At 61.8% G+C, this 56,876-nt stretch carries 55 protein-coding genes (1 of these 55 running past the window's edge); 26 read left to right on the top strand and 29 right to left on the bottom strand.

The window, feature by feature from the left end; translation table 11 throughout:
• From ACO550_RS18270 to ACO550_RS18250, 5 genes are all read right to left on the bottom strand, one after another.
• On the bottom strand, window positions 1-165 hold the start of the coding sequence (locus ACO550_RS18270) for an MBL fold metallo-hydrolase (protein WP_315594516.1). 726 nt of this gene lie to the left of the window's left edge; only the first 165 of its 891 coding nucleotides appear in the window; the start codon lies at window positions 163-165; the stop codon falls past the left edge of the window.
• A 213-nt stretch (window positions 166-378) separates the two neighbouring features.
• Window positions 379-1,377: a tripartite tricarboxylate transporter substrate-binding protein gene (locus ACO550_RS18265; protein ID WP_315594517.1), complete on the bottom strand. Its 999-nt coding sequence runs from the start codon at window positions 1,375-1,377 to the stop codon at window positions 379-381.
• 18 nt (window positions 1,378-1,395) lie between these two features.
• Window positions 1,396-2,472, bottom strand: a complete 1,077-nt coding sequence (locus ACO550_RS18260) for a porin (protein WP_315594518.1) — start codon at window positions 2,470-2,472, stop codon at window positions 1,396-1,398.
• 92 nt (window positions 2,473-2,564) lie between these two features.
• On the bottom strand, window positions 2,565-3,902 hold the full coding sequence (locus tag ACO550_RS18255; RefSeq protein WP_315594519.1) for an MFS transporter: 1,338 nt from the start codon (window positions 3,900-3,902) through the stop codon (window positions 2,565-2,567).
• A gap of 21 nt (window positions 3,903-3,923) precedes the next feature.
• Window positions 3,924-4,985, bottom strand: a complete 1,062-nt coding sequence (locus tag ACO550_RS18250) for a lactonase family protein (RefSeq protein WP_315594520.1) — start codon at window positions 4,983-4,985, stop codon at window positions 3,924-3,926.
• Window positions 4,986-5,246: 261 nt separating this feature from the next.
• Between ACO550_RS18250 and acnA the strand changes: the two genes are divergently transcribed.
• From acnA to ACO550_RS18210, 8 genes are all read left to right on the top strand, one after another.
• Entirely contained in the window at window positions 5,247-7,886 is a 2,640-nt protein-coding gene (gene acnA / locus ACO550_RS18245) for an aconitate hydratase AcnA (protein WP_315594521.1), read from the top strand.
• 30 nt (window positions 7,887-7,916) lie between these two features.
• Window positions 7,917-8,813, top strand: coding sequence for an FCD domain-containing protein (locus tag ACO550_RS18240; RefSeq protein WP_315594522.1), 897 nt, complete (start codon window positions 7,917-7,919; stop codon window positions 8,811-8,813).
• 18 nt (window positions 8,814-8,831) lie between these two features.
• On the top strand, window positions 8,832-9,569 hold the full coding sequence (locus ACO550_RS18235) for a transporter substrate-binding domain-containing protein (protein ID WP_315594523.1): 738 nt from the start codon (window positions 8,832-8,834) through the stop codon (window positions 9,567-9,569).
• 127 nt (window positions 9,570-9,696) lie between these two features.
• A complete protein-coding gene (locus ACO550_RS18230) occupies window positions 9,697-10,344 on the top strand; it encodes a WHG domain-containing protein (RefSeq protein ID WP_315594524.1) in 648 nt (215 codons plus the stop codon).
• Between the two features lie 391 nt (window positions 10,345-10,735).
• Window positions 10,736-11,920: an acetyl-CoA C-acyltransferase gene (locus ACO550_RS18225; RefSeq protein ID WP_315594525.1), complete on the top strand. Its 1,185-nt coding sequence runs from the start codon at window positions 10,736-10,738 to the stop codon at window positions 11,918-11,920.
• A 42-nt stretch (window positions 11,921-11,962) separates the two neighbouring features.
• Window positions 11,963-12,754 (top strand): enoyl-CoA hydratase/isomerase family protein, encoded by a 792-nt coding sequence (locus ACO550_RS18220; protein ID WP_315594526.1) that lies wholly within the window; start codon window positions 11,963-11,965, stop codon window positions 12,752-12,754.
• Between the two features lie 2 nt (window positions 12,755-12,756).
• Entirely contained in the window at window positions 12,757-14,706 is a 1,950-nt protein-coding gene (locus ACO550_RS18215) for an acyl-CoA synthetase (protein WP_315594527.1), read from the top strand.
• A gap of 102 nt (window positions 14,707-14,808) precedes the next feature.
• Window positions 14,809-15,807, top strand: a complete 999-nt coding sequence (locus tag ACO550_RS18210) for a tripartite tricarboxylate transporter substrate-binding protein (protein WP_315594528.1) — start codon at window positions 14,809-14,811, stop codon at window positions 15,805-15,807.
• Window positions 15,808-15,872: 65 nt separating this feature from the next.
• Here the strand turns inward: ACO550_RS18210 and ACO550_RS18205 are convergent, their stop codons facing one another.
• Both ACO550_RS18205 and ACO550_RS18200 read right to left on the bottom strand, forming a co-directional pair.
• Window positions 15,873-16,811 (bottom strand): 2-dehydropantoate 2-reductase, encoded by a 939-nt coding sequence (locus tag ACO550_RS18205; RefSeq protein ID WP_315594529.1) that lies wholly within the window; start codon window positions 16,809-16,811, stop codon window positions 15,873-15,875.
• An 83-nt stretch (window positions 16,812-16,894) separates the two neighbouring features.
• Window positions 16,895-18,082 carry a thiolase family protein gene (locus ACO550_RS18200; protein WP_315594530.1) on the bottom strand — a complete coding sequence of 396 codons (1,188 nt, stop codon included), beginning with the start codon at window positions 18,080-18,082 and terminating at the stop codon, window positions 16,895-16,897.
• A 404-nt stretch (window positions 18,083-18,486) separates the two neighbouring features.
• On the opposite strand from ACO550_RS18200, the gene ACO550_RS18195 reads away from it, so the two are divergent.
• Window positions 18,487-19,263, top strand: a complete 777-nt coding sequence (locus tag ACO550_RS18195) for an enoyl-CoA hydratase (RefSeq protein ID WP_315594574.1) — start codon at window positions 18,487-18,489, stop codon at window positions 19,261-19,263.
• Between the two features lie 30 nt (window positions 19,264-19,293).
• Here the strand turns inward: ACO550_RS18195 and ACO550_RS18190 are convergent, their stop codons facing one another.
• Entirely contained in the window at window positions 19,294-19,728 is a 435-nt protein-coding gene (locus ACO550_RS18190) for a MarR family winged helix-turn-helix transcriptional regulator (RefSeq protein ID WP_315594531.1), read from the bottom strand.
• Between the two features lie 95 nt (window positions 19,729-19,823).
• Here ACO550_RS18190 and ACO550_RS18185 point away from each other — a divergent pair, with 95 nt between their 5' ends.
• A complete protein-coding gene (locus ACO550_RS18185; protein WP_315594532.1) occupies window positions 19,824-21,182 on the top strand; it encodes an alpha/beta fold hydrolase in 1,359 nt (452 codons plus the stop codon).
• 109 nt (window positions 21,183-21,291) lie between these two features.
• On the opposite strand, the gene ACO550_RS18180 is transcribed toward ACO550_RS18185, so the two are convergent.
• Window positions 21,292-22,680: an MATE family efflux transporter gene (locus tag ACO550_RS18180; RefSeq protein WP_315594533.1), complete on the bottom strand. Its 1,389-nt coding sequence runs from the start codon at window positions 22,678-22,680 to the stop codon at window positions 21,292-21,294.
• 188 nt (window positions 22,681-22,868) lie between these two features.
• Here ACO550_RS18180 and ACO550_RS18175 point away from each other — a divergent pair, with 188 nt between their 5' ends.
• Entirely contained in the window at window positions 22,869-23,342 is a 474-nt protein-coding gene (locus tag ACO550_RS18175; protein ID WP_315594534.1) for a MarR family transcriptional regulator, read from the top strand.
• Window positions 23,343-23,749: 407 nt separating this feature from the next.
• Here ACO550_RS18175 and ACO550_RS18170 read toward each other — a convergent pair whose 3' ends face one another.
• The gene (locus ACO550_RS18170; RefSeq protein WP_315594535.1) at window positions 23,750-24,169 is read right to left on the bottom strand and encodes an ion channel; all 420 of its coding nucleotides are present in this window, start codon (window positions 24,167-24,169) and stop codon (window positions 23,750-23,752) included.
• Between the two features lie 49 nt (window positions 24,170-24,218).
• Here ACO550_RS18170 and ACO550_RS18165 point away from each other — a divergent pair, with 49 nt between their 5' ends.
• Together ACO550_RS18165 and ACO550_RS18160 are read left to right on the top strand one after the other, a co-directional pair.
• The gene (locus ACO550_RS18165) at window positions 24,219-24,368 is read left to right on the top strand and encodes a hypothetical protein (RefSeq protein WP_315594536.1); all 150 of its coding nucleotides are present in this window, start codon (window positions 24,219-24,221) and stop codon (window positions 24,366-24,368) included.
• A gap of 74 nt (window positions 24,369-24,442) precedes the next feature.
• Window positions 24,443-25,993 (top strand): CYTH and CHAD domain-containing protein, encoded by a 1,551-nt coding sequence (locus tag ACO550_RS18160; protein ID WP_315594537.1) that lies wholly within the window; start codon window positions 24,443-24,445, stop codon window positions 25,991-25,993.
• A gap of 178 nt (window positions 25,994-26,171) precedes the next feature.
• Here the strand turns inward: ACO550_RS18160 and ACO550_RS18155 are convergent, their stop codons facing one another.
• The 8 genes from ACO550_RS18155 to ACO550_RS18120 all read right to left on the bottom strand — a co-directional run bounded on the left by ACO550_RS18155 (window position 26,172) and on the right by ACO550_RS18120 (window position 33,544).
• Window positions 26,172-27,224, bottom strand: a complete 1,053-nt coding sequence (locus ACO550_RS18155; protein WP_315594538.1) for a LacI family DNA-binding transcriptional regulator — start codon at window positions 27,222-27,224, stop codon at window positions 26,172-26,174.
• Window positions 27,225-27,289: 65 nt separating this feature from the next.
• The gene (locus ACO550_RS18150; protein WP_315594539.1) at window positions 27,290-28,276 is read right to left on the bottom strand and encodes a tripartite tricarboxylate transporter substrate-binding protein; all 987 of its coding nucleotides are present in this window, start codon (window positions 28,274-28,276) and stop codon (window positions 27,290-27,292) included.
• A 36-nt stretch (window positions 28,277-28,312) separates the two neighbouring features.
• On the bottom strand, window positions 28,313-29,350 hold the full coding sequence (locus tag ACO550_RS18145; protein WP_485994931.1) for a porin: 1,038 nt from the start codon (window positions 29,348-29,350) through the stop codon (window positions 28,313-28,315).
• Between the two features lie 140 nt (window positions 29,351-29,490).
• Window positions 29,491-29,844, bottom strand: coding sequence for a cupin domain-containing protein (locus ACO550_RS18140; protein ID WP_315594541.1), 354 nt, complete (start codon window positions 29,842-29,844; stop codon window positions 29,491-29,493).
• Entirely contained in the window at window positions 29,841-30,818 is a 978-nt protein-coding gene (locus tag ACO550_RS18135; protein ID WP_315594542.1) for a zinc-binding dehydrogenase, read from the bottom strand. The genes ACO550_RS18140 and ACO550_RS18135 overlap by 4 nt, the downstream gene beginning before the upstream one ends.
• Before the next feature lie 64 nt (window positions 30,819-30,882).
• Window positions 30,883-31,767, bottom strand: a complete 885-nt coding sequence (locus ACO550_RS18130; protein ID WP_315594543.1) for a 3-keto-5-aminohexanoate cleavage protein — start codon at window positions 31,765-31,767, stop codon at window positions 30,883-30,885.
• A 61-nt stretch (window positions 31,768-31,828) separates the two neighbouring features.
• Window positions 31,829-32,578 carry an SDR family oxidoreductase gene (locus ACO550_RS18125; RefSeq protein ID WP_315594544.1) on the bottom strand — a complete coding sequence of 250 codons (750 nt, stop codon included), beginning with the start codon at window positions 32,576-32,578 and terminating at the stop codon, window positions 31,829-31,831.
• A 27-nt stretch (window positions 32,579-32,605) separates the two neighbouring features.
• The gene (locus ACO550_RS18120) at window positions 32,606-33,544 is read right to left on the bottom strand and encodes a dioxygenase family protein (RefSeq protein WP_315594545.1); all 939 of its coding nucleotides are present in this window, start codon (window positions 33,542-33,544) and stop codon (window positions 32,606-32,608) included.
• 470 nt (window positions 33,545-34,014) lie between these two features.
• On the opposite strand from ACO550_RS18120, the gene ACO550_RS18115 reads away from it, so the two are divergent.
• Window positions 34,015-34,317: a hypothetical protein gene (locus ACO550_RS18115; protein ID WP_315594546.1), complete on the top strand. Its 303-nt coding sequence runs from the start codon at window positions 34,015-34,017 to the stop codon at window positions 34,315-34,317.
• Between the two features lie 105 nt (window positions 34,318-34,422).
• Here ACO550_RS18115 and ACO550_RS18110 read toward each other — a convergent pair whose 3' ends face one another.
• Window positions 34,423-35,823 carry an aminotransferase class I/II-fold pyridoxal phosphate-dependent enzyme gene (locus ACO550_RS18110; RefSeq protein ID WP_315594547.1) on the bottom strand — a complete coding sequence of 467 codons (1,401 nt, stop codon included), beginning with the start codon at window positions 35,821-35,823 and terminating at the stop codon, window positions 34,423-34,425.
• A 165-nt stretch (window positions 35,824-35,988) separates the two neighbouring features.
• Between ACO550_RS18110 and ACO550_RS18105 the strand changes: the two genes are divergently transcribed.
• The 5 genes from ACO550_RS18105 to ACO550_RS18085 all read left to right on the top strand — a co-directional run bounded on the left by ACO550_RS18105 (window position 35,989) and on the right by ACO550_RS18085 (window position 41,107).
• Entirely contained in the window at window positions 35,989-37,998 is a 2,010-nt protein-coding gene (locus tag ACO550_RS18105) for a DUF2849 domain-containing protein (protein ID WP_315594548.1), read from the top strand.
• 80 nt (window positions 37,999-38,078) lie between these two features.
• Entirely contained in the window at window positions 38,079-38,372 is a 294-nt protein-coding gene (locus ACO550_RS18100) for a hypothetical protein (RefSeq protein WP_315594549.1), read from the top strand.
• A 146-nt stretch (window positions 38,373-38,518) separates the two neighbouring features.
• Window positions 38,519-39,952, top strand: a complete 1,434-nt coding sequence (locus tag ACO550_RS18095; RefSeq protein WP_315594550.1) for a cytochrome ubiquinol oxidase subunit I — start codon at window positions 38,519-38,521, stop codon at window positions 39,950-39,952.
• 4 nt (window positions 39,953-39,956) lie between these two features.
• The gene (gene cydB, locus ACO550_RS18090) at window positions 39,957-40,964 is read left to right on the top strand and encodes a cytochrome d ubiquinol oxidase subunit II (protein WP_315594551.1); all 1,008 of its coding nucleotides are present in this window, start codon (window positions 39,957-39,959) and stop codon (window positions 40,962-40,964) included.
• Between the two features lie 11 nt (window positions 40,965-40,975).
• Window positions 40,976-41,107, top strand: coding sequence for a DUF2474 family protein (locus ACO550_RS18085; protein WP_315594552.1), 132 nt, complete (start codon window positions 40,976-40,978; stop codon window positions 41,105-41,107).
• Between the two features lie 296 nt (window positions 41,108-41,403).
• On the opposite strand, the gene ACO550_RS18080 is transcribed toward ACO550_RS18085, so the two are convergent.
• The 3 genes from ACO550_RS18080 to ACO550_RS18070 all read right to left on the bottom strand — a co-directional run bounded on the left by ACO550_RS18080 (window position 41,404) and on the right by ACO550_RS18070 (window position 43,270).
• Window positions 41,404-41,922, bottom strand: a complete 519-nt coding sequence (locus tag ACO550_RS18080; protein WP_315594553.1) for a CYTH domain-containing protein — start codon at window positions 41,920-41,922, stop codon at window positions 41,404-41,406.
• A 118-nt stretch (window positions 41,923-42,040) separates the two neighbouring features.
• Window positions 42,041-42,364, bottom strand: coding sequence for a hypothetical protein (locus ACO550_RS18075; protein WP_315594554.1), 324 nt, complete (start codon window positions 42,362-42,364; stop codon window positions 42,041-42,043).
• A gap of 24 nt (window positions 42,365-42,388) precedes the next feature.
• Window positions 42,389-43,270 carry a helix-turn-helix transcriptional regulator gene (locus ACO550_RS18070; protein WP_315594555.1) on the bottom strand — a complete coding sequence of 294 codons (882 nt, stop codon included), beginning with the start codon at window positions 43,268-43,270 and terminating at the stop codon, window positions 42,389-42,391.
• A gap of 243 nt (window positions 43,271-43,513) precedes the next feature.
• On the opposite strand from ACO550_RS18070, the gene ACO550_RS18065 reads away from it, so the two are divergent.
• The 7 genes from ACO550_RS18065 (at window position 43,514) to ACO550_RS18035 (ending at window position 50,786) form a co-directional block, all read left to right on the top strand.
• Window positions 43,514-44,752 carry an MFS transporter gene (locus tag ACO550_RS18065; RefSeq protein WP_315594575.1) on the top strand — a complete coding sequence of 413 codons (1,239 nt, stop codon included), beginning with the start codon at window positions 43,514-43,516 and terminating at the stop codon, window positions 44,750-44,752.
• 68 nt (window positions 44,753-44,820) lie between these two features.
• Entirely contained in the window at window positions 44,821-45,669 is an 849-nt protein-coding gene (locus ACO550_RS18060) for a dihydroorotate dehydrogenase electron transfer subunit (protein WP_315594556.1), read from the top strand.
• Window positions 45,662-46,612, top strand: coding sequence for a dihydroorotate dehydrogenase (locus ACO550_RS18055; protein WP_315594557.1), 951 nt, complete (start codon window positions 45,662-45,664; stop codon window positions 46,610-46,612). The genes ACO550_RS18060 and ACO550_RS18055 overlap by 8 nt, the downstream gene beginning before the upstream one ends.
• A 16-nt stretch (window positions 46,613-46,628) precedes the next feature.
• Window positions 46,629-47,918, top strand: a complete 1,290-nt coding sequence (locus tag ACO550_RS18050) for a hydantoinase/carbamoylase family amidase (RefSeq protein WP_315594558.1) — start codon at window positions 46,629-46,631, stop codon at window positions 47,916-47,918.
• Window positions 47,919-47,920: 2 nt separating this feature from the next.
• Window positions 47,921-48,958 carry a dihydroorotase gene (gene pyrC, locus ACO550_RS18045; protein ID WP_315594559.1) on the top strand — a complete coding sequence of 346 codons (1,038 nt, stop codon included), beginning with the start codon at window positions 47,921-47,923 and terminating at the stop codon, window positions 48,956-48,958.
• A gap of 33 nt (window positions 48,959-48,991) precedes the next feature.
• Window positions 48,992-49,669: an orotate phosphoribosyltransferase gene (locus tag ACO550_RS18040; protein WP_315594560.1), complete on the top strand. Its 678-nt coding sequence runs from the start codon at window positions 48,992-48,994 to the stop codon at window positions 49,667-49,669.
• 40 nt (window positions 49,670-49,709) lie between these two features.
• Complete coding sequence (locus tag ACO550_RS18035; protein ID WP_315594561.1) at window positions 49,710-50,786, top strand: porin; 1,077 nt, start codon at window positions 49,710-49,712, stop codon at window positions 50,784-50,786.
• 127 nt (window positions 50,787-50,913) lie between these two features.
• Here the strand turns inward: ACO550_RS18035 and ACO550_RS18030 are convergent, their stop codons facing one another.
• The 7 genes from ACO550_RS18030 to ACO550_RS18000 form a co-directional block, all read right to left on the bottom strand.
• Window positions 50,914-51,633, bottom strand: a complete 720-nt coding sequence (locus tag ACO550_RS18030; protein ID WP_315594562.1) for an SDR family oxidoreductase — start codon at window positions 51,631-51,633, stop codon at window positions 50,914-50,916.
• A 75-nt stretch (window positions 51,634-51,708) separates the two neighbouring features.
• A complete protein-coding gene (locus ACO550_RS18025; protein WP_315594563.1) occupies window positions 51,709-52,350 on the bottom strand; it encodes an HD domain-containing protein in 642 nt (213 codons plus the stop codon).
• Between the two features lie 118 nt (window positions 52,351-52,468).
• The gene (locus tag ACO550_RS18020) at window positions 52,469-53,350 is read right to left on the bottom strand and encodes an NmrA family NAD(P)-binding protein (RefSeq protein ID WP_315594564.1); all 882 of its coding nucleotides are present in this window, start codon (window positions 53,348-53,350) and stop codon (window positions 52,469-52,471) included.
• A gap of 34 nt (window positions 53,351-53,384) precedes the next feature.
• Window positions 53,385-53,957 carry an LmrA/YxaF family transcription factor gene (locus ACO550_RS18015; protein ID WP_315594565.1) on the bottom strand — a complete coding sequence of 191 codons (573 nt, stop codon included), beginning with the start codon at window positions 53,955-53,957 and terminating at the stop codon, window positions 53,385-53,387.
• Window positions 53,958-54,094: 137 nt separating this feature from the next.
• Entirely contained in the window at window positions 54,095-54,709 is a 615-nt protein-coding gene (locus ACO550_RS18010) for a glutathione S-transferase C-terminal domain-containing protein (protein WP_315594566.1), read from the bottom strand.
• A 183-nt stretch (window positions 54,710-54,892) separates the two neighbouring features.
• On the bottom strand, window positions 54,893-55,807 hold the full coding sequence (locus tag ACO550_RS18005) for an ABC transporter permease subunit (protein WP_315594576.1): 915 nt from the start codon (window positions 55,805-55,807) through the stop codon (window positions 54,893-54,895).
• Between the two features lie 98 nt (window positions 55,808-55,905).
• The gene (locus ACO550_RS18000) at window positions 55,906-56,790 is read right to left on the bottom strand and encodes an ABC transporter permease subunit (RefSeq protein WP_315594567.1); all 885 of its coding nucleotides are present in this window, start codon (window positions 56,788-56,790) and stop codon (window positions 55,906-55,908) included.
• Between the last annotated feature and the right edge of the window lie 86 nt (window positions 56,791-56,876).

Raw genomic sequence — 56,876 nt, 5'->3', positions numbered from 1 at the left:
CTTGTTCATGTGCGGAATCCAATGGTGGGGTGCCATCAGATCGGCATTGGCGTCGAGCACGCCGCGGTCGATATCCGGGAAGAGGAATGCCGGATCGTGCGTCGGGCCCGCATATTCGAGAATGCGGGTGACCTTGACATCGCCGACAGTGCGCGATTGCATCATATGCCTTGTCTCCTGTGGTGGCGCCGAACCATGGTCGGCGCGCTTTGAGACGCAAGCATCGGTGAAATTGCCCGGGGTGCCTATTTTGCATTTTGAAACGGGGCTTTTGCAGTGCTTTATGCGGCATCCTTCGATCGAGACCGGAAGATGCCCACCACCGCAGGCACCGATCCGGTTCTGCCTGGCGGCGCACCGTGCCACCACCCTGCCCCATCAGTTCTCTGGCGTGATCTTCGCCTCTTCCACGATGCGTCCAAACTTGACGGACTCCTGCTGGATGAACGCGCTGAACTGCTCCGGGGTCATGGGGCTGGGATTTCCGCCGAGGTCCTTTAGCCTGGTCGCCACGGCAGGATCTTTCAGCGCCTCAACAACAGCGGCATTCAAACGGGCAATCACCGGTGCAGGCGTCCCCTTGGGTGCGAACAAGCCAAACCAGTTCTCAAGACTGTAGCCTTTCAAGCTCGTCGAGTCGGAGATTGCCGGAATGTCGGGCGCCAATGCGCTCTTACCCTGAGACGTGATGCCGATAGCTCGTACCTTGCCGTCCTTGATAAATTGACGCGCGCCAGCCAGGCTCACGAAGGTCATCTCGATATTGCCGCCGACGACATCGAGTAACTGGTTGGACGCGCCACGGTACGGCACGTGAGTCATCTGGATGCCCGCCTGTCGTGCCATCAACTCGCCAGACAGATGCTGCGGGTTACCGACACCGCTGGTGCCATAGCGCACCTTGCCCGGGTTGGCCTTCGCGTACGCTACGAGCTCGTCGGCTGTCTTGTACGGCAGCGCCGGGTTGACCACCACCACATTGGGCACCTTCACGACAAGACTGATGGGCATGAGGTCGGTCTGCGGCGAATACTGCATGCGCTTCTTGAAGACGAACGGATTGATCGCCGTCTCGCCGGCCGACCCCATCAGAAGTGTGTAGCCGTCCGCCGGAGCCTTTACGACTGCCTGCGCGCCGATCATGCCGCTGCCGCCGCCCTTGTTATCTACCACGACCGACTGGCCGAGCACGGTGCGCAGCTTTTCAGCCAGGACCCGCGCCATTGCATCAACGCCACCACCGGCCGAGAACGGCACGACAATGGTCACCGGTCGAGAAGGATAGGCACCAGCTTGCGCTGTCGCCGCACCCGCACCGGTGACAAGGGCTGCCGCGGTCAAACACTGGAACAGACGCTTGGTAGTACGGAATTCCATGATGTCTCCTTTTCGTTCTCAGAACTTGTGACGCATGCCAAGCAGCACGCCAGTCTGGTTGGCACCAGCCTGTACCGTGTTGCCCGAGCCCACGGCCAGGGCCGAACCGTTACGGTTACGTGCGTAGGCCGCAGTGAAATAGATGTCTGTGCGCTTGGAGAGCGCGTAGTCGGCCAATGCGATAAAGAGCCAGGGGTCCTGATCGTTGGCGCGATTGTTCGTGTAGAACGCGCCGCCAGTCAGCGAGAACGCCGGCGTGAGGTTGTAGCTCGCCTGGAGCCAGTACATGTCCGTGCGCTGCTGCGGTGTTAGCGCCGTGCTGCCGTTTGTGCCGCCATACTCGGACCGGTTCCAGCGATACCCGGCCACGACTTTTGCCGCCCCGAACGAGCCAATCGCGCCAAACGCCAGGTTCCGGTTCGACAGGCTGCTGGATGCAGCTGTCGAGCCCTGCGTCTGGTCATATGTCACCGCCATGCCCATGCCGCCGGACTCGTACGCGAGTTGACCGCCGATCTGCCGGCCCGCGCGAATTGCGCCCGGCACCTCGCCGCCATAGCCCGTGTCCCAGGCCGTGCTGTAGCTTGTCTCGACCGTCAGGCCGCCAAACTTTCCGAGGTACTTGGCCGAGTTGTCGATGCGTTGCGCGAACACCGGATCCATCGAGGTGATGGAGTAGCGCGCCGATACGCCAAGCAGGTCATAGGTCTTCGCAAAGTCGTAGATGGGTGCGTCCTGCCGGCCCAGCGTGAGGTTGCCGTACGGCCCTTCCAGCCCGACATACGCGCTGCGCCCGAAAAGCCGCTGCGTCGAGCCCGTGCCGTTCGCCAAGGTGCCGGTATCGAGATTGGTACCGTTTTCCAGCCTTGCAATCGCACGCCAGTTGGCGCCCAGGTCTTCGACAACCCGGATGCCGAACCGCGAGCCGGACTGGTTGCCAGGCTGCATCCGCACGACGGAATTGCCGCCGCTAGTCGTGCGGACGTGGTTTGCATACTCGATGCCGACGTCGGCCACTCCGTAGAGCGTGACCCCGGATTGCGCATAGGCGGCGCTGCTGACCAGCGATGCTGCAAGCAAGCCTGCTCGTTTCATTTGTCTCCTCTTGCTATTTCTTATGGATGAGCGCCGCCCGGCACCCTTCGGAAAGGGCACCAGACCAACGCGGTTGGGAAAGGAAATTGGGGCTAGTGGCTGTGTCTTACCGGCGCGGACGCCGGATCGACCGGACGGTGCTCGGTGATGCGAATGAAGAACGTCATCAGGAACGAGATCACGAGCAAACCCGCCAGGAACAGCAGGCCAAGAGATGCGCTGTGGCTCTGCCCTTTGATATATCCGATGGCAAACGGCCCGACAAATCCGCCAAGGTTGCCGATGGAGTTGATGACGGCAATCGACACAGCCGCCGTGGAGCGGCTAAGGAAAAGTGTCGGCAGCGCCCAGAAAGGTGATTTGAATGCGTACAGTCCCGCAAGACTCAGACTGATCAACCCAATGGCGGCATAGGGATTGTTGACGATACCCGCACCGATCAGTGCCACCGCGGCTACGGCCAAAGGCAGTGCCGAATGGAGCCGACGTTCATTGCGACGGTCCGAACTGCGCGACCAGAGAATCATCATCACGGTGGCGAACAGATACGGTGCCATGGCGATAAAGCCGACCTGCGTATGCGTCAGCGATGACGAGAAGCCGGCGATGATCTGCGGCATCCAGTACCCGACGCCCAGGCTGCCGCACTGGTAGACGAAGTAGATAAACGCGAGGTACAGCACCTTCGGGTTCTGCATCACCTTCAGCGTGCTCATGTGCACGGCCTCCGGGCGCGCCTTCCGGTCACGCTCCAGTTCGTCGCCCAGCCAGCGCTTCTCGGCATCGGTCAGCCAGCGTGCATCGGCCGGGCGGTCTGTCAGGTACAAGTAGCAAAGTACCCCGCCCAGCACCGCGGGGGCGCCCTCGAGCAGCAACATCCAGCGCCAGCCGCTCCATTGCAGCCAATGCACGTTGTCCATGATCCAGGTGCTCAGCGGTGCGCCGATGATGTACGACACCGGAATCGCGGCCGTGAACAGCGCAACCGTGGTGGCCAGTTCCTTCGCCCGGAACCAGTACGTCAGATAGACGATGATCCCGGGGAAGAAGCCCGCCTCCGCCACGCCCAACAGGAAGCGCAATATGTAGAGCTGCTCGGCCGTCTGCACGAACGCGCTGACCACCGCAATGACACCCCACGAGACCAGGATCCGCGCAATCCAGCGCCGCGCGCCGAACCGGTTCAGCATCACGTTACTGGGCACTTCAAACAGGAAGTACCCAATGAAGAAGATGCCCGACACGAAGCCGAATGCCTCGCTGGACAGCGCCAGTTCCTTGTTCATCTGGAGCGCTGCGTAGCCGATGTTGGCGCGGTCCAGATACGAGATGATGTAAAGAACAAAGACAAACGGGATGATTCGCCAGGTAATTTTCCTGACGACTGCGCGCTCGTCTATGCCCTGCTGTGCGGTGGTGGTTTGCTGCATGATGGACAACCGGTTAATGCTTTACACAGAGAAGACCATGCAAACCGGGCTGCCCGACTGCACGCTGAAACCCGTCGGGTTGAGTCGACCGCTAGCCTGGTCGATCTGCATCACGACAATCGAATCGCTATCTTCGTTGAGCACATACATGTGGCGGCCGCCCGGCGCCGTAGCGAAGAAGCGCGGGGTCTTGCCTTGCGACTGCGCGGCTTCGATAAAGCTGAGATGGCCGCTTTTCGGGTCGATATGGAAGATCGCGATGCTGTCGTATCCGCGATTCGACGCATAGACGAAGCGCCCAGTAACGTCGACTTCAATTTCCGAAGCGCGGCTGTTGCCGGTGAATGTGTCGGGTAGCGTCGAGACGATTTGCAGCGGCTTCAGCGCGCCCGTCGCCCCCTCGTAGGCGTAGGTAGTGACCGTCGAATCGAGTTCGTTGACGACATAACCGAACTTGCCATTCGGGTGGAATGCAATATGACGTGGGCCCGAGGTTTCACGCGATTCGACGAAGCTTGGCGACGCCGGCGATAGCTTGCCGTCCGCAAAGCGGAACGAGAACGTGCGATCGAGGCCCTTGTCAGGAACCACCACATATTGCCCACTCGGATCGAAGGGGTTGAAGTGTGGCTTGGCCTGCTTCTGCTCAACCCGGTGAGGACCGACCGGACCATCGAGTTTCACAAGTTGGGTCAGCTCACCAAGCGATCCGTCAGCCTGCAGCGGCAGCACGGCGAGGCTGGCGCCGATGTGGTTCGAGACTACGATGTACTTGCCGGTGGGATCGATGGCCAGATGCACAGGATTCTTGCCCTGCGTGCTCTGGCGGTTGATGAATTCGAGCTTGCCCGTGGTCTTGTCGACCGCGAACGCGCTGATATCGCTGAGGTCGCCATGGACCGTATAGAGCCGCTCACCGTTGCTGCTCAATGCCAGGAATGACGGGTTGACCAGGTCCTTGACCAGTTGCGTGAGCTGCAGCGCACCTGTTTGCGCATCGATACGATAAACGCTGATGCCCTCACCTCGCGCATTGCGCTCGCGGGTGGTTCTCGATCCAACATAGGCGTACTTGGCAGTCATGCTTTTTCCTTTTGATGACGATTTGCGTCCCTGGTCCGCGGCATGGGCAGCGGTCGTGCTCAAGCCCAATGCCGAAATGGCCGCAACGGCAGAGGCAGCCGACACGGCGACCGCCCCACTCAGGAGGCGACGACGTGTCAGATCGGGCATGGATTCAGGGTGCAAAGGGGATGGATTCACGTGCTGTCTCCTTGTTTTACGTGGCTGATTGGGGTTTCCACTTGATTGCATTTTGACGTAAACACATGCAAAGTAAAGCCTATGGAAAACACCTACACCCCCACCGTCAGTCAGTTTTGCGCTGCCGACAGCACATACAGCTATGTCGACCTGCCGCGCATGCTCGGAGACTCCCTGCCCCGGCTACCCGTGGTTTTGCGGCTTTTGCTGGAGAACGTGACCCGCAACACCGATGGCGAAGAACGCGCTGCGGCCATCGCGGGCATCGTCGCGTGGCTGCAAACTGGCACGAGCGAGGCGGAGATTGCATTCCAGCCAAGTCGCGTGCTGATGCACGACACCACGAGCACTCCCGCGCTGGTAGATATCGCGGCCATGCGCGATGCACTGGCAGAGGCCGGCGCTGACCCGACTGCCCTCAATCCGGTGCTGCCTGTCGATTCGTCCGTCGACCATTCACTGGCCGTCGAAGCATTTGCCCGTCCCGACGCGGCCAGCGAGAACCTGAAGATCGAGAGCCAGCGCAATGCAGAGCGCTACAGCTTCCTGCGCTGGGCTTCCAAGGCATTGAAAGGCGTGCGGATTCATCCGCCGGGCACGGGCATCATGCACACCATCAACCTTGAGCAGCTCGCCACTGTGGTGACCACGCAGCAGCGAGATGGCCAACTGTGGGCCGTGCCTGACACGCTTATCGGCACAGATAGCCACACGCCAATGATCAATGGAATTGGCGTGCTGGGCTGGGGCGTAGGTGGTCTTGAAGCGCAGACAGTGATGTTCGGCATGCCAGTGATGCAGCGCATTCCCGATGTCATCGGGGTACGCCTGACCAATGCGCTGCAACCGGGAGTGTTGGCCACTGACCTGGCCCTGACCGTTACGCAACGGCTGCGCGCGATTGGTGTATCCGGGGAGTTTGTGGAGTTCTTCGGCCCCGGCGTTTCGACGCTCACTGCGGGAGACCGGTCCGTGGTAGCCAACATGGCGCCCGAATATGGGGCAACCTCGGGTTTCTTCCCGATCGACGACCAGACGCTGGACTATCTGCGCACGACCGGACGAGCTACAGCCGCCATCGATCTGACCCGAGAGTACGCGCAACGCACGGGCCTTTGGTTCGACGCCGATGCCTCACCGCGCTACACGCGCACCATTGAAGTCGACCTGGCAAGTATCGGCATGCATATTGCCGGCCCGCGCCGGCCTCAGGATCTCCTTTCCTACACAGACACTGCCACGGCGTTGGCAAGATTCCCGGTCGCGAATCCTGGCAAGCATCACGGCATGCCACGCTATCCGGTGGCGATTGCCGCCATCACAAGTTGCACCAACACGTCGGACCCCGCCCTCCTGGTGGCCGCAGGCCTGGTCGCCCGCAAGGCGCGTGCACTCGGCCTGACCGTGGCGCCATGGATCAAGACGTCCCTCGCCCCGGGGTCGCCCGCCGCTGCCGACTATCTGCAACGAAGCGGGCTGACCGAAGACCTCTCGTCCGTAGGCTTCGATATCGTCGGCTTTGGATGCACGACATGCATCGGCAACTCGGGACCCTTGACGCCGGAGATCCGCGAAACCATCACTGATGGCTCGGCATGGCCCGTGGCAATGCTGTCGGGTAACCGCAATTTCCCTGGCCGGATTCATCCTGACCTCAATCTCGGCTTTATCATGTCGCCGCCTCTGGTGGTGGCCTTCGCACTGGCAGGCGACGCCGAGCGTGACCTGAGCCGCGAACCCGTCCAGACGGCCCCGAACGGCACGCCGGTCTTCCTGAAGGACCTGTGGCCGACGCGCGAGGAAATTGCCGCATCCCTGGCCCTGGGTGCGGATCCGACCGACTATCAGCGTGCGTTCGCCATTGCATCCCAGAACCCCATCTGGGCGGCGCTGCCCTCGCCGGATACGGCCCAGTATCCGTGGGATCAAGGTTCTACCGCGCTGCGTCGCCCGCCATTTGCCGCGCTGGACCAAGGTTCGCAACTCGGCGACTACAACGCATGGCCCCTTCTGGTGCTCGGCGACGACGTGACGACCGACCACATCTCCCCAGCCAGCGCCATTCCCAAAGACAGCTTCGTGGCTGACTTCCTGGTGGGTCGGGGCGATGACCGTGATGATCTCAATGTATTCGCCTCGCGCCGCGGCAACTGGGAAGTGATGATGCGCGCGGCGTTCTATAACAAGACGCTCGTCAACCTGTTGCAGCCCGAAGTACCCACTGCTCACACGGTGCACGTTCCAAGCGGAGAAATCGCGCCAATTTTTGAAGTGGCGCAACGTTACCGTGCCGATGGCGACTCGGTCGTCCTGATTGCCGGCGAGCGCTATGGCACTGGCTCATCACGCGACTGGGCGGCCAAGGGGCAGCGCCTTCTGGGGATCCGCGCCGTGATTGCGGTAAGCTTTGAGCGAATCCACCGTTCCAATCTCATCGGCATGGGCATTCTGCCGCTGCGCATGCCCACGGGCGTGAACCCGCAGACGCTGGACATCCAACCAGGCGATCAGGTCCATGTGAGCGCAGACCCACAGGCCCTGTCGCCAAGATGCAAGGTGCCAGTCTGTATCATCCGGCGAGACGGAACCGAGGAAGCTTTTGAGGCCACCGCTGCGGTAGAGACTCGACTTGAGGTCGAACTGCTCCAGCGCGGGGGTGTCATTCCATCGATTCTCCAGAAAACGCTGGCACGCCAGGGAGTCACCGCCTCGGCTGCATAAGCGGCGCGGCCCCGACGGGGGCTAGAAACCATGAACCACGACAGGTCCATTGCAACGCAAATCGTCGAGCTGATTCAAACCGAGCAGTTGCCGGTGGGCGCTCATATGCGGGCACAAATGCTGGCTGACAAGTTGCGCGTATCGCGTACGCCAGTCAATGAAGCACTGGCTCTGCTCCATGAAAAAGGCATCCTGACGCGCGAGAAAAACCGTGGGTTCTTTCTCGCGCGCCCTGTCGCAACGCCCGCGGCCGAGCTTGCTTCGCAACTGGGCATCGCCAAGGCAGATCCCGTCAGCGCGGCGTACTTCCAGATTGCAGATGACCTCCTGCAAGGATCGCTACCGATGGAAGTTTCCGAGCAAACCATCAAGCTTCGGTATGCGCTCACTGCCACGCAACTCAATGCCGTGCTCAAGCGCATCACGCAAGAGGGTTGGGGAGAAAGGAAGCCCGGCTATGGCTGGTCTTTCTCCGCCATGCTGACCACGCCCGACTCTCTGCTGCAGTCTTACCGCATGCGGCTCGCACTGGAACCGGCAGCCCTGCTTGAGCCGGGGTATAGAATCGATGCCCGTGTCATCGAAAGGCTGCGTGCGGCGGAACTTCACCTGCTCGAAGGTGGTATCGAGACGGATACGGCGGACCAACTCCATGACCGGGGTGTGCGATTCCACGAATCTCTGGTCGAGGCGTCCGGCAATCCATTCTTCATCGATTCCATTCGCCGGGTCAATCGCGTGCGCCGCCTGTTGTCCTACCGCTCGATGCGCGATCGCGCTCGCTACGAAGAGCACGCAAAGCAGCATCTGCATCTGCTGGACTTGCTCGAGCAACAGCGCAACGCAGACGCGTCACAAGCGCTGCGCGAGCACCTGGACCATACGCTGACTGCGCTAGCCAAAATCACTCAGATTCTCGAACCTTAACGAACCGCGGGGAAACACATGACTGTAGACAAGGCCATCCTCCAAGCCTTTGCGCCCACAGGCGTACTGCGCGCATCCATTAACCTGGGGAACCCAATTCTCGCCAACCGCCAAGCTGACGGCAGCGCCGGGGGCGTCTCGGTTGACCTGGCCAAGGCCCTTTCTGAACGACTGGGGGTTGAGCTCGAACTCGTCGTTGTCGATGCGGCGGGCAAGTCCGTAGATGTCGTGAGCAACGAAGAGGCTGATGTAGGCTTTTTCGCAATCGATCCCAAGCGTGGAGCAAGCATCGCATTCACTTCGCCCTATGTTCTTATCGAAGGGTACTACCTGGTGTCTGACGATTCGCCAGTGCATGCCAACGCCGACGTGGACCGCGCCGGCACGCGCGTGGTGGTTGGGAAAGGCAGTGCCTATGACCTGTTCCTGACACGCGAACTCAAGCAGGCAGAGATCGTGAGGGCGCCGACTTCACCTACCGTGGTGAAGCTCTTCCTGGAGGAAAAACTTGACGTTGCCGCGGGCGTAAAGCAACAACTCGAAGCCGACATCGCCGGCGTTCCCGGCTACAGGCTCCTCAACGAGCGATTCATGGTCATTCGCCAGGCGATGGGCGTCCCCAAGTCCCGGGGCGAACAAGCTGCCCGCTTTCTCTCGGACTTCGTCGAGTCGATGAAAGCTTCCGGCATGGTTGCGCAAGCGCTGGACCGGCATGGCATCCAGGGCGCTGCCGTCGCTCCTGCTGAATCCGCCTGAGATTGATTGGGAACACGTTGGTTGGCGCTAATATGGAGGCCTGACGACACCGCGACCCGCATTCATGACCACTTCCACGACCCGGCCGGCCCGCCAAAGCTATCACCATGGCAACCTGCGGGAAGAAATGATCCGCTGCGGCAGGGAAATCCTGGCCGACAAGGGTGTCCACGGACTGACACTGCGCTCCGCAGCCAAGCTTGCGGGGGTTTCCCACGGCGCGCCGCGCAATCAGTTCGCCGACAAGGAAGGGTTGCTGGCGGCCATCGCCGCCGAAGGATTTCGTGAACTGGTTGCCGTGCGTCGCGCCCGACTGTCCCCTGAGATGACTGCCGAGACGAGGCTGCTCACCGTGATGGACGGTTATATCGAGTTCGCCGTCAAGCAGCCCGCCCTCTTCTACCTGATGTTCGGACCGCAGATCGAAGAGAAGGAAAGGTACCCCGAGCTGCTCGAAGCAGGCAACGCTTCCTATCAGCTGTTGTCTGGCGCAGTCCAGGACTACTTCCGGGAGAACCATCTGGCGGAGCAGTTCGACGACATGATGGTGCGCTGCGCGTGGTCGGCCATGCACGGCGTCAGCATGTTCTTCAGTGCGAAGCCGACCGGACCGAGCCCGCGGCCGAAGGTCGCACTCGCACAATGGCGGCAGAGCGTACAGCAGTTTGTGCTGACCGGCCTGCTGGCCGCAGGCAAGAAAAAAGCGGCGGCAGTCGCAACGACCACCGCCGCAAGCAAGCCGAAAGCGAAGCCACGCAGCGCCGCGCAAACGTAGCCCCATCGGCATTGCAGCAGATCATTCCCTCGATTCGATAGTTTCGCTGAGCGCGCTTCAGAGGGGGCCCTTTTTGCCCTTCCTCTTGCCTCCCTTGCCACGCCAATATAGTCAGTGTCTACATGCTAGTGAACTACCTGAAAACCGTCAAGGCATCGCTACGCAGGTATACCCGAACCGACCACACGAGTTCTTGACGCGATCAAGATCGCCCACCTAGCATGTAGACAGTGGATACACATGGAGACCGCAGCAGTCAAAAATGAGGCTGGGCGGCCACTGCGGCTCTGAGCCTCTGATGCTCCTGATTTGCCTCCAAATGTATCCGCTGTCTATATCGATTCTTGAACCAGCCACGAACGTCAATATCCATCCACACGAAGGAGAGCTCATGTCTCGCGCAGTAATCGTTTCGTATGCCCGCACCCCTATCGGCAAAGCCAGCCGAGGCGCGTTCAACATGACCCACGGGGCGACCATGGCAGGCCATGTCATCCAGCACGCCGTCCAGCGCGCGGGTATCGACGGCGGAGAAGTCGAGGACATCATTTTTGGCTGCGGCCAACCCATCGCCGCCACCGGCGGCAACGTTGCCCGTGCGGGAGGCATCCGCGCAGGACTGCCTGTGTCGGTGAGCGGCACCACGCTCACGCGCTTCTGCGCGTCCGGGCTGCAGGCGGTTGCCTTTGCCGCGCAGCGGGTCCTGATCGACAAGGTGCCGGTGATGGTGGCGGGCGGTGTCGAATCCATCAGCCTGTCGCAGCCAGTCACGTTGAAGGTCGCCCAGCAAGAGGCCTGGCTGGCAAAGAATCGTCCGGATGTCTATCTGCATATGATCGATACCGCGGAAATCCTGGCCAAACGCTATGACATGTCGCGCGAGCGCGCCGACGAGTTTTCGGTGCGTAGCCAACTGCTGACTGTCGAGGCACAGAAGGCAGGCCGCTTTGCCGACGAGATCGTGCCGCTTGCATCGATGAAATCGGTGACAAACAAGGAGACCGGCGAGACTTCCGCGGTGGAGTTCCTGCTTGAAGCCGACGAGGGTGTCCGTGCTGACACCACGCTGGAAAAGCTGCGCGTATTGCCCGCCGTGAAGGGAGACGGTTACCAGGTGACCGCCGGCAATTCGAGCCAGCTCTCGGACGGCGCCGCGGCACTCGTGGTGATGTCCGAACGTGAAGCCGAACGGCGCGGCCTCGAACCCCTTGGGTATTTTGTAGGCCTGGCCACCGCCGGGGTGGAGCCGGACGAAATGGGCGTCGGCCCGGTCAAGGCGGTTCCGCGCCTGCTGGAGCGCAACGAGCTCAACGTCGACGACATCGACCTGTGGGAACTCAACGAAGCTTTCGGCTGCCAGGCGCTGTATTGCATCGACCAGTTGGGCCTGCCCCTGGAGCGCGTGAACGTCAACGGCGGCGCCATCGCCATTGGACACCCGTACGGAATGACTGGCGCTCGCCAGGTGGGCCACATCTTGCTGGAAGGGCGTCGCCGCAAGGCCAGGTATGGCGTCGTAACCATGTGCGCCGCCGGCGGCATGGGCGCAGCCGGGCTCTTCGAGTTCATCCACTAAAAGATCGCGAAAGAAGATCGAACGACAAACAGGAGACACCAGATGAGCAATATCACGGAGTACGACACCGTCTTCGTCGACCGTGACGGCCCCTGCGCCGTCGTCACCATGAACCGGCTGGAGAAGTACAACGCGCTCAACACGACGCTTCGCTCTGACCTGTACGCGGCGCTGTCGTCGCTGATGGCCGACCGTACCGTGCGCGGCATCGTCCTCTGGGGGGGCACCAAGGCGTTCGTGGCCGGGGGCGACATTCCCGAGATGCTCGCACGCCGCCCGATCGAGGCATTCGTCCCGACCAGTGGTGCGCCCGACCTATGGGCGCTGATTCACAACAGCACGGTCCCCGTGGTTGCAGCCATCGCAGGTCCATGCTTTGGTGGCGGCCTGGAGCTGGCCATGGCGTGCGACCTGCGCGTTGCCGCGGACAACGCCCTGCTCGGCCAGACCGAAACGAACGTAGGCCTGATTCCGGGGCGCGGAGGCACCCAACGCCTGACCCGCCTGGTGGGGGCCACACGCGCCAAGGAGATGATCTTTACTGGCGAGATCATCAAGTCGGACGAGGCCTACCGCATTGGACTCGTCAACAAGGTGGTGCCCGCCAGCCAGGTGCTGGAGGAGGCGAAAGCCTACGTGCATCGTATCGCCGAGCGCTCGCCGCACTCCATCGCCATGGCCAAATTGATGATCAACAACGGCCAGGACGCAAGTCTCGAAACGGCGCTGATGATGGAGCAGCTTGCTTTTGCCACGCTGTTCAGCACCAACGACATGCACGAAGGCGGCGAGGCATTCCTGAACAAGCGCCGCCCGGTCTACCAGGGAACCTGACCATGACCCAGTTCAATACATGGGCGAAGGCCAGCGCCGATCCGGGCCATGCTGTCGATCCGGCAGATCCCTACCACCCGCGACTCCAGGTAAAGTCGCTCGCCGATATCCGGCGATTCGGACAGACGCCGCTTGCGGACCGTCAACTGCCGCACAGCACCTACGATCTGCTGCGCCTGGCGCGTGACCGTGCGCCCGAAGCGCCCGCCCTGCACTATTTCGCCTCCGGAGACGAACTGGGCAAGGCGGTCACCATCAGCCATGCCCAGATGTTCGGGCGTATTACACAGACCGCCAACCTGCTGCACTCGCTGGGCCTGGGGCCCGACGATGTCATCGGGGTGCTGATGCCGGTCACGCCGGAGTCTCAGTACGCGCTCTGGGGCAGCGAGGCAACAGGCATTGCCTGCCCCGTCAACTGGATGCTGGAACCGGAAATCATTGCAGCACTGCTGCGTAACGCCGGCGCCAAGGCGGTGATTGCCTATGGTCCCGACGCGGATATCGAGGCGTGGAACAAGGCCATGCTGGTGCGGCGCGAATTGCCCGACGTGCGGCACTGGATCAAGTCCGGCGGTGGCACGGCAAGCGAGGAAGGAATTGTCGACCTCGATGCCAGTATCTCCCGCTTCCAGGGCGAGGTGCTCGACAGCAAGCGCGTCTTCGCACCGCAGGATACCGCCTCGATGTTCCATACCGGCGGCACCACTGGCACGCCCAAGCTTGCGCTCCACACCCATGGCAACGAAGTGGCCATGGCCTGGATAAGCGCGATGCAGATCGACGTCCAGCCAGACGATGTCCGCGTCTGCGGCGTACCGATGTTCCATGTCACGGGCGTGCTCACCAATTGCCTCATGCCACTGGCGCGCGGCGCATCGGTGGTGCTGCTGACGTCCAGCGGCTGGCGCGATCCGTCCGTGATCCGCAATCTCTGGCAGATTGTCGACCACTTCGGGGTCACGGCGCTGGGCATGGTGCCGAGCGTGGTGAACATGGCGCTGAATATTCCGATTGGCGATGCCGACATCAGTTCTCTCAAGGCGGCGAGCTGCGGTACGGCGCCGCTGTCGGTAGCCGTCGCCGAGACGTTCGAGCAGAAGACCGGCGCGATGATCTTCGAAGGCTACGGCTTGACCGAAGGCACGGCACTGAGCGCTACCAATCCGCGCTACGGCGAGCGACGCATCGGCTCCATCGGGTTGCCCATGGCATACCAGGAGATGAAAGTCGTCAAGGCTGCAGGTGGACACATCCAGCGCGAATGCGCGCCAGGCGAGCCTGGCATCGTAGTGGTGCGCGGGCCCAACATCTTTTCTGGCTACCTGAACCCGGAGCAGAACAAGAGCATCTGGTTCGAGGGCGGCTGGTTCAACACTGGCGATCTGGGCTATGCGGACGACGATGGCTACTTCTGGCTGACCGGCCGCGCAAAGGACCTGATCATCCGTGGCGGCAACAACATCGATCCGCGCATGATCGAAGAGGCGCTGTACCGGCACCCCGAGGTGTTCGACGCCGCTGCAGTGGGTCTGCCGGATGCGCATGCCGGGGAGTTGCCGGTGGCCTATATCGCGCTCAAGCCGGGCAGCACCTACCCGATTGGCCGCATCAAGCACTACGCCTATGAGGCGATCCCGGAACGCGCCGCCGTGCCCAAGCAGTTCTATGTGGTCGACACCATTCCAAAGACTGCCGTTGGCAAGATCCAGAAGAACACGCTGCGCACTGACGCCGTACTCCGGGCGCAGCGGCAGATGCTTGCCGATGTCAGGGCGGATGCACCGGTTCCCCTTGTCGATATCCGCATCGAGGATCGTGGGGACCAGGGCATCCTCTCCACGCTGGTGCTGCCCGCCACCCTGGACCCTGCACAGCGGGAGGTTGCGGTCGGCAACATCGGCAAGGCGTTCGCGACGTTGACGATCAAGTACGCAGTGGTCTACGAGTAGACCGCTCCCAAACAAGACCTCAACCAGAGGCAGTGCGAGTGGCATGCCTGCAGACACTCATGGCCGGCATGCCTTCTCGCCGAATCCATCCAGGAGACAACCATGACCATCCAGCTTTCGCGCCGGCGCCTGCTCCAGGCCGCCTGTGCCGCGCCGGCCCTGCTTGCCCCATCATGGCTGCGGGCGCAGGAGCCATATCCCAGCAAGCCGATTATCATCAAGGTCGCATTTCCCGCTGGCGGCCCGGCGGACGAATCGATCCGGGCGGCATCCGTCGTGATGAAGCGAAGCCTCGGACAAAGCGTCGTTGCCGACAATCTCCCCGGTGCAAGCGGCTCGATCTGCGCGATGAACGTGCTGCGCAGCGCCAGCGATGGCTATACGTTGCTGGGCACGACCGGCATCGACTTCCTGGTCGCACCGCTCACCATCGCCTCAGCCAGGTATTCACCGGAAAAGTTCAAGCTGGCGGGCTTCAGCGGTATTTCGGACTTCATCCTGGTCTCGAATCCCACGTTGTCATTCAAGAATGTCGAAGAGGTCATTGCCTACGCGAAGAACCCGAAGAACCGTCCGCTGTCACTGGCGCATTGGGGTCCCGGCTCGGCGCCCCACCTGGTCGGAGCCGACTTCCAGGCCCGCACCGGAGTACGTTTCCTCGAGGTACCTTACAAAGGCGCGGCCCCGGTCAGCAGCGACATCGCCGGCTCCCAGGTGGACCTGACCTTCATGCCAATGGGCGGACCAACCTTCGGCATGATCAAGGCTGGCCGCTTCAAGCCGATCGGAGTCGCCAGCAAGGCCCGGCACCCGTCATTGCCTGATGTGCCCGCACTGGCTGAAAGCAAGGACCTGGCAGATTTCGAATATAGCCAGTGGGCGGGCGTGCTGGCACCGCCGGAGACCCCAGACGCCGTGACAGCACGCGTGGTGGATGCCATGAACGCCTGGGTGGCCAGCCCCGAGAACCGTACCCGCCGCGCCGTCAACCTTCAGCGCGCGATCGAGCCAATGACGATGGCGCAGGCGCAAGGTTTCCTGAACAACGAGTACGCCAAGCTGACCCGCATCGCCAAGAGTCTCAAGCTTGCCGGGCAATAGAATTGTTAGTTGGCCATGACGTAGCGCCGGGGCCTGTCAGGCCCCGGTGGCAATGCGCCGCCGGATCAGTCAGCGGTCAGCTTCGAAGCACGCTGGTTCTCATAGACCTGCAGGTGGCAATAGGCCACGCGGCTCAATGGCAGGTCGCGTCCGCGATCGGCAGCACGCGCGACCAGATCGCCGACGATGGCTTCGGCTTCGATACGCGGCGCGCCCTGGGCAATATCCCGCATCATCGAAGCCGCCCACGTCGATGAACTGTCCAGCAGACGGGTCTGAATGGCCTCGGCTACGGGTGCCGGGATCGCGTGCCCGCACAGTTCCGCCACGATACGGCACTCCGCCATCGCCTCAAGCATCAAGCGCCGTCCGTCCTGCGTTCTCATGATGTCCGCCACGGTCCCTCGCATCAGACACGTCATGATGGCACCCGCCGCAATCATGGCCCATTTGTTCCACAGCTCCTGATCGATTGCGCCCGAAATTTCGCGCGTCCCGGCTGCCCTGGACACCAGCGCGTGAAACTCGGTCGCGAGCGCCGACATCTGCGCGGTGCGCGCCCCAACCACCAACCGGTCCATGCGGCCAGCGTGCAGAATGGTTCCGTCGGCGGCCAGCGTTGTTGCGATGTACGACACACCACCCAGCACGCGCTCCCTGCCAAGGCAATGATCGAGCCGGTCATAGGCACCCACCCCGTTGAGCAGGGGCAATATCGCGGTCCTGGGGCCAACGGCCGGTGTGATCGCAGCGATCGCATCATCAAGGTCATAAGCCTTGCAGGCGAGCAGGACGAGGTCGTATGTCGCATCGAGTTCGCCGGCCTGAACGGTGCTGACCTGGCGCTCGAAGTCGCCGAGTTCACTACGCACAATCAGCCCACTGCGTTTCAGGGCCTGCGCGCGTCCGTGCCGTACCAGAAAGGTGACGTCCGCACCCGCTTCAATCAGTCGCGCGCCGTAGTAGCCGCCCATGGCGCCGGCACCGAGAACCAGGATCTTCATGCCGTCTCCCCGCTGCACATCACCATTACCAGAACTTCGACGTATTGGATGTTCATATTTGATCTTCCGAATTGTTCTTTTCGCTAGGCCAGCGCTTCGAGCGCCAGCGCAATGCCTTGTCCGCCGCCAATGCACAACGTGACGATGCCGCGCCGGATGCCATCCGCGCGCATGGCATGCAACAGTCGCGTCGTCAGCACGGCACCGGTCGCTCCAATCGGATGCCCGTGCGCAATCGCACCGCCGTCAACATTGATGATGTCATGGGGCAACCCAAGCTCGGCGGCAACGGCCAGAGGCACCGCCGCAAAGGCTTCGTTGATCTCGATGCGATCGATATCGCCCAGTTGCCACCCGGCGCGCTGCAGTGCCTGGCGCACCGCCGGAACTGGGCCAAGGCCGAACAGTCCGGGCTCCACGGCGCCCACCCCATATGCCACCAGGCGCGCCATGGGGGAGAGCCCCTTGCTTTCGGCCAGCGACCGCTCGGCAACGATCATGGCCGCTGCCCCACTGTTGAGGCCGGGCGCATTGCCAGCGGTGATGGTGCCGTCCGGACGGAACGCCGGCTTCAGGCGGCCGAGTGTTTCGAGGCTGGTATCGGGTCGGTTGGCTTCGTCCACGTCGAACAGCGTGGTGCCCCCCTTCCCCTTGACCGGCACACCAGCGATCTGGCCGGCAAAACGGCCCTTGGCCTGTGCCAGCGCGAACAACCTCTGCGAACGTTCGGCCCAGCGATCCTGCGCCTCGCGGCTGAGCGCGTAACGAGCGACAAGGTCCTCGGTATGCCACCCCGAATGCTCGCCGGAAAATGCGTCGTGCAGCCCGTCGTACAGCATGCTGTCATGCAGCACCGAATCGCCCATGCGTTGGCCCCAGCGGCCAGCGGACATCAAATAGGGTGCGCGGTCCATATTCTCCATGCCGCCGGCGATGGCTATGTCGACATAGCCCAGTCGTACCTCGTCCGCGGCCGTCGCAATGGCCTGCGCTCCCGACCCGCATACGCGGTTGACGGTCATCGCGGGAACCGACACTGGCAATCCCGCCCCAATGGCCGCCTGCCGGGCCGGGTTCATCCGGTTGCCTGCCTGCACAACATTGCCGAATATCACGCTGCCAACCGCGCCGGGGTCGATTCCCGCGCCCTGCACCGACGCCCGGATCACCGTGGCACCCAGCTCAGTCGCTGGAATGGATTTAAAGGCGCCGTTGTAGGCGCCAATGGCGGTGCGCACGGGGTGGCACAGCACGACATCTCTTGCATTCATCGCATTCTTCCTGGCAAATATTCAGCTTCAATCGGTCACCTCCGCGTCAGCCAACGCACGGTGCGAAAGAGTTGTGATGGGTGGCCCCAGGGCCCGAAACCGGCATCTGAGCGACGCTGCCAATACCGACGTCGCATGGACGGCGCGTATGTCCCCGGGACACAAGAAATCCGACACGCTGCTCAGTTACTAGCATTATGAAAGTATATGCAACGCAATGAAACTTGCAAGTTGCAAGTTTTGGTGCTGCATTCGGCCTACCTCGGGTGGAGCAAGGACGCAGACCATCCGGTCATCGCACAAAATCGGCCGATGGGTGCCAGGATGTCGCCCTCGCATCGGTTTACTTCGCACGCAAAGTATTTATATACTTCGCATGCGAACTTAAACATATGGAGACCACCATGACACCGGAAATCCGAGTCGACCTGACGGGCGGCGTTCTGACTATTACGCTTGCCCGACCGGACAAGAAGAACGCGCTGACCAACGAGATGTACGGCACCCTGGCCGACACCATCGAAGAAGCCGAGCACGCCAGCCATGTACGCGTGGTGCTGGTGCAAGGAGATGGGGACATGTTCACCGCAGGGAACGATGTGGGTGAGTTCGCGGCAATTGCGGCGGGAAAGGGCCCGAGCGAACGCCACGTACATCGGTTCCTGCATGCCCTGGCCAAGTCGACAGTGCCGATCGTTGCCGCGGTCAATGGCAAGGCAGTTGGCGTCGGCACGACCATGCTGCTGCATTGCGACTACGTATTGCTTGCGCAGGACGCGCAGTTGATAACGCCTTTCGTCAATCTGGCGCTCGTTCCCGAAGCGGCATCGAGCTATCTGCTGCCGTTGCGCATCGGCCATGCCCGGGCGTTCGAGATGTTTGCGATGGGTGAACCGCTCGACGCACAAACCGCTGTGGCGTGGGGCATCGCCAACAAAGTCTGCGCCAATGACCAACTCCGGGGCGAGGCTCGGCGGATGGCCGAACGTATCGCCGCCAAGCCGGCCGGTTCGCTTGGCGCCATGAAAGCGCTCATGCGCAAGGCCGAGATGCTGGTCGCGCAGATGGACAGCGAGAGTGCAAAGTTTCAGGAGCGCCTGGCGAGCGCGGAAGCCAGGGAAGCATTGGCGGCGTTCGCCGAAAAGCGCAAGCCGGATTTTTCCAAAGTCGCTCAGCAGTGAGTTCGCGCATTGGCTGCTGGCTGATGAGCGCTACTCGTCGCGCTCATCAGCGACCGGAAACTTGGTCTGCAGGCTGGTCAGCCACCGCGCCACCACGTCGATCTCCGCTTCCGTGAAGCCTTCGGTCAGCTTCGCGTTCAATTCCTTCATGCGGGTCTTCGAGCCCTGACGCGCCGAGCGCCCTGCTTCTGTCAACCACAGACGCCATACACGGCCATCGGTCTCGTCGGTACGGCGCTCGATCAACCCGGCTCTTTCAGTCCGGTCGGCCAGGCCGCTCATTCCCGGCGCCCCCAGATCCAGCGCAGCTGCCGCCTCGCTCATCAGCGCGCCATCGTGGGTACCCAAATAAAACAGCAGCCCGGACTGCGCCGCTGTCACGCCACCACGAGCGGCACGGGCCTGTGACCAGCGTTGCAGCCGGCGCTGCCCTACGTTCAACAAATATACGAGGCGGTGCTCCATGTTCAGGCGGGTAAGTTCATCAGTTTATTTCGCGTGCGAATAATATCACACGCCATTTTCAAAGAACCCCGCCTTTGGGCGGAAAGGAATCTTCAATGACTACCCCCGAGAAACCAGCCGTTCCAGATGTGCGGCGACTCTCCCGCCGTGACTTTCTTGCCGCCTCGGCAGCAACGGCAGGCTTCGGTGCGGCACTGATGGCACTCCCGCTGGATGCAACGGCGGCACAGACTGCACAGACTGCGACAAACGCTGGCACGAACGCACAGGGAGTCCGCCCTTTCCGCATCTCGTTTCCGCAGGATGCGCTGCTGGACTTGCGCCGGCGAATTGCCGCCACGCGCTGGCCTACGCGTGAAACGGTCACCGACGAATCGCAGGGTGTGCGTCTTGCAACCATGCAGCAGTTGGCCCGCTATTGGGCAACTCAATATGACTGGCGCAAGGTGGAAGCCAAGCTGAATAGCCTCCCGCAATTCATAACGAACATCGACGGTGTCGATATCCATTTCATCCATGTGCGCTCGAAGCATCCAGATGCCTTGCCCGTCATCGTCACGCACGGGTGGCCTGGTTCAGTGATCGAGCAACTGAAGATCATCGGCCCGCTCACAGACCCCACGGCGCATGGTGGCCGGGCCTCCGATGCGTTCGATGTAGTGATCCCTTCGATCCCTGGACATGGTTTCTCCGGTAAGCCAACCACCACGGGCTGGGACCCGGTGCGCATCGCCCGTGCCTGGATCGTGTTGATGAACCGGCTCGGTTACCAGCAGTACGTGGCGCAAGGTGGCGACTGGGGCGATGCCATCACCGAGCAGATGGCGCTGATCGCGCCACCCGAACTGCTGGGCATTCACGTCAATATGCCGGCTACCCTGCCGACCAACATTTCGAAGGCGCTCAAGTACAACGAATCGGCGCCCGCCGGACTTTCGGCTGACGAACTGCATGCGTACGGTCAGCTTGACACCTTCTACAAGCACGGACTTGGCTACGCGATCGAGATGACAAACCGGCCGCAGACGCTTTATGGTATCGAAGACTCCCCCATCGGTCTGGCCGCCTGGATGCTCGATCACGACGCCGCCAGCCAATCACTGATTGCCCGGGTATTCGATGGCCATAGCGAAGGGCTCACGCGCGACGACATCCTCGACAACGTGACGCTTTACTGGCTGACAAGAACCGCCGTGTCGTCGGCACGGCTGTACTGGGAAAACAAGCTGGCGTTCTTTGACATAAAGAACGTCCGGATTCCGGTGGCAGTGAGTGTCTTCCCCGACGAAATCTATGCGGCGCCGCGAAGCTGGACGGAGCGGGCTTATCCAAAACTCATCCACTACAACCGGCTCGACAAAGGTGGGCACTTTGCCGCGTGGGAACAGCCGGCAGCGTTTTCCGAAGAGCTTCGTACAAGCTTCCGCCTGCTGCGGGCTGCTGCCAGGGCCTAGCCGGCTCGCCCGGAAGCCATGGCGATCACGGGGCCGTGCGGCAAGGCTTCGCCCGCATTTGGCTTCGATGCAAGCCTTGGGCTAGCATGGTAGCGGCGGTCTGCCAGCATCATTGTTGACGACCGCCTGCCCACCCGCCCTTGGCAATCGACCACAGTACGACGCTGCCGTACAGGAACATCGCCAGCGCACCTAGCGCGAAGTACTGGGCCATCGACGCACCCATGGCCAGGGCCATGGCGCCGCCCCCCGCAAACAGCGCGAGCCGCAGCGCTCCGGCGACCAGCGGCCACTTGAGACGGCCAGCCCCCTGCGAGGCAAAGTACAGCGAGAAACCCAGCGCAAAGAATCCGTATGCCGGACCCACTACGCGCAAATAGAGCGAGCCAGTCTCCAGCAGTTGTGCATCGGTGCCGAACAGCCGCAGCCACGCCTCAGGCCAGATTGCCGCGCCCAATCCGACCAACTCGGCGAGGACGAAGGCCATGCAGCCGCCCGTGATCGCAATGCGACGCGCCCGCTCGTACTGCCCCGCGCCGATATTGGCGCCAACCAGCGCAACCATCGGCGCACCCAGCCCAAACGCAATGGGAATCAGCAGGTATTCCAGGCGCGCCGCCGTGGCATATCCGGCCAGGGCTGCGGTGCCGCCGTGATATCCGACCTGCGCGGTCGTCAGCGCGATCAGTGCATTCGTCAAGACCGGATTCAGGCACGCCAGCCCGCCCACAACGAAAATGCTGCGCATGGGTGCCCAATGTAGCGGCCCCATCGCAAGCCTCGCAGTGCAACGGCCTGACAGGCAGTACCAGCCAAGCACCAGCGCGCCGGCCGCGTAGTACACCACCAAAGCCCAGGCTCCGCCCGCCACGCCTAGCCGCGGCAGCGGCCCCAGCCCGAAGATCAGGCACGGGGACAACGGAATCATCAACAAGGCGCCGATGCAGATCACCATGCCAGGCATCGACATATTGCCGGTGCCACGAATGACACTCGCCAGCGCGTTCATGGCCCACATCAGCGGCAATGCCGCGAACAGTACGCGTCCGTATGTGCACGCTGCATCGAGCGATGCTCCTTGGGCACCCAGCAGTGCGAACATGGGCCGCGCCCCAAAGAACAGCAGCAGCGAAAAAACGGCGCCGATCATCACGTTGATCGCCAGCGCGTGACGTGCGAGTTGCCCGACCAACGCCTCGTTGTGCGCACCAAGCGCCCTTGCCACTGCCGATGAGATGCCTCCGCCCATCGCCCCCTGCGACATGTTCTGCATCAGCATCAGTACCGGCAGGACCACAGCCACACCGGCCAGCACATCAGTGCCCAGCTTCGCCAAGAACCATGTTTCGATCAGTCCCGTCGACGATTGCGCCAGCATCATCAGCATGTTGGGCCAACTCATGCGTCCGAGCGTCGGAATGATAGGCGCCTCAAGCATGGCCCGCAGCCGCGGGGGGGCGCCGCGCAGGCTTGCCGTATTGGGGGGATTCGTGGTCATTCCCTGCTCTCCATGGCGAGCCTCGCCGGATACTTCAGATTACGTGCATATGCACGCAATCCAAATTTACTTGCATATGCACGTATTCGTCAAGAAGGTTTATACTTGCGTGGACCGCCTGACGGCCCGCACCCCCTCGCAGGCGTTCCAGGCAGGATGAAGATTTCGGGAAAGGAAAGGCTCTGCCAATGGCGTCATCGATTGCAAAAGATCCGCTGGTCTGCAATGGCGCGGCGCTGCGCAAGGCGACGCGCCGCCTGACGCAGCTCTATGACGCCGTGCTCGAACCATGCGGACTGAGCATCTCGCAGAGATCGGTACTGCTGCATGTCGCACGGGGCAATCATCCGACCATGACCGAGTTGGCGCACGCAATGGTGCTGGACCGCTCGGCACTGGCACGTAATCTTCAACCGCTGGAGCGCGATGGATATCTGATACAGACGCGCGACGAACGCGATGGTCGGAGCCGGCGTGTGGAACTAACACCCGCGGGGCGCGACAAGCTAGCCGAAGCGAACGTACTCTGGCGACGTGCGCAGGAACGCTTCGAATCGGTCTATGGCGCCGAACGCGCCGCAGCCTTGCGAATTGCGCTGGCCGAGATCTACTCGGATGGGTTCAGTGAGGCGTTCAGTATTGGCACGCCCAGGCGGCCGTAGTGTCACCGCCACACGGAGCGCTATCGCGAATCGGTTTGAAGACTCCGGCCCCAGACAACCACGTCCTCGCACGCCACCTCTGATCCGTCTTCGCGCAGAAGCGTAGGGACGCCCTTTTCCCTGAGTTGACGAAGTGGGTGCATGCGCTTTACCTCCAGGTTAGGATGTGGCCCATCTGGCATTCTTGAAAGCCGGGATCGGAAACAGGTTCAGATAGTGCCGGTGCGTACTGCATGTCCGGCACCTACCAGTTGCCGAGTGCGCATCGGAACGCATGAACCGGTCCACCATCCCTGGGTCGCTACCCTTGGATTCTGGAGAACAGCACTTTTTACCGTCGCGTGCTGCGCCGCTTACCTGTCTCCGACCGACTCCACGTGGATGAAGCGTGCGCCGTGTCTCGTGCATTAGCGGGGCTGGATACCTTCGCGGTGGGCGGCGGCCTGCACGCCATAAACGGCGGCTGCGGTCACCAACCCCGTCATCAGCACTCCCAGAATACCGAGCAGGACCGCAATGAGGCATCCGAGATCGGTGGTCGGGACGACGTCTCCGTAGCCAATCGTCAGTGCTGTGATCGCGCAAAAGTAGACAACCCTGCCAGCCGGAACCGGCGCCCGCGTGGCAACGTCGATGGCGCCCCCCGCGACATACATGGCGACCGACAATAGCGCGAACACTACGAGCAGCAGGAACAGAACGCCGCGCAGATGCCACAGCACCCTGCCGAACTCGCTGATGACGTGATGAGGCTGAATGCGTATGCCGATGCTGCCATCTTCCGCTGCATTTTTCATTTTTATCCCCTTCGCATAGGCTTCTTTCACACGAGCTTTTCCGAGCCGAGACGATGTGCCTCCGAAAGTCCGATCCTTGATGATGCACGGTTCTCCACATGGCCTGCCGCTGGATCCGACATTGCATTCGATGTGGGCCGAGCGGCCCGAAGGCATGGGTCTTGCGCGCCTCCACAAGGATCGGCCGATTTCCGCACCAACGCCAGCCGTGGCGGGCAACGACACGTAAATTGCGCGACCGCATGTAGGAACGGACTGATTCTGGCCGTTCGCTACCCGCCCGGACATCAAGCAGGAGCAGCCATGGAGAGGGAACTGAAGTTTGAATTCGCGACGGAAAAGGATGCCAGGACGGACGCCGGCCTGCACGACCTGCCGACGCTTTTGAATCTTAAGATTGACGCACCTACAGAGCAGGCCCTGGAAAGCGAATACTTCGATACACCGAATTTTCTACTGCGCCAGCATGGTGCCGCACTGCGCGTTCGCCGCGTGGGCGACCACCTCGTGCAGACGCTGAAGTCTGGCGGCACCCCCGGCGGCGCGCTATTCGAACGCGAGGAGTACGAAACCTCCGTAGATGCACCCAAGCCAGATTTGCACTCGCTGCGCGCTGCCGTCCCCAGGTCTTCGCCGCTGTCACGACTTCTCAAGGACCCTGAACTATCCGACCATCTGGTGCCAGTATTCCGCACAACGGTTACGCGCAAGACCTGGGTGCTCAAGCTGCCCGGTGGCGATGACGTCGAACTGGCACTGGACAATGGCAAGGTAACTGCCGCCGAACATGACCGGCCGTTCTCGGAGCTCGAACTGGAACTCAAGCACGGCGATCCGCACCGCTTGGGCGAAATCGCGCTTCGGCTGGTCGACAAGATTCCGCTTCGTCTAAGCATGCAGAGCAAGAGCGACCGCGGCTACGACATGCTGATGCATGACAAGCGGTCTGCAACAACGGCCGCCCCAATCGCGCTGACGAAGCGCGACACAGTAAAAACGGCATTCTGCAAGATCGTGCGCAATTGCCTGTGCCAGGTCCATGCCAACGCGCCACTCGTCGCGGCGGGGAGTTCGCCCGACGGCGTTCACCAGATGCGCGTGGGGCTGCGACGATTTCGCTCTGCCCTCGACCTTTTCGAGGGCGTTGCAGCACTGCCCGATGGCCTTGAGAACGAAGTGAAATGGATGGCCAGTGAACTGGGCCATGCACGCGACTGGCATGTGCTGGCCCACTCCACGCTGCCACAAGTCGATGCGGTCGACAGCCAGCGTGGCGCGCTGCAAGAAGCCCAAGCGGCAGCCATGTCGATTGAAGCTGCGCGCCAAGCGGATGCCGCCTTCGCAGTGAAGTCGCCGCGCTACGCCCATCTGATGCTGGAGCTTGAACACTGGCTTTCGACCGCGCCCTGGCGAGATCCAAACGACAAGGCGCACGAAGAATCCTTCGACGCACGTGTCACCAAGCATGCAGATCGCGTACTTCGCAAGCGCCACCGCAAGCTCATCCGTCGGGGACGTGGCCTTCACAAGCTTGACGCAAACCATCGACACCGTGCACGAATCGCCGCGAAGAAGCTGCGCTACGCGACCGAGTTCTTTGCAGACCTTCTCCAGCCAAAACGCATGAAGCCATATCGACGCGTCCTGGCGAAGCTGCAGGATGACCTCGGGTGGGGAAACGACATGGCGGTAGCCGATGGTCTGCTGCACCATCTCGAGCAGCACCATCGCAAGGCGGCTGCCGGTGCCAGCTACGCGCGCGGCTTCCTGGCGGCGCGCGTGGTCGACGACCGGCCAAATCAGCGAAAGTTATGGAAGCGCTTCCGCGCGACGAGTCGCCCGGCATCCGCCTAGGCGGTAAATCACGCTTTGGAGAGGCAGAACTTCCAGGGCAACTGCTCGTTGCCTGCCAGGCTCCACGAGTTGCGCATTATGTTATGCATTCACCACTGCGACGACACATCTAACACACCGCGAGGTGACCAACGCCGACCTCCTAACCGTACGAACTCTTGTAGGAGCCCTTACCGGGTCAGGATCGCTGCACTGCGGCAGCCGCGGGCGGTGGCGCCGCGGTCGAGCCACGCACCACCAGTTCGGGCCGCAGTTCGATGACGACGCTGGCGGTCTGTGGCTTGGTGATCCTGCGCAGCAGCAGCTCGGCCGCCTGTTCGCCCATGTCATGCGCCGGGATGCGAATCGTGGTGAGCGGCGGGGTCAGGGCATCGACAAAAGGCATGTCGTTATGCCCTACGACGGATATGTCCTCGGGGCAACGGATGCCCCGTTCACGCAGGTAGTCGTAGCAGCCCATGGCCACGAGGTCGTTGCCGGCGGCAATGGCCGTCAGGCAGGGCAGCAATTCAAACATCTGCGCGCAGGCCTTGCGGCCGGCTTCGCGTGAATAGCTCTCGGCCTCGGCAACTGCATAGTTGCCGCGCCGCAGCCGATGTCGCTTGACCGCCTGAAGAAACCCCTCGCGGCGCAATTCACCCGTCGAGGTACTGGCTGGCCCCGCAATATGCCCGATGCAACGATGGCCCAGCGACACCAGGTGGTCCACCGTCAGGCCCATGGCCAGCAGACTGTCACTGACCACGCAAGACGCCCGGCCGGTATGTTCGCCACGATTCACCATCACCACGGGGATACCCACCTTCACACAGTAGTCGAGCAAAGGATCATCCCGCTCAGCCGTGGCCAGGATCAGCCCTTCCACTTGCCGGGCAAGCATCTGATCGACGACAAACCGCTGGCGCGCGCGTTCGGCACCCGCGTTGACCACGATCGGTACATAGCCCTGCCCGGCCAGCACTTCCTCGATGCCTGCCAGGATCGGTGGGAATACCGGGTTGGCGATATCGGGCAGGATCACGCCAACCAGCCCCGAGCGTTGGGTGCGCAGTCCGGCGGCGATACGGTTCGGACGGAAACCGCGCGCCTCGGCAAGCTTGAGGATGCGCGTGGCAACCTCGTCGGCCACGAGGTGCCGCGTCGCAGGATTCATCACGCGCGACACGGTGGAATAGTGCACGTCGACCTCGGCGGCGAGGTCCTTGATGGTCACACGTTTGCGCTCGGACATGGACGGCGGACGCCAGGCTGGATCATTGGAATGCGCCATTCTAGCGTCTGCCGCCATGAGGTCCGTCATTCTCCCGCGCGCACGCCGGATTGCCTGACCACCGGTGCCAGCTTGCCGATCTCGGCCTGGATATAGCTGGCAAACTCCTGCGGCGTGCTGGCACGGGGCTCCGCACCTTGTGCTGCCAGGCGCTCGCGTACGTCGGGCGCCGCCAGCACATTGGCAATTTCCGCGTTAAGCGCGCTGACGATTTCCTTCGGCGTTCCGGCCGGCGCCAGGATGCCGAACCACGAATCGAACGCGTAGCCGGGCAGCCCCGATTCCGCGACGGTCGGGATGTCGGGCAAAGCGGCTGCACGTTTTGGCGTGGTCACGGCCAATGCGCGCAGCTTGCCCTGCCTGACGAATGGCATTGCCGACACGGTAGGCGCGAACATCATGTCGCCGCGGCCGGCCATCACGTCGGTCAGCGCCTCGCCAGTACCTTTGTAGGGGATGTGCGTGATGTCGATCCCGGCCTGCATCTTGAACAGTTCACCACTCATGTGCGTGGAACTGCCGGACCCGGCCGAGTCGAAGTTCAGGGCACCGGGGCGCGCCTTGGCTGCAGCCACGAGGTCGCGCACGGATTTGTACGGGCTGGCGGCGTTCACCACCAGCACGTTGGGCACCGACGCCACCAGTGACACCGGTGCGAAATCCTTGAGCGTGTCGTAGCCGAGCTTCGGATACAGCGTGGCGTTGATGGCATGGCCCACCGAGACCAGGATCAGTGTGTAGCCGTCAGGCGCCGACTTGGCGACCGTCGTCCCGCCAAGTGTTCCGCCTGCGCCTGGACGGTTATCCACCACCACCTGCCAATGGCCGCCTTCGCCCATCTTGCTGCCGATGATGCGCGCCAGGATATCGGTGGCGCTGCCAGCGGAAAACGGCACCACCAGCCGGATCGGCTTGGCAGGATACTGGGGTTGGGCTGCTGCGGGCTGCGCCAGCCCCAGGGCCGCAGCAAACAGCGTACATGCCAGAACGGGACGGATAAGCAATCGATTCATGTTGGTCTCCTCACGATGCGATGTCGTACATTGGCGTCAAAAGAAATGCCGCATGCCGAGCGCAAAGGTCTGCGGATCGGCTCCGGCACTGACGCCAAGCTCGTTGATTGCGAAGTCGTAGATCGCGTTCTTCTTGTTATTGATGCGGCTGTAGTACGCGAACAGTGCGGTGCGCTTGGACAACGGGTAGTCATAGCCCACCGTGAACTGCGTGGCGCCGGTTTTCGCCCCGCTGCGAAAGAATCCCACCGTATCCGCCGATGAACCGGTGCCATCGGCTGCCAGCGCGAATCCGATGCGGAGGCTGCCGGGCCCCAACTGCTGCACCAACGACGCGTAGTAGGCGTTGCGCTGCAGGTCGCCGGTGTCGGTGCGATAGTGCAGGTGCTCGTAGAGCGCGGCCAGCCGCGTACCTGGCAACAGCTGGTAGGCGACACCGACCTTGATGGCGTCGTCATTGCGGCCCGCGGCCTGGTAGTGCTGGTGCATTTCGTAGGCCACGGTCACATTGAGCGGGCCGCTGTCATAGATCGCCGCCGCCGAGTACAGCGCGGGATTGCGTGGCACCGTGGTCTTTTCTTCGGGCAAGCCCCAGCCAAACCACACGCTGACGCCCGCCAACTGCGGCGAGCGGTATTGCAGGATGTTCTTCTGGCGGCGGTCGAACGAACTGGTGTCCTGCACGTTGTCGGAGCTGGATGTCGAGCCGTTACCCATGAGTGCCATATACCCGGCCGTGGTTGGGTAGTACGGGTCGTATCCGGCCGTGGACTCGGTATAGGGCGTCTGCCAATGCCCCATGAACAGCAAGCCATAGTCGCCCTGCAGGCCGACGCGTGAATTGCGGCCGGCGATCTGTCCCTGGCCGGTATCGAGCGATACGTTACTTTCGATCTGCCAGATCGCCTTGAGCGACCCGCCAAGATCCTCCTGTCCACGTAGCCCGAAGACCGAGCGGTTGTTGGTCAGCCGTGTCGTGCTGCCAAGCCTTGTGCCGTCCGTGGCCGTACTGGCGCGCGAGTACTCGATCGCCGTATTGAGCCGCCCGAAGATCGTCACGCTGTCTTCCGCCATCGCATCGGTAACGATGCCCGCGGATATGACCGCGAACGGAAGGATGTGACGTCGGCTGAAAACGCGCTGCATGAGTTGTCTCCCCTATTCTTGTGGTTAAAGTAATGCAAACGTTTGCAAATCGCAGCCAGAAAAGCGCACTAACTGATCGGCGGTTGTGGCGGATACGGCATTGCCAGCAGCAGCATGGCGGGGCGGTTGGCTACATTGCTGACCTGTCGGGCCTCGCGGGGTGCCACGCGCACCGAATCAAACTGTCCCAGCGTCACGACTTCATCTGGCGTACGGATGCAGACCTCGCCTTCCAGAACGACATAATGCTTTTCGACCGGCGAGGCATCGAGCGATGTGTGGCCGCCAGGCAGGATCACCGAGACGCCGATCCATAGCATTTCCGAAGGACCGGCCTCATGCCCCTGCAGGCGCAGGCAATGCATGCCCTCGTGGTTTGCCGGGTGATAGGCAGGTGCTTGGGCAAATCGCGTCGTGTTCATGGCGCCAGCACCACGCGCTCGGTGGCGCCTTGCAGTACCGCCCGATAGGCATCCTTGGCATTTGCCAGCGTGTACGTGTAATCGGGCAGCACCGGAAATGGTTTGAGCGCACCCGAAGCGAACATTGGCGCGAGGGCATCGAGAATCGTCGCGCATGCCTGGCTGTCCATGGCAAGCGTGTCGACTCCCACGTAGGTGTGCTGGCCACGATAGAACGCGAAGATGTCGAATGGCACCGGCTTCTCGATCGTCGAAATGAAAATCTGCGTGGCGCCGATGGCCATCGAGAGGTTGGCCTGCTCGAAGTATGGGCTGCCCACGGTGTTGTAGACGATGTCGGCACCGTGGCCGTCGGTTTCATCGCGCACCACTTCGGATATGGTCTCGCGACTTGCATCGATCATGCGCACCGGTCCACTGGCATGGCCGCGATACGGGTCCGCACCACGCTCGACCCCGAACACGCGCGCACCGAGCGCCGTGGCAATCTGGATCGTGGCCTGTCCCACCTTGCCGTTGCCGCCGCCAACCAGCACGATGCTGCCGGGCTTCGGCATGCCGGCGCGGCGCAGGCCCTCATATGCCGTGATGAATGGCACGCCCACTGCGCCGGCCTCCATCATGGATACTGTTGACGGCTTGGCACGGATAGCGTCGACGCCAACACGCAGGTATTTGCCGTGCGTACCGTCACGACGAATGCCAAGCTCGCCCCCGCTGCCCCAGACCTGCTGGCCGAGCAGCTGGCTGGGCCCATCGATCACGATGCCTGCGTAGTCCCGTCCCGGTGTACGCGGCCAGACCGCATGAGGCATCAGGCCAAGCGTGGCCTTGACATCGCTGGGGTTGACTCCGGCGCTGGCCACTTCGACGATGCATTGCCCGGCGCCGGCCTCGGGACGCGGAATGCCGATCAGCGAGAGTTCGAGCGCGTCAATGGTTGCGGCTTTCTGATGAACCTGGATGGTATTCATGATGAATGCGATAGCAGATGAAGATGGATAAAGTTACCTGGGGATAGCCTGGGCCGCGCAGACCTCAGGCTTCGCGCAGGCCGAGCTGCGCCCGGGCCTCCGAAGCCGAAGCGATCTCGCCACCAAGCGATTTCACAATGTCCCGCGCCTTGGCTACCAAGGCGGCGTTGTTGGGCGCGAGCACACCTTTCTCAAGATAGATGTTGTCTTCAAGGCCCACACGCACGTGGCCGCCGGCCAGCCAGGCCTGCGCCACGATCGGGAACTCGGCACGACCGACCCCGAATGCGGACCAGTTGGCCTCGCGCGGCAGCATGTTGCGCGCATAGAAGATTGTCTCGGGTGTGGCCGCGAAGCCGTACTTCACACCAAGCACGAACGTCCAGAGGCCGGGCCCGTCGAGTACCCCTTCGCGCATGAAGTCGAGGGCCATGTTCAAGTCGCCCGAATCGAAGATCTCCAACTCGGGCATCACACCAGCGCTGCGGATCACGTCGGCCATCTTGCGTACGTTGGCCGGCGTATTGATGACCACATCGGCGCCGGAGTTCATGGTGTTGAGATCAAGCGAGCAGACATCGGGACGCAATGCGGCAATGTGCTCGACACGCTTGAGCGGATGCAGCAATGTCGTGCCCGGCGCCGCGACACGCGGATCATCCTCGCCTGGCACGAAGCGGCCACCCGGCCCCGTAGTGAGGTTGATGATGAGGGAGCGGTTGCGCGCGCGGATCCGGTCGATGACGTCGGCGTAGTAGTCGAGGTTCATCGACGGACGGCCGGTTTCCGGATCGCGAACGTGAATGTGCGCGGCGGCGGCTCCGGCCTCAGCGGCTTCAAGCGCGGCTTCGGCGATCTGGGCCGGCGTAACCGGTAGGCCCGGATGCTGCTCGGGCGTGACGATATTGCCCGTAACGGCGCAGGTGATGATGGTTTTTCTTGCGTGCATGGGACCAGGGCAAAGTAAAGGAGAAAAGGAGAAAAGGAGAGGATTCCGGGACCGGGATCGATCAGCCGAGCTGGCGACCGCCGTCGACAACAATGGTCGTGCCCGTGGCGAATCGCAGCGACGTGGCGCAGGCGACGATGGCATCGGCCACGTCCTGTGCTTGTCCGATGCGGCGCAGCGGCGTGGTCTTGGCCGCACGGTCATTGAACGTGCTGTCGCGCCCAGGCACGAACGCGGTGTCGACAACGCCAGGGGACACATTGAGCACACGAATCTCGGGTGCCAGTGCCCTGCCCAGCGACATCGCCATCACGTCAAGGCCGGCCTTGGCGGCACAGTAGGCCACGTTGCTGCCCTGCCCCGTGCGCCCCGCGATAGAGCCAACATTGACGACCAGCCCGTTTCCCGTGGCTCGCAACAGCGGAGCAAAGGCGCGAATCGCCGCGAACTGGCCGCGCCAGTTGATGGCAAAGAGCTCATCGATCAATGCATCGTCAAGCGCGTCAAGGTCCGCATGCGGAACCGCCCGCGTGAAGCCGGACGTGTTCACAAGAATGTCGGCGCGACCGTAGTGGTGATGCACATCGTCGGCCAGTTGGCGCAGCGATGCACTGTCGCCTACTTCCGCATGCACGGGCAGATGATTGCCGGCAGGCAAGGCCGCCACGGCCTTCGATGAGCGTTCGATATCGCGTCCGGTCAGTACGACGCTGGCGCCGATACTGGCCAGCGCATGGCCCGCGGCGAAACCAATGCCGCCGGTACCGCCAATGATCACGGCAACCTTGCCGGAGAGTGAAGTGATGGTCATGGTGTGGTGATGAAGTTGCCGTCCCGATCAGTCGATCGGGGGCGTTGGAAATGTTTGCTCGCCCGGTTCGAGCGTGAAATCGAACTGCAATGTGTAGAACGGCGCCTGCATGTCGCCCCAAGGGCTGGGCCCCGCTTCCACAAGCTGGAAGGCACCCACGAGTTGGCGATGCACACCAAACGTGACGTCGGTCTCGAGGATCTCGGAGTCGTCGGCAAAGACCTGCGTCACCAGTGTGCGATGACCCGGCGCTGCCACGATGAAATGGATATGCGCGGGCCGGTACGGGTGGCGGTGCTGGGCGGCCAGCAGCTTGCCGACCGGACCATCGATGGGCACCGGGTACCCTGCCGGGCGCACCGTGCGGAAGTGATAGTTCCCTTCGGCATCGGCATGGAACACGCCGCGCAGATTGCGGTCGGGTTGGCGGGGATCCTGGTTGTCGTAGAGGCCGATCGGCGATGCTTGCCAGATCTCTACCATGGCATCAGGCAATACCGTGCCGTCCGTGGTGCGAACCGTGCCGCTGACGAACAACGGCAAGCCCGGCGATTCGTCTTGCACCACGCAGTCACCGCATCGGTAACGCGGCGCATTGGGGCGATAGAACGGCCCCAGCAATGCACCGGGTGTCCGTCCGTCTTGCGTGCTGTTGTTCATCGTCGTGACCAACGTGGACAGCCCGAGGACATCGGCAGCCAGCACGACTTCGTTGTTGGTGGCGTGCGTCGCATGTCCCAGCGCTGCGATGAATGCCAGCCCTTGCTCGAACTCCTCGTCGCTAGGCCTCACCTCGCGCAGGAAATCATGCAGGTGGCTCACCAACGAAGCGACCACCGTGCGCAAGCGGACATCCTCCGTCCTGGCCATTGCGCGCAACACCACTTCTGTTACCGACTCCTCTCCTTCGATCAGCGACAGCGAACTCACCGACCTTCGCTGAGGCTGGGTGGACTGCGTCTCCATACCATCTCCTGTTTCTGCAAACGTTTGCATTATGGATGGTTTGGCTTGAATGGCAAGTCGGTGGATGCGCTGTTCAAGTGCCGAAGCGCCGACTTGCGCGCGAAAACCGCCAACAAATCAATGCCTCAGCAATCGGATCGGGTCAAACCCTAGTGGTGTGGGACGTAAGTGAAGATGCGAAAGTCATGATCTCGCCGCTTACCACGTTCCCGACGCGTACCGAACGTCATGGATAGCGTCCAGGGATAGGCCGGCGCGCGATAGCGTTTTGACCCGATCGGTGCTCATGGAATCGGGATTGCAAGCGGCGTCTGTGTGGCTAATATTGTAAATATGACCGATCCGCGGAGTCTTGGCATGGCAACCCATGAACTTGGTGGTACTGCGTTTCGCCTGTATCTTGCGGATGCCCCGGTCAGCCCGATGCGGGTTCCGAACACTGAGGCGCCCGCCCTGCGCCGCTAACCCCTGTGTCCGCCCCAGAACCGGAAGGTGATACGGATCGCGACCTGTTCAGGCGCGTGGGCTACTACGATTTCCGCGCCTACACCCAACTTACAAGTAGCGGATTGAATCAGGGTTTCGTGCTGGCGCGACATCACTTGCTGGTGGGCACGGTGCAGACAGTGTTTCGCGCCGGCAAGGCGCACGTCAGCAGTGCGGAAGCGTTGCGGATGGCCCTCGAGAAACTCGCCCATCTGGCCAACATCGCCAGCGAGACTGGTCTGCCCATGGACTCGCTACCACTTGATTCCGGAGAGCAATCAATTTAATTGCCAGTCTTGTCGGCAATCCGCGTGTGACGTACGAACCGGCACACCTTCGTACAGGTGACCGGAAGAACCAGGCCGTTCAGCCCAGGTGGCGCGGCAGTGATGTCACACTATCGTACGTCCGCCGCGGCGACGGTTCTCGTGCAGGAGCGAGGCAACCCGCTGCAGCGCCTGGCCCAGTTCTGCCTGGCTCGACGCTCCGCCAATAGAGAGGCGTACTGCGTCGGCGGTGCTGGACGTCGCGCTGAACGCATCCGAACTCGCGACCAGCACGCCCTGCTGCTCCAGTGCATCAGCAAAAAGCTGCCGATTCCATTGTCGAGGCAATGTCAGCCAGATATGCAGGCCGGTGGGGTGAGCGATGACGCCCTCCGGCAACGTCCTTCGCGCAAGCGTCTGGCGGGCTCGTACTTCACGCTGGATGTCGACCGTGAGCTGCCTGGCTACGCCGCTGCGCATCCATTGCTCCGCTACGGCTGTCAACATCAGCGAGCATCCCATGCTGGAGGCCCGCAGCGCGTCCTGCAGCGCCGCCGCATCGTACTCGGGTGGGGGCAGGATGAAAGAAGTGCGCAGGCTTGGCCAAAGGCACTTCGACAGCGAGGTCATGAAGTACGTGCGCGCGCCGCCGGTGAACGTAGTGATCGGCGGCGGTGCATCGCTGAGCAGGTAGCGGTACGGATCATCCTCGATCAGGGTCATGCCGAGCCTGTCCAGCGTCGCCGCAATAGCCTCGCGCCGCGCCACAGGCATGACGCTGGCGGTCGGATTCTGCAACGTGGGGTTGAGATACAGCATGCGCGCGCCAGTCTCGCGATGGTTACGCTCAATGGCGTCCGGGATCACGCCGTCCTGATCTGCATCCAGCCCCACCACTTGCAGCCCGAGCTGCTGCGCAGCAAGCAGAAAACCAGGGTAAGTGAAAGGCTCGCACAGGATTGCCTCTCCACGTCGCGTAGTCGACAGCAGCACGCTGAAGATTGCCGCCTGGGTTCCAGCGCAGACAACTACGTCCTGCTGATTCGCTTGTGCCCCAACCGCTGGCCGCAGCCAGCTCCTCCCCGCTTCCACGAGCGTCCTGCTCGACCATGCATCCTGGTAGCTGGACACCGCCTCGATACCTCGCTGGCCCAATACCTCATCCACGGCGGCCTTGACGAAGTCCGACATGTTCCCTGATGCCGGTTGCGGAGGGATGTTCATCGAAAGATCGATGGGGCGATCAACATCCCGCTCACTAACCCCAGCGATGAACGAGCCTCGCCCGCCGAAGGACGTGATCAATCCTCTGTCGCGCGCTTCCGCGTAGGCGCGGGTTACGGTGGTGAGGTCCACACCCAGTTCGGCGGCAAGCCAGCGCTGCGCGGGTATCTGATCCCCGACCGCCAGCTTGCCTGACTGCACTGCCTGCGCAATCAGGTCCGCGATCTGCAAGTAGCGTGGCCCGGCCCCAGGAGCCAGCGGCTGAATCCAATCCACCCGCGACGCTGCTTTCCCGTCACTCATGACCTACCTCCCGCCTTTTTGCATTGCAGACCCAGACTTTCGCGCCTAGTATACACATACAGATTCATATAATACACATACAATTTTATTGTGTATGGTTTTTTTAAGCAATGAGAAAGCGCCCCGGCTCCTCCACGCGGATGGCGCGGCCACACAGTGACAAGCATGACCGGACACCACCTGATCTCTGCCAATCGGCTTCACGACGGCATCGTTGTATGGCTTGATGCCAATCACCAATGGGTCGACTCGCTTCCCGACGCCTCGATCTTCGTTGACGCCCAAATCGACAAGGCGATGGCCGCCGCGAATACGGCGGTAGCCGCCAACCTGGTGGTAGGCCCCACATTGCGGCCAGCGGAAATCATCGATGGCATGCCCGCACCCACCGACTTTCGCGAACGCCTTCGTGCGCGCGGACCATCGGTGCGGACCGACCTGGGCAAGCAAGCTGCGAAAGCAGGCTCCGGGCGGTCGACGAAGAATCGCCCGACTTTGCCGATGCAGGTCGAGCAAGCAGGCGCCTATCGCTACGACACCGCCGAGCGCGCGTTCCTCAAGGACCGCGCCGATAACTTCCGCTTGCAGGTGGCGCGCCGCCTGTCGGGCGAACTCAGCGAAGACGAGTTCAGAATCCACCGGTTGATGAATGGCCTGTACCTGCAGTTGCATGGCTACATGCTTCGCGTGGCCATTCCATATGGGACGTTGAGCGCCGTCCAGCTCCGCCAGCTTGCCTATGTGGCAAGGACCTACGACAAGGGGTACGGGCACTTTACGACGCGTCAGAACCTGCAGTTCAACTGGCCGCATCTGTCCGACACGCCGGACATTCTCTCCGCACTGGCCGAGGCCGATCTGCATTGCATCCAGACCAGTGGCAATTGCGTGCGCAATGTCACTACCGACCATTTTGCCGGTGCGGCTGCCGACGAGGTCGTGGACCCTCGGTTGTACGCCGAGATTCTTCGCCAATGGTCAACCGACCACCCCGAGTTCACGTTCCTGCCTCGCAAGTTCAAGATCGCGATCACTGGCAGCACGCTGGACCGGGCGGCGACCCGCTTCCATGACATCGGCATCCTGGCCCGCACCAACGCGGAAGGCGAGATCGGATTCCAGATCCACGCGGGTGGTGGCCTTGGCCGCACGCCGATCGTGGGAACGATGGTGCGCGAATGGCTGCCCGAGAAGGAACTGCTCCGCTATGTCGAGGCCATCCTGCGCGTCTACAACTCCCTGGGGCGCCGCGACAACCTATACAAGTCCCGCATCAAGATCATGGTGCGCGAACTCAAGCCTGAAGTTTTCATCGCGATGATCGAGCAGGAGTTCGCCAACCTGCCGGACGACCGCCAGAGCCTTGACCCGGAGATCGTGAACTTGATTCGCGCCCGCTTTGCCGTGCCCGCTTTCGCAACGCTCCCGACCGAATCCCCCACATACGAAGACGCGAAAGTCGCAAACCCGGCATTCAACGATTGGGTAAGAACAAACACGCACCCGCACAAGCAATCCGGCTATATCAGCGCAGTGGTTTCGCTCAAGCCGCCAGGCGGCATTCCGGGCGACATCAGCGCAGATGAAATGGACGCCATCGCCCACCTGGCCGAGGCGTATTCGCTCGACGAGATACAGGTGTCGCACGAGCAGAATCTCGTGCTTCCACATGTCCGGCTCGAGCAGCTCCATGACCTCTGGCGCGAACTCCAGACGCTGGGCCTCGGCACTGGCAACATCGGCCTGATCTCGGATTCGATCGCCTGCCCGGGGCTCGACTACTGCAGCCTCGCGACGGCGCGCTCGATACCGGTTGCACAACGAATCGCGCTCCACTTCGACCGGTATCGGCAGAAGGCGATCGGGGAACTGAAACTGAATGTCTCCGGCTGCATCAATGCGTGCGCCCATCACCATGTCGCCCACATCGGCATATTGGGGTTGGACAAGGCCGGGGAGGAGTACTACCAGATAACGCTGGGCGGCAGTGCAGATGAGAACGCCGCGATCGGCAAGATCCTTGGACCGTCAGTTTCCTTCGACGATGTGCCCGTGGTCGTGGAGCGGATCGTTGATATCTTCACGACAATCCGCTTGAAGGACGAGCGGTTTATCGACACATGTCGGCGCGTTGGCATCGAACCGTTCAAGCAGGCGCTCCATGGCTTCGATTGACATGGGCGCCCTGCCGATCGAGAACGCCAGGCACGTTCCGACCTCGCCCTTCCCTGCCGAAAGACTACAGGAGTTGCACGTTGTACCGGGGTAACAAGGACGAAGTGTTCGTGCGGCAGGCGTTGGACCAGGCCGACTATGCGTGTGGGCGATGGATCGCCAGTCAGCAGTTCTTTAACCGGGCACTGGAATCGGAACTCGACCCGCAGGCCAAGGCAGCGTTTGTGACCGCCGTTGCCATCTATGTGGCAACGGCACGGATTGACCCGAAAGAGGTCCAGAACGCCCTCGCAATCAAGACCGTCCGCGAAGCTCAAGCCTTGATCGACCGCCTGCATCCACTAACCTTTGGAGGACGGTATGGTTTGGGGTGACCGCACATGTCGGCGCTTCGCAAACCCTAAACCACTTGGGAGCTGAATGATCCCGCGATTCGGATCACGGCTCTCTACCTTGCGTGCCAGTCTTGTCGGCAATCCGCGGGTGACGCGCATGGCCACATGCATTAGGAGTCCTGCTCATGCCCAATCTTGAAGCCCTTGATCTCGCGCGGATTCAGTTCGGCTTTACCGTATCGTTCCACATCATCTTTCCCGCGATCACGATCGGGATGGCGTCCTACCTCGCCGTGCTGGAAGGATGCTGGCTGCGAACCCGCAACACCGTCTATCGGGACCTTTACCATTTCTGGTCCAGGATCTTCGCACTCAACTTCGGCATGGGCGTGGTCTCCGGGCTCGTGATGGCCTACCAGTTCGGTACCAACTGGAGTTTCTTTTCCGAGTTCGCCGGCAGCATCACCGGCCCACTTCTGACGTATGAAGTGCTTACCGCCTTCTTCCTGGAAGCCGGTTTCCTCGGCGTCATGCTTTTTGGCTGGAAACGGGTGGGGGCCGGGTTGCATTTCTTTGCCACGCTGATGGTGGCGCTCGGCACGCTGATTTCGGCCACCTGGATTCTGGCGTCCAATAGCTGGATGCAGACGCCGCAGGGCTTCGAGATTATCGATGGCCGCGTGGTGCCGACCGACTGGCTCGCCGTCATCTTCAATCCCTCGTTCCCCTACCGCCTGGTGCATATGAGCATTGCGGCGTTTCTCTCCACGGCGCTGTTTGTTGGCGCATCCGCCGCATGGCATCTGCTGCGCGGCAACGACAACCCCGCCATCCGCAAGATGCTCTCGATGGCGATGGGGATGCTCCTGATCGTGGCGCCCATCCAGGCCATGGTCGGCGACATGCACGGCCTGAACACACTCGAACACCAGCCAGCCAAGATCGCCGCACTGGAGGGACATTGGGAATCACATGGCGATGGACCGCTTCCGCTACTCGTGTTCGGCTGGCCCGACATGGAGCGCGAAGAAACACGCTTCGCGGTTGGCATTCCGCGCCTGGGCAGCCTGATCCTGACGCACAGCCTGGACGGGCAAATCAAGGGCCTGAAATCATTTCCCCCACAAGACCGGCCCAATGCCACGATCCTGTTCTGGAGCTTTCGCGTAATGGTGGGCCTGGGCGTCCTGATGATCGTGCTCGGGTTGTGGAGTCAATGGCTGCGCTGGCGCGGACGCCTGCATGAACACCGCGGCTTCCTTCGCATGGCGCTCTGGATGGGCCCGACCGGATTGATCGCGCTGCTGGCGGGCTGGTTCACCACGGAGATCGGCCGCCAGCCCTGGGTGGTGTACGGCCTGATGCGCACAGCCGATGCCGCAACGCCCCACACGGCCGGGCAGTTGAGCATCACGCTCGCGCTGTTCGTCGTTTCCTACCTGTTCGTTTTCGGCGTCGGCATTGCCTACATGCTCCGGCTGGTACGCAAGGGGCCGAGGCCCGGCGAGGGCGATGCATTCGAAACCGATACCGAGCCGCCCGCGGACCACAAGCCCGCCCGGCCGCTCTCCGCGATCGACGACGACGTGCGCCTGACAAGTACGCAAGCAAGGAGCTGACATCATGGGCATCGACCTCTCTCTGCTCTGGATCCTGATCATCTTCTTCGGCGTCATGATGTACGTCGTGATGGACGGCTTCGATCTGGGCATCGGCATCCTGTTCCCGTATGTACCGGACCGCCATGACCGCGACGTGATGATGAACACGGTAGCGCCGGTCTGGGACGGCAACGAAACCTGGCTGGTGCTTGGCGGCGCCGGGCTGATGGCGGCTTTCCCGCTGGCCTACTCCGTGGTGCTGTCAGCGCTCTACCTGCCGATCGTCCTGATGCTGCTGGGACTGATCTTCCGCGGCGTGGCGTTCGAGTTCCGTTTCAAGGCCAACGATCGCGAACGACCCGTTTGGGACCTTTCGTTCATGGGCGGATCGCTGGTTGCCGCGTTCTTCCAGGGCGTGGCGCTCGGCGCCTATATCGATGGCCTGCCCGTCAAGAATGGCGTCTTCATCGGAAGTACCCTGGGATGGCTCACACCGTTTCCGCTGTTCTGCGGCGTCGGCGTGGTGGTCGCCTACACGCTGCTCGGCAGCACGTGGCTGATTCTGAAGACCGAGGGCCCGCTGCACGACCGGATGAAATTCCTGGCCTCCCGCTTGGTCTGGGCGCTACTTGCCACCATCGCAATCATCAGCATCTGGACACCGGTAGCGCAGCCACGGATCGCCGAACGCTGGTTCAGCCTGCCCAACCTGGCCTGGTTCGCGCCCGTCCCGCTGCTGGTGCTGGTTTGCGCGACCCTGCTGCTGCGTTCGTTGCGCCGGGACACGCATGCTCAGCCATTTCTCTACACGCTCGGGCTGGTTTTCCTCGGCTATAGCGGCTTGGCCATTAGCGTGTGGCCCAACATCGTGCCGCCATCGATTTCGATATGGGCTGCCGCCGCGCCGCCGCAGAGCCAGGGCTTCGCACTGGTCGGTGCCCTGTTCGTGATTCCGTTCATCCTGATGTACACGGTATGGTCCTACTACGTATTCCGCGGCAAGGTCCGCGTAGGCGATGGCTATCACTAGGGAGCACGGCCATGTCACACACACCTGACTGGATACGACGGACCGGTTGGCTGCTGTTCATCTGGGCCTGCAGCGTGGCGGGATTGGGCGTGGCGGCCTTCGTGCTCCGGTTGATGATGCATATGGCGGGCATGCACCGGTAGGGTATGGTACACAGTTGCCCGCCCGGCGGCGGAGCACTAAAAGCCCTGGTTTTGCCCTTGGTGGTCTCCCCTCTCCCGCACGGCGGGAGAGGGGCGGGGGAGAGGGTCAGCGGTGCAAGCTGAGACAAGTCACAATTTGAACCTCATGCCCTCACCCCCAACCCCTCTCCCGCGCCGCGGGAGAGGGGAGCTTGTCACGACACTATCAAGCGTCGGCTGACCGTGAGCCGCACGAAGTCATTGACACGGTTCCTCACCCCCTACCCGCAAACCCACGCGCAGCAATTTCGGCGTGTTTACTCCGCAACCTGACGCAGTAAATCGAGATACGCCCCCTCAATGAGCTGCGTATCTTGAATCCCGAGCTGCGTCATCAGGAACTCCGCTTCCTCATTGCCATCATGCGTTGACTCGCCTTCCTTCAACACAACCTCGAGTTCCAGGAATTCACCGAGTCCCTCTACGTTATCGAGATGAACCCGAGTGCGACCGACCAGATACAGCAGTCGCTGCTTCCTGACCCGGCCGAGTACTCCATACGCGAGTGCAAGCGCCTCACGCAGCGAATCCGGGGAACTCGTTGCGGAGAGGACATAGAACGACTCTTTCGGCCCGTGCTGGTCGGAGCGCTTATAGAAAATCAGTTGCCCCGTCCCGTCGTCGAACTGCCGGAGCTTGAGTCGCCCCTCGGCACAGTGGAAGAAGGTATCGTCTTGACCGATAACCGTCGGCTCTTGCTTCGCCATCGGCGCGACCCTGCGGGCAAGGTCCGCAATGCTTTCGATGCGAGCCTTGATTTCTACGTTCCTCGCCATTCCTTACAGCCCAGTTGTAGCCCGCTCGTCCCAATGTGCAGGTGTCGAGGGGCTGGTTGATTCGGACGGCAGATTGTAATGCGACGCCGCGAGATTAGACGGACGTGCAGTCGCCCGATCAAAACAGTTGGCGTCGCCCGTCGTAGTCGAGCACGATTTGATTCATGGCTTCCAGCAGCGCCTGGCCGTGGCCGAGTACGGGTTCGAGTGTTTTCATGTAACTCAGCAACTGCGTCTGGGCGGCGTTTGCGACTTCGGCCGTGATCCCCTCATCGTCATGCAGGATCACATACGAGCGCGCAAAGCCGTAGATCAGGAAATAGGCCGACGCATTGGCGGGATCGCTGCTCATTAGTGCAAGCGATTGCTGCTTGACCTTCAGGAAGGCATCCGTCCCGGGGACGCTTTGCGCAAACTCGGCGATAGTGGTGTTGAAGTCCATGTGTCTCTCTCAAAAGTACGCAGGTTAGATTTGCTGCAGCATTTGCCGCAAAAGTTTCGCGCCATCGACGCCCTTATAGGATCGGTGCCACAGCGCCTCGACCATGTTCGTATAGAGGGCGATTGCTTCAGGCGCGGCGGTCACGGATGCAATGCCTCCGGAGATATTCGGGAACTCGCCAAAGCGAAACGGACTGATGGCCACATACGACCCCGTCGGACGCTCGAAGATCTGAAAGGTGGCATTGGGCATACTCTCGTTGACAATCCCGATCTGCATGCCTGGCAGCTCCTGCTCCATCAGGTTCGCAATACGTTCCACCTCGGATCTTGCGGCCAGCGACCGCTCCATCCGGGTCGCAGGCGGCAAGTCCATGCGTCCGACCAACCCAAAATGCACGAACCGCTCGAGCGCGCGCAAACCAATCAGGCTCACGATTGGCGCCGGATCCGAGACATAAGACGTTTTCCGCTCTCGCAGCAATTCCATCACGGCCTGGATCCGGCTTTCGTCGTTATCCCCGCCCTCCCTCAGCATTTGTTCGAGATACCCGTCGTACCCGGGCGAGGTCAGCAGGAACGAAATCGGTTCGAAGTGCGCCAGGATGCGGGTTGCCCCTTGCTCGAGCTGCCGCATGCGCTCGATATAGGCAATCGCCGACGGGTAGTACTCCGTTCCGGCGCCAAGCAGCGACTCCAGCGATGTGCCCAAGATGCCGGCAAGTCGCTCAAGCGTCTCGATCTTGACGATCTCGCCCTTCTCCATCCGATAGACCGCGGCACGGGAAATCCCCAGCACGTCCGCAATCTGTTCCGCCCTGAGCTCCGCACCCAGCCGGTAGGCACGAAGCCGGGCACCGATGGCTTCGAAGTCGATTCCCCCCGATGTCGTAGCGCGGCGTTCCATTTCTGTCTCATTAATTAGATTCCAAGCACTATAGCACGCTAACCCTGCTGGCACAGCGTTTCGTCAGACCAGACCCGGTGAAAACCCGCATACACCCCCAAACTGCTTGCAATCCTCGCACCTCAAGCATAGTCTAAAAAATAAGATTCTCCACTGCATCCGCACTTCCCTCCCTCCATGAGGCGCAAGCAAGCATCAATGCAGTGGTTTTTCAGGCCCTTACAGTCTAAAAATGGAGACAGAATGCAAAGTCAGCCACTCGCCCAATCCATTCCGGAGGCCGAAGCCCCAACCTCCCCATATGCGTGGAAGGCCCTGGCCGGATCCGCCATCGGCTATGCCATGGACGGCTTCGATCTTTTGATCCTCGGCTTCATGCTGCCAGCCATCAGCGCCGCCCTCGCACTCACGACGAGTCAGTCCGGCGCGCTCGTGACATGGACGCTGGTCGGCGCCGTCGCGGGCGGCATCATCTTTGGCTCACTCAGCGACCGCTATGGACGTGTCCGCGTGCTGACCTGGACCATCGTCCTGTTTGCGGTATTTACAGGCATGTGTGCGTTTGCACAGGGATTCTGGGATCTGCTGATTTATCGCACCATCGCCGGCGTTGGCCTGGGTGGTGAGTTCGGCATCGGCATGGCACTTGCGGCCGAAGCCTGGCCGGCTAGCAAGCGCGCGCGCGTCTCGTCGTACGTCGCCCTGGGATGGCAGTCCGGCGTGCTTCTGGCAGCGTTGTTGACGCCGTTGCTGCTGCCCGTGGTCGGCTGGCGCGGCATGTTCGTGATCGGGGTAATTCCCGCACTGGTTGCATGGTTCATCCGCAATCGCCTGCACGAACCGGAAGTATTCGTCCGCAGCGCTCGCACGGAGAAAAGGCCCAACGCATTCAAGCTGCTCGTCGCGGACCGCAAGACGACGCGTATCAGCCTTGGCATCGTCGTCCTCTGCTCGGTCCAGAATTTCGGGTACTACGGCATCATGATCTGGCTACCCACCTATCTATCCAAGACACTAGGCTTCTCACTAACCAAGTCGGCCATGTGGACATCCGTGACGATCGTCGGAATGATGATCGGCGTCGTAATCTTCGGCCACCTCGCGGACCGCATCGGGCGCAAGCCGACATTCCTGATCTTCCAGGCAGGCGCGGTGGCAATGGTGCTGCTCTACGCCCGGCTCTCCGATCCCATGACAATGCTGTGGGCCGGTGCGGTGATGGGCATGTTCGTCAACGGCATGATCGGTGGCTATGGCGCGCTGATCTCCGAGGCCTACCCCACGGCAGCACGCGCCACCGCGCAGAACGTCCTGTTCAACATCGGGCGCGCAGTCGGCGGACTGGGACCGATTGTCGTAGGCGCCATCGCGGCGACCTACTCCTTTCCCATTGCCATCGCATTGCTTGCGAGCATCTACGTCCTGGACATGATCGCGACGATTTTCCTCATCCCCGAACTCAAGGGCGTCGAGCTCGAGTAACGCCGGAACCTACCTGGCATTTCCTTGGCTGCGCCGTCCGGCGCAGCGCCCTCCACAGGAGTTTCACCATGTGTGCCAACGTGCGTAGCGCGAATTCCGCGACTACCGTAGCCTCCTATCGCTGTCGAATTGTCGAACACCACTGGGTCAACGCGCGATACCGGTACATCCGGCTCGAATCCGACGCGCCAATTGCCGACATCACGCGCCCCGGACAGTTCTACCAGCTTCATTGCCCGACCACGGCCGAAGCGCAGCCGTTCCTGCTGCGGCCGATGAGCGTCTATGGCGCCGGGCCCGAGACGGGCAGGATCGAATTCCTTTACAACGTCACTGGCGTGGGCACACGGGCGATGGCCACATTGCCCGTTGACGCCCACCTGGACATTGTCGGCCCGCTCGGCAACACCTTTACGTTCAAGCCATCCTTCCGAAGGATTCTCGTTGTAGCCCGCGGCGTCGGTCTCGCCACGATGGCGCCGCTGATCCACCAGGCGGCCGAGGCTGGCGTTGCAGTCACCGCAGTGATGTCCGCACGCACGCCGGCTGACCTGATGGAGAAGGAATTCCTGCGTGGTGCCCCCGCGGAGGTACACAGCGTGTTCGACGCCGATGGCACGTCGTCGGTGGAGGCGGTCGAGAACCTGATCCGGGACGTTATCGCCGCACAACGCCCAGACGCGGTCTACACCTGCGGATCGCACCGTCTGCTGATGCTGCTCCAGCGCGTTCTGCAAGACCATCCGGAGATCGAGGCAGAAGTCGCCATGGAACAGCGCATGGCATGCGGAATGGGCGTATGCCTGTCCTGCGTGCGCCTGTTCGATTGCGACGGTGACAAGCAGTTCTTGCGTGTATGTCGCGAAGGTCCGGTATTCAAGATTCGTGAAGTCGTCGGGGAGGTGGAATTTGGCTAATTTGACCGTACGGGTTGGCGACCTGACCCTGCGCAACCCCGTCATGCCTGCATCCGGCTGCTTTGCGATCGAGTATCGCGAAGCCATGGACCTCAACCAGCTTGGTGCCATGGTCATCAAGAGCGTTTCACCCAAGTCGCGAGCGGGTAACCCTACCCCGCGCGTGGCGGAAACCTGCAGTGGCATGCTCAACTCCATCGGCATCCCCAGCAAGGGACTGGACTGCTACAGGCGGAACGTACTTCCCCCTTACACGCAATTCGACACGCCCGTCATCGTGTCCATCTCGGCCGACACTGCCGAAGAGTTCGGCGCGGCCTGCGAAGAGATGTCGCTGCCTGAGGTCGCGGCGATCGAAGCGAACATCTCGTGCCCCAATCTCGAAGCGGACGGCATGGCCTTTGCCATGCTACCCGAGACGACGTACAAGGCCGTGTCCGCGATCCGCCGCCGTACCAGGCACCCATTCTGGGTAAAGCTCACACCCAATGCCGGCAATATTGCCGCAGTGGCGCGGGCCGCCGAGGAGGCTGGTGCGGACGCGATTGTCATGGGCAACACCGTGCTGGGCATGGCGATCGATATCCATAGCCGCAAGCCCAAGCTCGGCAATGTCATGGGAGGCCTCTCGGGACCCGCAATCAAGCCGATTGCGCTGCGTATGGTGCACCAGTGCTATCGCGCGGTGCGCATCCCCATCATTGGTTGCGGCGGTATCCAGAGTGCCGAGGATGCCGTCGAGTTCATGCTCGCAGGCGCCTCGGCCATCCAGGTTGGCACCGCATCGTTCCGCGACCCGGCGGCGATGCAGAAGATCATCGATGGGCTTCACACGTACTGCGCGCAGGCCGGCGTCGAATCCATCCGCGACCTTACCGGCCAGGTGATCCTGGATCGCCAGCTTAGCGACCGCTGGCTTCGCTTCGCCCAGCAATCGGGTTGAGCAACGAGACAAGCCTATGGACTTCCTCCACCTCAAGCCCCTCGCCGAGCAGCTCTTCACAGACATTCGCGCATTGTCGTTCGACGGCGTCGGCATCACCCGAGACAGCTACGGCGCGGGCGAATCCGCAACGGCGGATTATCTGAAGCGCGTCGCCGCTCAACACGGGCTCCACGTGCAAAGCGACCACGCCGCAAACCTCGTGTTCTCCCTGCCAGACGAAGACGCGCGCGCGCCGGCCGCGTGGGTAGGCTCGCATATGGACTCCGTACCGCAAGGCGGCAACTTCGATGGACTGGCTGGCATCATCGCCGGGCTGCTGTGCCAGATTGCCCGAAAGGAGCGCGGCGCCTGCCCCGCCGTCCCACTTCGGGTCATTGCGTTCCGCGGCGAGGAAAGCGCCTGGTTCGGCAAGGCGTACATGGGCTCAGGTGCCGCGCTGGGCAAGCTGACGCCGGAAGACCTCGCGCTTAGGCATCGCAGTTCCGGCCAGACGCTCGCCGAATGCATGGCTGCGGCTGGCGCCGACATCGACGCCATCGCGACGCAGCAGCCGCTGTTCGACCGGGCTTTGGCCGCGGCATTCCTGGAACTGCATATTGAACAGGGACCGGTCATGGTCGCACGCAAGCTCCCGCTGGCCGTGGTACCCGGCATTCGCGGCAATGTCCGCCACAACCGCGTGACCTGTATTGGCGAACCGGGGCATTCCGGCGCCGTTCCTCGCTGGCTGCGCAAGGACGCGATGTTCGCGGTAGCGGACCTCATCACGCGGCTCGACGAACATTGGAAAGTGCTCCTGGAGCGCGGCAGCGACCTGGTCGTTACCACCGGCATCGTCTCCACGGATCCTGCGGAGCATTCCATCTCACGTATCCCCGGTAAGGTGGACTTCAGCTTCGAAGTGCGCAGCAAGAGCGTGGACACCCTTGAGGGCTTTTACCAACTGTTCCGCACCGAATGCAAGGCCATCAGCCGCGATCGAGGCGTGTGCTTCGAGTTCGACCGGCGCATCGAATCCTCCCCCGCCACGATGGATCCCGCGCTGTCGGAACTCCTGCGCAAGGCCTGCGCCAGTGCCGAACTGCCCGTGGAAGCGGTGCCGAGCGGCGCTGGCCACGACGCATCGCTGTTCGCCAATGCCGGCATTCCGACGGCCATGCTGTTCGTGCGCAACGAACATGGCTCGCACAACCCGGACGAGGCCATGGACCTGGACGACTTCATGCTCGGCACGAAGGTCCTCTACGACGCACTCGATGCACTTGACGCCCCGGCGCGCTGCCGCGCAGGGGATAGGCCATAACCATGAATACGCTGACCATCCGTCGTCCTGACGACTGGCATCTGCATCTGCGGGATGACAACGTCATGCGCGCTGTGCTTCCCCCATCCGCGAGGCAATTCGGCCGGGGCGTCGTGATGCCAAACCTCAAGCTTCCGGTGACCAACGCCGAGGCTGCGCTGGCCTACCGCGAACGCATCCGCGCCGCATTGCCGGCCGATTCGTCGTTCACGCCGATGATGACGTGCTACCTTTGCGACGCGTCCGATCCAGCCGAAATCCGGAGCGGATTCGAATCCGGCGCATTTGTCGCGGCCAAGCTCTACCCTGCCGGCGCCACGACGCATTCGGAGTACGGCGTCACCTCGGTGGATCGGGTTGCCAAGGTTCTGGCAACCATGCAGGACATTGGCATGCCGCTATTGATCCATGGCGAATGCACGGACCCCACGGTCGATGTCTTCGATCGGGAAGCGGTCTTCCTGCGCACGACGCTGATGCAGATCCTCAAGCGCTATCCGCGCCTGCGCATCGTGCTCGAGCACATCACGACCGAAGATGCCGCGGACTTCGTCATGCGCGATGAGAGCGGCCGCCTGGCGGCGACCATCACCCCTCAGCATCTGATGTTCAATCGCAACGCGATGTTCACTGGTGGCATTCGTCCTCACTACTACTGCCTGCCCGTTCTCAAGCGCGAACACCATCGGCAGGCACTGCGGCGTGCGGCCACTTCGGGGTCTCCTGCGTTCTTCCTGGGGACGGATTCCGCGCCGCACGACACGCACGCGAAGGAATCGGCGTGCGGCTGCGCCGGCATTTTCAGCGCCCCTGTCGCACTGCAGGCATATCTCACAGTATTCGAAGAGGAACAGGCGCTGTCGCGGTTCGAGGCCTTTGCGAGCGAAAACGGCGCGCGCTTCTACGGCGTTCCGCTCAATCAAGGCAGCGTGACCTTTCGCCGGACGCCGACGCGCGTCACGGGGAACGTCGAGCTCGATGATGGCCGCCGCATCCAGACGTTCCTCGCCGGGGAAACGCTTCCCTGGGCCCTCGCGTAGTTTCGCACCTTCATTCATTTGGAATGCATCACCATGTCCGAGAATCGCGCCGACATCACCCTCAAGGCATCCGTCAGCCAGGCACTACTGGACGCCGGATGCGTTCGCTTCCGTAGCGACGAACCGTTTCGCCTGCCTTCCGGCTGGGCGAGTCCGGTCTATATCGATTGCCGCCGCCTGATCTCCTACCCCGCATTGCGGCGGGCGCTGATCCTGCAGGGGCTGACGCTGCTTCGCGACCGCGATCGCCTGCCCGGAATCGACGTGATCGCCGGCGCCGAATCCAGCGGCATTGCGTTTGCCGCCTGGGTTGCCGAGTGCCTGAATCTGCCAATGGTCTACGTCCGCAAGGAAGCGCGTGGCATGGGCCCCGCCGCAAAGGTCGTGGGCGATATCCGTCCCGGTGACCGCGTATTGCTGGTCGACGACATGATGGCGGCCGGACGGTCGAAGGCCGCCTTCTGCGCGGCGTTGGCCGACGCCGGCGCAATTGTGCAGGACATCCTCGTCCTGTTTGACTACGGGGTCTTTCCGGCCGCACGCGCGCTTTCCCAATGGAACCCGCGAATCCACGCTCTGGCGACATGGCACGACGTCCTCGACGTCCTGAGCGAAACCCGCACCGCGGCGGAGCCTGAGCTGTCCGAACTGCGTGCCTTCCTGGCCCACCCGTCGCAGTGGTCCAGCGCTCACGGCGGTATCGCCATCTAGACCCAAGCACTCGCTTTTCCACAACAAGAAAGAGGAGACCATGATTTACATTGAGCGAACCTTCGTCGTCGCAGCACTGTTGGCCACCTTCCCCCTGACGCAGCCGGCATTGGCACAGTCGAGTGTCACCCTGTATGGCCAGGTGGACGCCTTTGCAGGCACCACGCGCGCCTCCGGTGGTAACCGTGCAGCCATACTCGGGGCTGGCGGCATGCAGACGTCCTATTGGGGCATGCGCGGGTCCGAGGATCTCGGCAGTGGCCTGAAGGCCGTCTTCGACCTGAATGGCTTCTATCGCGTCGACACGGGGCGCTTCGGCCGTTCCGATACCGACGGATTCCTGACGCGCAATGCATATGTGGGATTGCAGTCGTCGGCATACGGCACCGTCAGGCTTGGTCGGAATACGACGCCCTACTTTCTCTCGACCATCCTGTTTAACCCTTTGGTGGACTCCTACAATTTCGGGCCGTCGATCTTCCAGACCTACAAGACAGCGACCGACGGACGCGTATTCGATCCCGGCATCATTGGCGATTCCGGCTGGTCAAACTCCGTCGTGTATTCGACGCCAACCGTTGGTGGCCTGACGGTGAACCTGATCTATGCGTTTGGCGAGCAGCCAGGAAGCACGGGACAGAACAAGTGGGGCGGCAATGTTACCTACTTCAGTGGGGCGTTCGCGGCAACGGCGGCATTCCAGCAAACCAGTTTCAATATCGTTCCGGGCGATGTTGCCGCCCCGCCCGCGGCATTGAATGGCTTTCACAAGCAAACTGCCGCGCAGCTTGGCGTTAGCTACGACTTTGGCGTCGTCAAGGTATTCGGGCAGGGCCAGTACATTCGCACGGTCATCGATGGCACGCAAGGCGATATCCGTCACGCCAACGGACAGGTTGGCGCCTCCGTTCCCATTGGTGCCGGCAACTTCCTCGCTTCCTATGCCTATGCCAACTCGCGCAATGACTCCGCCGCGATCGGCAGACATACGGCAGGCATTGCCTATGACTACAACCTGTCCAAACGAACGGATCTGTATGCTGCCTGTTTTTATGACAGGGTAACCGGCCAGCCGCATGCCGAGACTATGGGCGTTGGCATGCGACATCGGTTCTGACCCACACTCGACAGGTGAATGGCTTGCATGAGCCGACATTCGCAGCCCCAGCTTGCAGAAACTGCCAATTGGCAGGATCCGGCCTGCTGCGGGGCTACCCCATTGGCGTTCGGCAAGCCTCTCCCTGTCATTCACCCTCGAGGACCTCGGGATTGATGTAGCCCGGAACAGCCAGGGAAAGTGTCCGCTTCAGTGCCTTGCTACCCGCGTCGGCCAGTACCTCACTTTCTCCTGCTTCCAGCGCATCGTACGTCTGGCGGACGACATCGTAAGGATTGGCTTTGGGAACGTCGAAATCCTTGGTGAGATCAGTATCCACGAAGCCAACGTGCAATCCCACCACCGAGATAAGTCGATCCTTCAACTGCGCCCGAATATTGTTCGTGTAACTCCACGCTGCGGCCTTTGACGCCGAATATGGTGCAAGCATCGGCACCGTGCGCCAGGTCACGTCGGATAGAACATTGATGATGGCTGCGCGTCCGTCGCTTGGCAGCAAGGGTTCAAATGCTTGCGTCACACGCATGACACCGTAGTAGTTCGTCTCGAAAACGCGGCGTGCGTGGTCTTCCGCATGAACGGCAAACGGTGAACCAGTAATTTCCGCGATGCCCGCATTGTTGACAAGCACGGTAACGTCCTTCGCCAACCGGGCCGCGGCCGCGACCGACACCGGGTCAGTCACGTCCAGCGCAACAGGAATGATGCCCGGCTCGTCAAATGCCGCCGGATTGCGCACGCCGGCGTACACCTTCGCCGCGCCGCGGGCCAACGCTTCACGGGCAAATGCAAGCCCCAACCCGCGGCTCGCGCCGGTTACGAAAACAACGGAATTTTCGATTTTCATATCAAGTTTCCTGGTTGAAGTGCCATGGCATCTGCGCCATGGCATCTGGATTGGGAAAAGTCCGGTGAACGGGTATCAGCTTTCGAACGGTGCTCCGTCGATCAGGTCACAGACATCCGGAATGCAGAATCCATCTACGTGGCGGTGGCCGATGTCTGCCAGTCCCGTGGCGATCGCGGTGTATGGCTTCTTCTTTGCGACTTCGGCCAAAGCTTCCTGGAACGCGGCTTTGAATCCGACTCTCGGATACAACAGAAGCACGTCGTCAATGAACGAAAGCGTAATCTCGTCATAGTGCAATCCGAGTACGTCGACATGCGCCCCCATGAAGACCAGTGCGATCTCAGGCGCCTTCAGTTCGGCGATGCCGCCACTGGAATGGAGCGCGATCGCATCCCATACCAGGTCGGCTTTGGAATCGGGGTAGCCATGGCTACGCAAGAACTTGCTGGCAGCATTCGCGCCATCGACTTCGAAACGCTGATCGGCAACGAACTCATGGGTCAAGCCAAGATCGTGAAGGATCGATGCAAGGTAGACGACCTCCCGGTCGTACTTCAATTCCCTCTTCTGCCCCAGGAACTCGGCGAACCACCAAGTCCGGTGCACATGATTCAGCATCGCTTCCGAATGGACGCCCTCGACGAGGGCAGCGGCTTTTCGAGACAGCTCCGAACTGGGCGCAATGAAGCCATTGATGGTGACGGGGGTACTCATTTCTTACTCCTGGCGGTCCGAGGCTAACGCCTGTCGCACCTTTCCAATTCGCGATTGTGTTGCATGTGCCTACGCCACCCTGCCCGCCCCAAGAGCCTGGGGCTGAGCGGTCGGCAAATCAAGCCTGGAACACCTCGCGATTCGCCTGCACAAAGGCAGCTACGGTCTGCGGCGGCTGGCCCGTGATTTGTTCGATCACGCCATCGGTACCGGAAAAGACACCGTTCTGATAGTCGACGGCGGTTTCCAGGAAATGCTGGATCACGAACTCCGGCAGGTCGTACTTCTGCAGATGCGCACGATATTGTTCGAGGGTCGAGGGCACATAGGAGATCTCGCGCCCCAGCACCTTGCTGATCTCGTCTGCGATCTGCTGCTGATTGAGTTCGACGGGACCAAAGAGGGAGTAAGTCTTGCCAATATGGCCAGCGGGCTCCGCAAGAATATTGGCGATCAGGCGCGCCTGGTCTTCGGCGGCAATCGGTGCATGACGCCCTTCCCCGTAGGGCAGCGTAATCTTGCCTTCTTGCACCAGGGGATCGAGCACCCACGGAAACGTCAGCCACTCGGAAAAGTACGTCGGACGAATATGAACGGCCGGCACATCCGACCAGTCGAGCACGCGCTCTGCAATCCAATGGTCCCGCGCAGCATGGCTCTTGGAATCTTCCCGCGCCGAGATCTGAGACATCTCGACCACGACCTTGACTCCGGAACGGCGTGCCGCATCGGCAAAGTACGCGGTGGCCTGGATGTAGCCAGGTCGAACCGGATAGCACAGGTAAGCCCCGTCCACGCCGTCCATGGCGCGAATCACATCGTCGTGTTCCAGGAGATTGCCGACGAAAATCTCTGCCCCCGCCTCGCGCAACGCAGCGCTGCGCTCATCTTCCTGCCGGACAAAAGCGCGAACCGCGTGCCCAGCCTTAAGGAGGAATTGAACGGTATAGACGCCGGTCTTCCCCGTGGCGCCAGTTATGAGGTATTTACGCTGTTCCATGCATTGCTCCAATCTGTGAATGTGTCCGACAGGTTTACATCGCCCCGAGGTGCTGCTTCACATCCTCCAGAATCGCCGTTGAAGCGTCGGAATCTTCAACGACTCTTGACATCGTGATGGCCCCGATCATGGCTGCCACCGCAAACACGGCAGACGACCTGGCTTCCTGCGGCGGCTTGTCCGCCAGATGCTTCGCCAGTACGTCAACCAGGTCATCGAAACCTTGGGCGGCTGACGCGCGTGTTTGCTTATCGGCTCTGGCGAGTTCGCTACCCATCGCCGCCAGCGGGCATCCACCCGTCTGCGTATCGCGATGCGCCTGGGAGACGTAGGCCTCGACCATGGCAGCAAATCCACCGGCAGGCTCACTGTCACGAACGACTGTCGCCAGTCCATCGAGCACCTCCTTCATCGCCTGCGTACACGCTTCCGCGACCAAGTGATCCTTTGAAGTGAAGTGCCGATAAAAGCCACCCTGTGTCAGGCCTAACGGTCTCATCACGTCATTGAGTCCAGTCGCCTGGATGCCCTTCAAGCGGAATTCCCGGGCGGCGGCCTCAACAACGCGGCGCCGGGTCTCTGCAGTCTCAATCTTCGTCTTTCTCATGCGGACCCCTATGTTTGTGGTCACCAACCATCTTAAATAGATGGTAGTCACCATCTAAATTGAAGTCAAGGAAAGAAAATCACAACCTCAAAGTGCGCCGAAAGGCATGCATCGACTGAGGGGGTGATGCATTGCCACTAGGCAAATGCCTTGAGACCGCGGATAACACAGGGTCGCGCGGAGACGACCTCGAACCAGCGCGCTAGAGCAGGATGCTTCGCCCACGGTAGAACGTCGCGCAAGGCATTGGCGATGGTGAATGCCGAAATGTCGGCGAGAGAGAATTCGTCACCGGCCATGAACGGCGCCGAGACTAAAAACCGCTCCGACTCGGCGAGCGCCGAACTCGCCAGGCCGTTGATCTTGGCAGCCTCTGATCCGGCGCCCAATTGCTCAAGGCGGAACGCACCATGACTTACCGCAATAACGTCAGTCAGGAAATAAAAGAAGCGCTCGTAGACTCTCGCACGCGCAACCGGATCCGCAGGCAGGAGTCGATTTTCGGAACGCTCCGCCGCGAAAAGCATGATCGCGTTCGATTGCGTCAAGACGAAGTCGCCTTGGGGTCGATGCTCAACGAGAACTGGAACCTTGCCGAACGCATTCAAGGTCCGATGCTCGACGCCCTGCTGCTCACCCGCCGCCAGGTCGACGCGTTTGACCGTGTGCGGGACACCCGCCTCTTCCAGCGCAATCGCGGCGCGAATGCAGTTGCCCGTCAAGGCGCCATACAGTTCGATCGGATTCTGCATGAGCCCTCTCCAAACGGTGTCTTTACCTCGCTAGTGTAGCCCGCTGCTTGATAGCTCCAAGCTTCGCTGGCATTGCTCATGGAGGCGGCCTGGCCCACGGAATTCTTCGATAAACCAATAAAAAAGCCGGATCGCACCCCTTGGCGATCCGGCAAACCGTCATGCACTTGAAGGTCGTTCGGCCTATCGTTTGCTCGCCAGCGTTCCTACGATCCCCTTCCGGAAGGCCAGCACGCACGCAACGAAGATCATCCCGGTCACCATGGAAACGGACTCTCCAAGACCATTGAACCAGTCAACGCCCGTGCTGGCCGCGAGTGCGGTGCCGAGGTCTCCAAGCTTGTTCTCCAGCATCACGATCACGAACGCGCCGACGATTGGGCCGGTGAGTGTGCCAAGGCCGCCCACCAGCGTCATCAGGATCACCATGCCGGACATCGACCAATGCACATCGGTCAGCGTCTCGAATCCCAGAACCAGTGCCTTCATGGAACCCGCCAGCCCGGAGAGCGCCGCCGAGAGAACAAAGGCGGCCAGTTTGAAGCGGTCGACATCATAGCCAAGTGAGATTGCCCGTGGCTCGTTCTCCTTGATGGCCTTGAGTACCTGTCCAAACGGGGAATGCACGGTGCGCACGATCAATGCGAACGCGGCCACGGCGATAGCCAGCACCACGTAGTACAGGGTCGTATCGTCCGACAGCGGGAGCACGCCAAACAGCCTGCCGCGCGGTATGCCCTGCATGCCGTCTTCGCCGCCTGCAAACGGTGCCTGAAGCAGGACGAAGAACAGCATCTGCGCCAGCGCGAGCGTGATCATCGAAAAATAGATACCCTGGCGCCGGATCGCTATGCCCCCGACGACGAGCCCGATCAGTGCGCCAGTGACCGTGCCAAGCACAAGGCCCAACTCGGGCGTCACGCCCCAGACCTTCATGGCGTGGCCTGCTACATACCCTGCTCCACCGAAGAATGCCGCATGGCCGAATGACAACAGCCCGGTATAGCCGATCAGCAGGTTATAGGCACATGCGAACAAGGCAAAGCACAGGATCTTGAGGATGAAAACCGGATAGGCGCCAGCCATGGGAGCCGCCATCAGGCACACCAGCGCCAGCCCGTACACCAATGCCCGGGGCAAACGCCCCTGCGCACCCGGTTGCGCCACGGGAGCCGCCACAATCGATTGTCCGTCCATCATTTCTCCTTTCCAAACAGCCCCGCCGGCCGCAACATCAGAACCACCACCATCAGGACGAAGACCACGGTTGAAGAGGCCTCCGGATACAGCACCTTGGTCAACCCCTCGATGACACCCAGCCCCAGGCCGGTGAGGATTGCCCCCAGGATAGAACCCATGCCGCCAATGACGACGACGGCGAACACGACGATGATCAGGTTCTGGCCCATCAGCGGAGATAGCTGCATGACCGGCGCCGCGAGCACACCCGCGAACGCGGCCAGTGCCACACCGCATCCGTAGGTCAGCGTCACCATCAGCGGCACATTGATGCCGAACGCCTCCACCACCTTGGCGTTCTCGGTGCCCGCGCGCAGGTAAGCGCCGAGCTTGGTCTTCTCGATCACGTACCAGGTCATCATGCAAACCGCCATCGATGCACCGACCACCCACAACCGATAGATCGGCAGATGCATGAAGCCGAGATCGGCGGCACCTTGCAGCGCTTCTGGCGGCGAATACGGCAGGCCCGACACGCCATAGATCGAACGCACCAGCCCCTCGATTACCAGCGTGATGCCCAGGGTTAGCAGGAGTCCATAGATGTGATCGAGCTTGTAGACCCAGCGCAGCATGGTCTTCTCGATGACGATGCCGACTCCGGCGACAATCAGCGGAGAAAGCAGCAGCATCTCCCAATAGCCGAGGCCCGCGTAGGTCATGCCCGCCCAGGCCAGCACGGCCCCCAGCATGAACAGCGCACCATGCGCGAAGTTGATCACGTTGAGCAGGCCGAAAATCACGGCCAGCCCCAGGCTCAGCATGGCGTAGAACGCGCCATTGACCAGCCCCAGCAGCAGTTGCGACAGCAGGGCCGGCAGGGGGATTTCAAACAGGTTCATGGTTGCTCCTCATACGCCCAGCAGTTCATGCAGCACCGGCATCTTGGCCTGCAGTTCGTCGGCGGCGAAGCGCTCGACGATGGCAC

Source organism: Cupriavidus sp. (assembly GCF_057315035.1).
The sequence above is the reverse complement of the archived record's forward strand: the minus strand, read 5'-3'. Positions and strand labels throughout refer to the sequence as shown.

Excerpts from the sequence above, each read along its gene's own strand:
- ACO550_RS18265 (WP_315594517.1), bottom strand. The coding sequence starts at position 1,377 with ATGGAATTCCGTACTACCAAGCGTCTGTTCCAGTGTTTGACCGCGGCA.
- ACO550_RS18260 (WP_315594518.1), bottom strand. The coding sequence starts at position 2,472 with ATGAAACGAGCAGGCTTGCTTGCAGCATCGCTGGTCAGCAGCGCCGCC.
- ACO550_RS18255 (WP_315594519.1), bottom strand. The coding sequence starts at position 3,902 with ATGCAGCAAACCACCACCGCACAGCAGGGCATAGACGAGCGCGCAGTC.
- ACO550_RS18250 (WP_315594520.1), bottom strand. The coding sequence starts at position 4,985 with ATGACTGCCAAGTACGCCTATGTTGGATCGAGAACCACCCGCGAGCGC.
- acnA (WP_315594521.1), top strand. The coding sequence starts at position 5,247 with ATGGAAAACACCTACACCCCCACCGTCAGTCAGTTTTGCGCTGCCGAC.
- ACO550_RS18240 (WP_315594522.1), top strand. The coding sequence starts at position 7,917 with ATGAACCACGACAGGTCCATTGCAACGCAAATCGTCGAGCTGATTCAA.
- ACO550_RS18235 (WP_315594523.1), top strand. The coding sequence starts at position 8,832 with ATGACTGTAGACAAGGCCATCCTCCAAGCCTTTGCGCCCACAGGCGTA.
- ACO550_RS18230 (WP_315594524.1), top strand. The coding sequence starts at position 9,697 with ATGATCCGCTGCGGCAGGGAAATCCTGGCCGACAAGGGTGTCCACGGA.
- ACO550_RS18225 (WP_315594525.1), top strand. The coding sequence starts at position 10,736 with ATGTCTCGCGCAGTAATCGTTTCGTATGCCCGCACCCCTATCGGCAAA.
- ACO550_RS18220 (WP_315594526.1), top strand. The coding sequence starts at position 11,963 with ATGAGCAATATCACGGAGTACGACACCGTCTTCGTCGACCGTGACGGC.
- ACO550_RS18215 (WP_315594527.1), top strand. The coding sequence starts at position 12,757 with ATGACCCAGTTCAATACATGGGCGAAGGCCAGCGCCGATCCGGGCCAT.
- ACO550_RS18210 (WP_315594528.1), top strand. The coding sequence starts at position 14,809 with ATGACCATCCAGCTTTCGCGCCGGCGCCTGCTCCAGGCCGCCTGTGCC.
- ACO550_RS18205 (WP_315594529.1), bottom strand. The coding sequence starts at position 16,811 with ATGAAGATCCTGGTTCTCGGTGCCGGCGCCATGGGCGGCTACTACGGC.
- ACO550_RS18200 (WP_315594530.1), bottom strand. The coding sequence starts at position 18,082 with ATGAATGCAAGAGATGTCGTGCTGTGCCACCCCGTGCGCACCGCCATT.
- ACO550_RS18195 (WP_315594574.1), top strand. The coding sequence starts at position 18,487 with ATGACACCGGAAATCCGAGTCGACCTGACGGGCGGCGTTCTGACTATT.
- ACO550_RS18190 (WP_315594531.1), bottom strand. The coding sequence starts at position 19,728 with ATGGAGCACCGCCTCGTATATTTGTTGAACGTAGGGCAGCGCCGGCTG.
- ACO550_RS18185 (WP_315594532.1), top strand. The coding sequence starts at position 19,824 with ATGACTACCCCCGAGAAACCAGCCGTTCCAGATGTGCGGCGACTCTCC.
- ACO550_RS18180 (WP_315594533.1), bottom strand. The coding sequence starts at position 22,680 with ATGACCACGAATCCCCCCAATACGGCAAGCCTGCGCGGCGCCCCCCCG.
- ACO550_RS18175 (WP_315594534.1), top strand. The coding sequence starts at position 22,869 with ATGGCGTCATCGATTGCAAAAGATCCGCTGGTCTGCAATGGCGCGGCG.
- ACO550_RS18165 (WP_315594536.1), top strand. The coding sequence starts at position 24,219 with ATGATGCACGGTTCTCCACATGGCCTGCCGCTGGATCCGACATTGCAT.
- ACO550_RS18160 (WP_315594537.1), top strand. The coding sequence starts at position 24,443 with ATGGAGAGGGAACTGAAGTTTGAATTCGCGACGGAAAAGGATGCCAGG.
- ACO550_RS18155 (WP_315594538.1), bottom strand. The coding sequence starts at position 27,224 with ATGTCCGAGCGCAAACGTGTGACCATCAAGGACCTCGCCGCCGAGGTC.
- ACO550_RS18150 (WP_315594539.1), bottom strand. The coding sequence starts at position 28,276 with ATGAATCGATTGCTTATCCGTCCCGTTCTGGCATGTACGCTGTTTGCT.
- ACO550_RS18145 (WP_485994931.1), bottom strand. The coding sequence starts at position 29,350 with ATGGCGGAAGACAGCGTGACGATCTTCGGGCGGCTCAATACGGCGATC.
- ACO550_RS18140 (WP_315594541.1), bottom strand. The coding sequence starts at position 29,844 with ATGAACACGACGCGATTTGCCCAAGCACCTGCCTATCACCCGGCAAAC.
- ACO550_RS18135 (WP_315594542.1), bottom strand. The coding sequence starts at position 30,818 with ATGAATACCATCCAGGTTCATCAGAAAGCCGCAACCATTGACGCGCTC.
- ACO550_RS18130 (WP_315594543.1), bottom strand. The coding sequence starts at position 31,767 with ATGCACGCAAGAAAAACCATCATCACCTGCGCCGTTACGGGCAATATC.
- ACO550_RS18125 (WP_315594544.1), bottom strand. The coding sequence starts at position 32,578 with ATGACCATCACTTCACTCTCCGGCAAGGTTGCCGTGATCATTGGCGGT.
- ACO550_RS18120 (WP_315594545.1), bottom strand. The coding sequence starts at position 33,544 with ATGGAGACGCAGTCCACCCAGCCTCAGCGAAGGTCGGTGAGTTCGCTG.
- ACO550_RS18110 (WP_315594547.1), bottom strand. The coding sequence starts at position 35,823 with ATGAGTGACGGGAAAGCAGCGTCGCGGGTGGATTGGATTCAGCCGCTG.
- ACO550_RS18105 (WP_315594548.1), top strand. The coding sequence starts at position 35,989 with ATGACCGGACACCACCTGATCTCTGCCAATCGGCTTCACGACGGCATC.
- ACO550_RS18095 (WP_315594550.1), top strand. The coding sequence starts at position 38,519 with ATGCCCAATCTTGAAGCCCTTGATCTCGCGCGGATTCAGTTCGGCTTT.
- cydB (WP_315594551.1), top strand. The coding sequence starts at position 39,957 with ATGGGCATCGACCTCTCTCTGCTCTGGATCCTGATCATCTTCTTCGGC.
- ACO550_RS18085 (WP_315594552.1), top strand. The coding sequence starts at position 40,976 with ATGTCACACACACCTGACTGGATACGACGGACCGGTTGGCTGCTGTTC.
- ACO550_RS18080 (WP_315594553.1), bottom strand. The coding sequence starts at position 41,922 with ATGGCGAGGAACGTAGAAATCAAGGCTCGCATCGAAAGCATTGCGGAC.
- ACO550_RS18075 (WP_315594554.1), bottom strand. The coding sequence starts at position 42,364 with ATGGACTTCAACACCACTATCGCCGAGTTTGCGCAAAGCGTCCCCGGG.
- ACO550_RS18070 (WP_315594555.1), bottom strand. The coding sequence starts at position 43,270 with ATGGAACGCCGCGCTACGACATCGGGGGGAATCGACTTCGAAGCCATC.
- ACO550_RS18065 (WP_315594575.1), top strand. The coding sequence starts at position 43,514 with ATGCAAAGTCAGCCACTCGCCCAATCCATTCCGGAGGCCGAAGCCCCA.
- ACO550_RS18060 (WP_315594556.1), top strand. The coding sequence starts at position 44,821 with ATGTGTGCCAACGTGCGTAGCGCGAATTCCGCGACTACCGTAGCCTCC.
- ACO550_RS18050 (WP_315594558.1), top strand. The coding sequence starts at position 46,629 with ATGGACTTCCTCCACCTCAAGCCCCTCGCCGAGCAGCTCTTCACAGAC.
- pyrC (WP_315594559.1), top strand. The coding sequence starts at position 47,921 with ATGAATACGCTGACCATCCGTCGTCCTGACGACTGGCATCTGCATCTG.
- ACO550_RS18040 (WP_315594560.1), top strand. The coding sequence starts at position 48,992 with ATGTCCGAGAATCGCGCCGACATCACCCTCAAGGCATCCGTCAGCCAG.
- ACO550_RS18035 (WP_315594561.1), top strand. The coding sequence starts at position 49,710 with ATGATTTACATTGAGCGAACCTTCGTCGTCGCAGCACTGTTGGCCACC.
- ACO550_RS18030 (WP_315594562.1), bottom strand. The coding sequence starts at position 51,633 with ATGAAAATCGAAAATTCCGTTGTTTTCGTAACCGGCGCGAGCCGCGGG.
- ACO550_RS18025 (WP_315594563.1), bottom strand. The coding sequence starts at position 52,350 with ATGAGTACCCCCGTCACCATCAATGGCTTCATTGCGCCCAGTTCGGAG.
- ACO550_RS18020 (WP_315594564.1), bottom strand. The coding sequence starts at position 53,350 with ATGGAACAGCGTAAATACCTCATAACTGGCGCCACGGGGAAGACCGGC.
- ACO550_RS18015 (WP_315594565.1), bottom strand. The coding sequence starts at position 53,957 with ATGAGAAAGACGAAGATTGAGACTGCAGAGACCCGGCGCCGCGTTGTT.
- ACO550_RS18010 (WP_315594566.1), bottom strand. The coding sequence starts at position 54,709 with ATGCAGAATCCGATCGAACTGTATGGCGCCTTGACGGGCAACTGCATT.
- ACO550_RS18005 (WP_315594576.1), bottom strand. The coding sequence starts at position 55,807 with ATGGCGGCTCCCATGGCTGGCGCCTATCCGGTTTTCATCCTCAAGATC.
- ACO550_RS18000 (WP_315594567.1), bottom strand. The coding sequence starts at position 56,790 with ATGAACCTGTTTGAAATCCCCCTGCCGGCCCTGCTGTCGCAACTGCTG.